General features: G+C 40.8%; 49 protein-coding genes and 2 tRNA genes (2 of these 51 running past the window's edge). 37 read left to right on the top strand and 14 right to left on the bottom strand.

Annotated elements, in window-relative coordinates; genetic code table 11:
* The 10 genes from purB to PASHI_RS02585 form a co-directional block, all read right to left on the bottom strand.
* On the bottom strand, positions 1–1,054 hold the 5' portion of the coding sequence (gene purB / locus PASHI_RS02630) for an adenylosuccinate lyase (protein ID WP_062564484.1). It extends 317 nt beyond the left edge of the window; 1,054 of the gene's 1,371 nt are visible here — the first part of the coding sequence; the start codon lies at positions 1,052–1,054; its stop codon lies beyond the left edge, outside the window.
* 33 nt (positions 1,055–1,087) lie between these two features.
* Positions 1,088–1,690: a high frequency lysogenization protein HflD gene (hflD, locus tag PASHI_RS02625; RefSeq protein WP_054561602.1), complete on the bottom strand. Its 603-nt coding sequence runs from the start codon at positions 1,688–1,690 to the stop codon at positions 1,088–1,090.
* Entirely contained in the window at positions 1,690–2,790 is a 1,101-nt protein-coding gene (gene mnmA / locus PASHI_RS02620) for a tRNA 2-thiouridine(34) synthase MnmA (RefSeq protein ID WP_058585134.1), read from the bottom strand. Before mnmA ends, hflD begins: the two co-directional genes overlap by 1 nt.
* An 87-nt stretch (positions 2,791–2,877) precedes the next feature.
* The gene (locus PASHI_RS02615; protein WP_062564483.1) at positions 2,878–3,312 is read right to left on the bottom strand and encodes an NUDIX hydrolase; all 435 of its coding nucleotides are present in this window, start codon (positions 3,310–3,312) and stop codon (positions 2,878–2,880) included.
* Complete coding sequence (locus tag PASHI_RS02610) at positions 3,305–3,952, bottom strand: rRNA large subunit pseudouridine synthase E (protein ID WP_062564482.1); 648 nt, start codon at positions 3,950–3,952, stop codon at positions 3,305–3,307. Before PASHI_RS02610 ends, PASHI_RS02615 begins: the two co-directional genes overlap by 8 nt.
* Positions 3,952–4,281 carry a TusE/DsrC/DsvC family sulfur relay protein gene (locus tag PASHI_RS02605; RefSeq protein ID WP_054561599.1) on the bottom strand — a complete coding sequence of 110 codons (330 nt, stop codon included), beginning with the start codon at positions 4,279–4,281 and terminating at the stop codon, positions 3,952–3,954. The genes PASHI_RS02610 and PASHI_RS02605 overlap by 1 nt, the downstream gene beginning before the upstream one ends.
* A 3-nt stretch (positions 4,282–4,284) precedes the next feature.
* A complete protein-coding gene (locus tag PASHI_RS02600; protein ID WP_244269368.1) occupies positions 4,285–4,500 on the bottom strand; it encodes a DsrH/TusB family sulfur relay protein in 216 nt (71 codons plus the stop codon).
* A 47-nt stretch (positions 4,501–4,547) separates the two neighbouring features.
* On the bottom strand, positions 4,548–4,904 hold the full coding sequence (tusC, locus tag PASHI_RS02595) for a sulfurtransferase complex subunit TusC (RefSeq protein WP_058585115.1): 357 nt from the start codon (positions 4,902–4,904) through the stop codon (positions 4,548–4,550).
* On the bottom strand, positions 4,901–5,254 hold the full coding sequence (tusD, locus tag PASHI_RS02590; protein ID WP_054551401.1) for a sulfurtransferase complex subunit TusD: 354 nt from the start codon (positions 5,252–5,254) through the stop codon (positions 4,901–4,903). The genes tusC and tusD overlap by 4 nt, the downstream gene beginning before the upstream one ends.
* A gap of 55 nt (positions 5,255–5,309) precedes the next feature.
* Entirely contained in the window at positions 5,310–5,975 is a 666-nt protein-coding gene (locus tag PASHI_RS02585) for a Bax inhibitor-1/YccA family protein (RefSeq protein WP_062564480.1), read from the bottom strand.
* A 259-nt stretch (positions 5,976–6,234) separates the two neighbouring features.
* Between PASHI_RS02585 and PASHI_RS02580 the strand changes: the two genes are divergently transcribed.
* The 21 genes from PASHI_RS02580 to PASHI_RS02485 all read left to right on the top strand — a co-directional run bounded on the left by PASHI_RS02580 (position 6,235) and on the right by PASHI_RS02485 (position 35,495).
* Positions 6,235–6,325, top strand: a tRNA-Ser gene (locus PASHI_RS02580).
* Between the two features lie 41 nt (positions 6,326–6,366).
* Positions 6,367–6,457 (top strand) — tRNA-Ser (locus PASHI_RS02575).
* Positions 6,458–6,609: 152 nt separating this feature from the next.
* On the top strand, positions 6,610–7,005 hold the full coding sequence (locus PASHI_RS02570) for a hypothetical protein (RefSeq protein ID WP_054561595.1): 396 nt from the start codon (positions 6,610–6,612) through the stop codon (positions 7,003–7,005).
* A gap of 125 nt (positions 7,006–7,130) precedes the next feature.
* Positions 7,131–7,592 (top strand): GAF domain-containing protein, encoded by a 462-nt coding sequence (locus PASHI_RS02565; protein WP_054561594.1) that lies wholly within the window; start codon positions 7,131–7,133, stop codon positions 7,590–7,592.
* Positions 7,589–7,867, top strand: a complete 279-nt coding sequence (locus PASHI_RS02560) for a hypothetical protein (protein WP_054561593.1) — start codon at positions 7,589–7,591, stop codon at positions 7,865–7,867. Before PASHI_RS02565 ends, PASHI_RS02560 begins: the two co-directional genes overlap by 4 nt.
* 14 nt (positions 7,868–7,881) lie before the next feature.
* A complete protein-coding gene (gene proQ, locus PASHI_RS02555; protein WP_055022158.1) occupies positions 7,882–8,532 on the top strand; it encodes an RNA chaperone ProQ in 651 nt (216 codons plus the stop codon).
* A gap of 27 nt (positions 8,533–8,559) precedes the next feature.
* Positions 8,560–10,584 (top strand): carboxy terminal-processing peptidase, encoded by a 2,025-nt coding sequence (gene prc, locus PASHI_RS02550; RefSeq protein WP_062564479.1) that lies wholly within the window; start codon positions 8,560–8,562, stop codon positions 10,582–10,584.
* Positions 10,585–10,762: 178 nt separating this feature from the next.
* Complete coding sequence (nhaC, locus tag PASHI_RS02545) at positions 10,763–12,244, top strand: Na+/H+ antiporter NhaC (RefSeq protein WP_054561590.1); 1,482 nt, start codon at positions 10,763–10,765, stop codon at positions 12,242–12,244.
* Positions 12,245–12,285: 41 nt separating this feature from the next.
* Complete coding sequence (gene pepN / locus PASHI_RS02540; protein ID WP_062564478.1) at positions 12,286–14,880, top strand: aminopeptidase N; 2,595 nt, start codon at positions 12,286–12,288, stop codon at positions 14,878–14,880.
* Entirely contained in the window at positions 14,880–15,101 is a 222-nt protein-coding gene (locus tag PASHI_RS21760; protein ID WP_082401568.1) for a DUF2835 domain-containing protein, read from the top strand. Before pepN ends, PASHI_RS21760 begins: the two co-directional genes overlap by 1 nt.
* A gap of 298 nt (positions 15,102–15,399) precedes the next feature.
* The gene (locus PASHI_RS02535; RefSeq protein WP_062564477.1) at positions 15,400–17,484 is read left to right on the top strand and encodes a DUF1302 domain-containing protein; all 2,085 of its coding nucleotides are present in this window, start codon (positions 15,400–15,402) and stop codon (positions 17,482–17,484) included.
* A 12-nt stretch (positions 17,485–17,496) separates the two neighbouring features.
* On the top strand, positions 17,497–18,861 hold the full coding sequence (locus PASHI_RS02530; protein ID WP_062564587.1) for a DUF1329 domain-containing protein: 1,365 nt from the start codon (positions 17,497–17,499) through the stop codon (positions 18,859–18,861).
* 123 nt (positions 18,862–18,984) lie between these two features.
* Positions 18,985–19,989, top strand: coding sequence for a WD40/YVTN/BNR-like repeat-containing protein (locus PASHI_RS02525; RefSeq protein WP_062564476.1), 1,005 nt, complete (start codon positions 18,985–18,987; stop codon positions 19,987–19,989).
* Entirely contained in the window at positions 19,989–22,313 is a 2,325-nt protein-coding gene (locus PASHI_RS02520) for an efflux RND transporter permease subunit (protein WP_054551390.1), read from the top strand. Before PASHI_RS02525 ends, PASHI_RS02520 begins: the two co-directional genes overlap by 1 nt.
* Positions 22,314–22,525: 212 nt before the next feature.
* The gene (locus PASHI_RS02515; protein WP_062564475.1) at positions 22,526–27,364 is read left to right on the top strand and encodes an NAD-glutamate dehydrogenase; all 4,839 of its coding nucleotides are present in this window, start codon (positions 22,526–22,528) and stop codon (positions 27,362–27,364) included.
* Positions 27,365–27,478: 114 nt separating this feature from the next.
* Entirely contained in the window at positions 27,479–28,489 is a 1,011-nt protein-coding gene (pyrD, locus tag PASHI_RS02510; protein WP_054561585.1) for a quinone-dependent dihydroorotate dehydrogenase, read from the top strand.
* 120 nt (positions 28,490–28,609) lie between these two features.
* Positions 28,610–29,140: a cell division protein ZapC domain-containing protein gene (locus PASHI_RS02505; protein ID WP_055022164.1), complete on the top strand. Its 531-nt coding sequence runs from the start codon at positions 28,610–28,612 to the stop codon at positions 29,138–29,140.
* Between the two features lie 344 nt (positions 29,141–29,484).
* Positions 29,485–31,602 (top strand): bifunctional 23S rRNA (guanine(2069)-N(7))-methyltransferase RlmK/23S rRNA (guanine(2445)-N(2))-methyltransferase RlmL, encoded by a 2,118-nt coding sequence (gene rlmKL / locus PASHI_RS02500; protein ID WP_062564474.1) that lies wholly within the window; start codon positions 29,485–29,487, stop codon positions 31,600–31,602.
* Positions 31,595–31,828: a glutaredoxin family protein gene (locus tag PASHI_RS02495; RefSeq protein WP_062564473.1), complete on the top strand. Its 234-nt coding sequence runs from the start codon at positions 31,595–31,597 to the stop codon at positions 31,826–31,828. Before rlmKL ends, PASHI_RS02495 begins: the two co-directional genes overlap by 8 nt.
* 14 nt (positions 31,829–31,842) lie before the next feature.
* Positions 31,843–33,753: an ATP-binding cassette ATPase Uup gene (uup, locus tag PASHI_RS02490; RefSeq protein ID WP_062564472.1), complete on the top strand. Its 1,911-nt coding sequence runs from the start codon at positions 31,843–31,845 to the stop codon at positions 33,751–33,753.
* Between the two features lie 11 nt (positions 33,754–33,764).
* Entirely contained in the window at positions 33,765–35,495 is a 1,731-nt protein-coding gene (locus PASHI_RS02485; RefSeq protein WP_062564471.1) for a DUF3466 family protein, read from the top strand.
* Positions 35,496–35,627: 132 nt separating this feature from the next.
* Here PASHI_RS02485 and PASHI_RS02480 read toward each other — a convergent pair whose 3' ends face one another.
* Positions 35,628–36,137: a DUF2062 domain-containing protein gene (locus PASHI_RS02480; protein ID WP_054561579.1), complete on the bottom strand. Its 510-nt coding sequence runs from the start codon at positions 36,135–36,137 to the stop codon at positions 35,628–35,630.
* A gap of 96 nt (positions 36,138–36,233) precedes the next feature.
* Here PASHI_RS02480 and PASHI_RS02475 point away from each other — a divergent pair, with 96 nt between their 5' ends.
* From PASHI_RS02475 to tcdA, 7 genes are read left to right on the top strand one after another with little or no spacing between them, the layout of a single operon-like run.
* Entirely contained in the window at positions 36,234–38,387 is a 2,154-nt protein-coding gene (locus PASHI_RS02475; protein ID WP_062564470.1) for a DNA internalization-related competence protein ComEC/Rec2, read from the top strand.
* 59 nt (positions 38,388–38,446) lie between these two features.
* Entirely contained in the window at positions 38,447–40,189 is a 1,743-nt protein-coding gene (msbA, locus tag PASHI_RS02470; protein ID WP_062564469.1) for a lipid A export permease/ATP-binding protein MsbA, read from the top strand.
* Entirely contained in the window at positions 40,189–41,166 is a 978-nt protein-coding gene (gene lpxK, locus PASHI_RS02465; protein WP_062564468.1) for a tetraacyldisaccharide 4'-kinase, read from the top strand. Before msbA ends, lpxK begins: the two co-directional genes overlap by 1 nt.
* On the top strand, positions 41,156–41,353 hold the full coding sequence (locus PASHI_RS02460) for a Trm112 family protein (protein ID WP_036968654.1): 198 nt from the start codon (positions 41,156–41,158) through the stop codon (positions 41,351–41,353). The genes lpxK and PASHI_RS02460 overlap by 11 nt, the downstream gene beginning before the upstream one ends.
* On the top strand, positions 41,341–42,096 hold the full coding sequence (gene kdsB, locus PASHI_RS02455) for a 3-deoxy-manno-octulosonate cytidylyltransferase (RefSeq protein WP_062564467.1): 756 nt from the start codon (positions 41,341–41,343) through the stop codon (positions 42,094–42,096). The genes PASHI_RS02460 and kdsB overlap by 13 nt, the downstream gene beginning before the upstream one ends.
* 2 nt (positions 42,097–42,098) lie before the next feature.
* Entirely contained in the window at positions 42,099–42,773 is a 675-nt protein-coding gene (locus tag PASHI_RS02450) for a TIGR01621 family pseudouridine synthase (RefSeq protein WP_062564466.1), read from the top strand.
* A complete protein-coding gene (gene tcdA, locus PASHI_RS02445; RefSeq protein WP_062564465.1) occupies positions 42,774–43,568 on the top strand; it encodes a tRNA cyclic N6-threonylcarbamoyladenosine(37) synthase TcdA in 795 nt (264 codons plus the stop codon).
* A 3-nt stretch (positions 43,569–43,571) separates the two neighbouring features.
* On the opposite strand, the gene PASHI_RS02440 is transcribed toward tcdA, so the two are convergent.
* From PASHI_RS02440 to PASHI_RS02430, 3 genes are all read right to left on the bottom strand, one after another.
* On the bottom strand, positions 43,572–43,985 hold the full coding sequence (locus PASHI_RS02440) for a SufE family protein (protein WP_062564464.1): 414 nt from the start codon (positions 43,983–43,985) through the stop codon (positions 43,572–43,574).
* 13 nt (positions 43,986–43,998) lie between these two features.
* The gene (locus tag PASHI_RS02435; protein ID WP_062564463.1) at positions 43,999–45,213 is read right to left on the bottom strand and encodes an aminotransferase class V-fold PLP-dependent enzyme; all 1,215 of its coding nucleotides are present in this window, start codon (positions 45,211–45,213) and stop codon (positions 43,999–44,001) included.
* Between the two features lie 111 nt (positions 45,214–45,324).
* On the bottom strand, positions 45,325–46,611 hold the full coding sequence (locus PASHI_RS02430; RefSeq protein WP_054551373.1) for a citrate synthase: 1,287 nt from the start codon (positions 46,609–46,611) through the stop codon (positions 45,325–45,327).
* Between the two features lie 409 nt (positions 46,612–47,020).
* Between PASHI_RS02430 and sdhC the strand changes: the two genes are divergently transcribed.
* The 9 genes from sdhC to argA all read left to right on the top strand — a co-directional run.
* Positions 47,021–47,398, top strand: a complete 378-nt coding sequence (gene sdhC / locus PASHI_RS02425; protein ID WP_082401567.1) for a succinate dehydrogenase, cytochrome b556 subunit — start codon at positions 47,021–47,023, stop codon at positions 47,396–47,398.
* Positions 47,389–47,736, top strand: coding sequence for a succinate dehydrogenase, hydrophobic membrane anchor protein (gene sdhD / locus PASHI_RS02420; RefSeq protein ID WP_054551371.1), 348 nt, complete (start codon positions 47,389–47,391; stop codon positions 47,734–47,736). Before sdhC ends, sdhD begins: the two co-directional genes overlap by 10 nt.
* Entirely contained in the window at positions 47,737–49,509 is a 1,773-nt protein-coding gene (sdhA, locus tag PASHI_RS02415) for a succinate dehydrogenase flavoprotein subunit (RefSeq protein ID WP_054561569.1), read from the top strand.
* A gap of 10 nt (positions 49,510–49,519) precedes the next feature.
* Positions 49,520–50,236: a succinate dehydrogenase iron-sulfur subunit gene (locus PASHI_RS02410; RefSeq protein WP_054551369.1), complete on the top strand. Its 717-nt coding sequence runs from the start codon at positions 49,520–49,522 to the stop codon at positions 50,234–50,236.
* Positions 50,237–50,320: 84 nt separating this feature from the next.
* Positions 50,321–53,140 (top strand): 2-oxoglutarate dehydrogenase E1 component, encoded by a 2,820-nt coding sequence (locus PASHI_RS02405; protein ID WP_062564462.1) that lies wholly within the window; start codon positions 50,321–50,323, stop codon positions 53,138–53,140.
* A 3-nt stretch (positions 53,141–53,143) separates the two neighbouring features.
* Positions 53,144–54,679: a 2-oxoglutarate dehydrogenase complex dihydrolipoyllysine-residue succinyltransferase gene (odhB, locus tag PASHI_RS02400; RefSeq protein ID WP_062564461.1), complete on the top strand. Its 1,536-nt coding sequence runs from the start codon at positions 53,144–53,146 to the stop codon at positions 54,677–54,679.
* A gap of 177 nt (positions 54,680–54,856) precedes the next feature.
* Positions 54,857–56,023, top strand: coding sequence for an ADP-forming succinate--CoA ligase subunit beta (gene sucC / locus PASHI_RS02395; protein ID WP_054561566.1), 1,167 nt, complete (start codon positions 54,857–54,859; stop codon positions 56,021–56,023).
* On the top strand, positions 56,023–56,895 hold the full coding sequence (gene sucD, locus PASHI_RS02390; RefSeq protein ID WP_054561565.1) for a succinate--CoA ligase subunit alpha: 873 nt from the start codon (positions 56,023–56,025) through the stop codon (positions 56,893–56,895). Before sucC ends, sucD begins: the two co-directional genes overlap by 1 nt.
* A gap of 194 nt (positions 56,896–57,089) precedes the next feature.
* Positions 57,090–57,671: the beginning of an amino-acid N-acetyltransferase gene (gene argA / locus PASHI_RS02385; protein ID WP_054561564.1), read on the top strand. It continues 759 nt past the right edge of the window; the window shows 582 of its 1,341 coding nt (coding positions 1–582); it begins with the start codon at positions 57,090–57,092; its stop codon lies off the right edge, out of view.

The following is a 57,671-nucleotide window of genomic DNA, read 5'->3' as shown; positions in this document are numbered from 1 at the left end:
AGCCCATACCAACACCTAGGTTACGTAACACTGTTGAGTCAGTTAAGTCACGTTGCCAGCGAGAAACAGGTAGTTTTTGCGCAAGGTGAGTAAAGATAGCGTTAGCAATACCTAAGTTACCTTCAGAGTTTTCAAAATCAATCGGGTTTACTTTGTGAGGCATAGTTGATGAACCAATCTCACCTGCGATTGTTTTTTGTTTGAAGTGGTTAAGTGCAATGTAGCCCCAAACGTCACGGTCAAAATCAAGTAATACAGTGTTGAAACGTGCAACTGCATCGAATAACTCAGCAATGTAATCGTGTGGCTCGATTTGTGTTGTGAACGGGTTGAATGTTAAACCTAGGCTCGTTACGAACTGCTCAGCGTGGCTGTGCCAATCGTAATCTGGGTATGCACTTAGGTGAGCGTTGTAGTTACCTACAGCACCGTTGATTTTACCTAACATTTCTACGTTAGCAATTTGGTCACGTTGACGCTTTATGCGCATGTAGACGTTTGCAAACTCTTTACCCATTGTAGAAGGAGTAGCTGGTTGACCGTGGGTACGTGTCATCATCGCAACTGACTTGTACTCAACTGCTTTTTCTTTTAATGCATTTAGAAGTTGGTCACAGTATGGAAGTAATACTTTGTCACGTGCTTCGGTAAGCATTAAACCGTGAGACAAGTTATTGATGTCTTCTGAAGTACATGCAAAGTGAATGAATTCGTTAACTGCGTTAAGCTCTGCGTTATCAGCTACTTTTTCTTTAAGTAGGTATTCAACTGCTTTTACGTCATGGTTAGTTGTGCGCTCGATCTCTTTAACGCGTGCTGCATCAGCTTCGCTAAAGTTATCAACAATGGCATTAAGTAAAGCATTAGCCTCGTCGCTAAATGCCGGTACTTCTTTGATTGCGCTAGCTGCAGATAAAGCTTGTAACCAACGAACTTCAACAGTTACACGGTATTTGATTAAACCAAATTCGCTGAAAATACTGCGTAGTTCCGTGGTCTTGCTGCCATAGCGACCATCTACCGGAGAGATAGCGGTTAACGCTGAAAGCTCCATAATGACTCCTAAATTGTCTAGTTTGAACGATAATTAAATTGATTGTTTAGCAATGGCGAGGATTTTTCTTTTTGCAAAGAAAAAGTGACGGCGTTTACCGCCCATTTGTCGCCATAACACGGCACTACGAATTCCGGCCAATAATAGGGCACGAATTTTGTTTTGCGTGAGCTGCTGTTTTAATAACTCTGGCTTGCCATACACTTGAATACGATGCCCAAGGGGGCTTAGCACCGATGAGTAAATATCAGCAAGCGCTGCTACTACAGTATCATCTGTGATAGCAAAATGGTCGAGGCGACGTTTAACATCATCAATGCGACGACCTAATTCATTTAAGCTGTTTTGTTTTGAACTTAATGCACGTTCTAATTGCATTAAACCACCCACATATTTTACGATTTCGACGTCTTTGTCTGCGCCGGCAGAAAGCTGTGCAATCAAAATGCGATAGCCTTCACGTAAATTATGTTTACCCTGATAGACGTCTTCAGGGCTATTTGGTGATGTTTCGACAATACAGTTTAGTAATTTTTCTAATTCGTGATCACTGCCTTGGCCATATTGCGCAACTTTTTGTACTTGTTTAGCAACTTGACACATGGCAGCTAAAGCCATGACTTGGTGCTCTGTCATTATTTGATCACCGAATCAATAATACCACCACCTAAACATACTTCGTCAGCGTAGAATACAGCTGATTGGCCCGGTGTCACTGCTTTTTGTGGCTCATCAAATAATACGCGTGCCATACCATCTTCACCAACAAGTAAAGTACAGCTGATATCTTCTTGGCGATAACGAGTTTTAACAGTACAGCGTGTGGTCCCTTTAGGACCTTCGCGATCAACCCAGTGAAGCTGGTTTGCATTTAAACCATTGCTGTACAGGCGAGGGTGGTCTTTACCTTGACCAACCACTAATACGTTACGATCAACGTCTTTATCAACTACATACCAAGGTTCACCCGAACCTTCTTTCATGCCGCCAATTAATAGACCTTTACGTTGACCAAGTGTGTGGTACATCAAGCCTTCGTGCTCACCCACTTCATTGCCATCGGTATCTTCAATTTTACCTGGCTGTGCTGGTAAGAATTTTTGTAAGAAGTCTTTAAATTTACGCTCACCAATAAAACAAATACCGGTACTGTCTTTTTTATCGTGAGTGATTAAGTCTTGCTCTTCAGCGATGCGGCGTACTTCAGGCTTAGCAATATCGCCAACAGGGAAAAGTGTTTGTGCAATATGCTCATGGCTTAGAGTGTATAAGAAATAGCTTTGATCTTTGTTGTCATCAAGGCCACGACACATTACAAATTTATCACCGCGCTTTTCACGGCGAACATAGTGGCCAGTAGCAATGTAATCAGCACCCAGTGCTTGTGCTGCAAATTCTAAAAATGCTTTGAATTTGATTTCTTTATTACACATGATGTCTGGGTTTGGTGTACGACCTGCTTTGTACTCTGCTAAAAAGTATTCAAACACGTTGTCCCAGTATTCGGCTGCAAAATTTACAGTGTGAAGCTCAATACCTAGCTTATCGCACACAGCTTGTGCGTCTTGTAGGTCTTCAGCTGCAGCGCAATATTCATCATTATCGTCTTCTTCCCAGTTTTTCATGAACAGGCCTTCAACTTGATAGCCTTGTTGCTTTAATAAATACGCTGATACAGAAGAATCAACACCGCCGGACATACCCACGATGACTTTAATGTGACTATTTTCGCTCATAATATTCGCTGTCATTTTTTAACTGCTATGGAAAGGCCGATATTATAGCATGCTTTTAGACGCCCAAACCAGCCAAAATCACAGCGGTTATTGGTAAATCAAACTAAGAGGGTAGGCTTTACCAGCTAAATGATCTTCAATGCATTTTAAAACCAAAGGGCTTCTTAGCGGCAGGTTTTTAATTTGCTCAAGGCTAAACCAATCTGCGCTAATAATGTCATCATCTTGGGGAGATGGTTCAAATAGCTCTGGGCTATTAAAAGCAAAGCTAAAACGCATATAGTGAACGCCATTTGCGGCATGCAAATTATAAATGCCAACAAGGTGATTGGCATTAAGGCTAATGCCCGTTTCTTCAATAAGTTCGCGATGAGCTGCTTCTGCTAAGGTTTCATTGGCTTCTAAATGACCCGCAGGCTGGTTATAGCAAATATCACCTGTGTGTTTATCGCGCTCTTTAACAAGTAAAAATTTGTTTTGGCATGTGACGATGGCGGCTACTGTGACATTGGGTTTATGCATCAGGGTTGTTCACTACTTTAAACTGGCCATTCTCTAATCCATCAAGGGTATAGTTACCAATGCTGTAACGAATTAATCGCAAAGTAGGGAAGCCAACATGCGCTGTCATACGGCGAACTTGGCGATTACGCCCCTCAGTGATAGAGATTTCTAACCAACTGGTTGGAATGTTTTTACGCTCGCGAACGGGCGGAATACGAGGCCAAATTGACGGCTCGTCAATACGCCTAACTTTGGCAGGCTTGGTCATGCCATCTTTGAGCTCTACGCCTTTGTTAAGTGCAAAGATAGCCTCATCAGTAACATCACCTTCTACTTGCACCCAATAAGTTTTAGCTGTTTTTTTATTGGGGTCAGTGAGTGTGTGTTGTAATTTACCGCAGTTGGTAAGGAGCAACAGTCCTTCGCTATCTCTGTCTAGGCGTCCTGCTGCATACACGTCTTTAATAGTAATAAAGTCGGCAAGCGTTTTGCGGTTTTGATCATCGGTAAATTGGCAAAGCACATCAAATGGTTTGTTAAATAGCACCACTTTGCGCTGCTCAGGACTAATTGCTTTTTTAACTTGGCGTTTTTGAGTCGGCCTTGAATAAGTCCGACCGCTGCTGCGGCGTGGTTTGCTATTGGCTTTATTAACCATTAAATACACCTAGCCGGTTTAGGTAAACCTGCAATTTTAGTTGCTTGCTTTGCTGGGCCTTTAGGGAATAGCTTATACAAATACATGCTATTACCTTTTTCCTCACCTAGCTTTTGGGCCATTGCTTTGACCAGCATGCGTATTGCAGGGCTGGTGTTGTACTCTACGTAAAAATCACGCACAAAATGCACAACTTCCCAGTGCTGCTCACTTAAGGTAATGTTCTCTTGCTCAGCAATAATGGGTGCAAGCTCTTCACACCAATCGTTTGAATCAAGTAAATACCCTTGTTTGTCTGTTTCTATCTGTTTGTTATTAAATTCAAGCATGGTTTACCAAGTAATCGTGTTTTTTGCGTTTAAAGTCATGTCTACAAACTGCGCGTAGTTTATTGCGATATCGCCTTGATTAAATGAAATATCACGGGCTGCAGCATCTTCTTCAAGTAAATGAATTGCTGAAGAGAACTGCTTAAACTGCATGTTGCTATAACAAGCGTCACTAACAAGTAGTACTGTATCTTGCGAAGAAATTAAATTTGCCAACATATTATTGCAATAGTGAGCTAAGGGTTTTGAAAAAATATGCAAGGTACTCATAAGGTCACCACCTGATGCTGTTGGCTAATTAAGTCTCGCTGTTGCTCAAAGTTAGCTACTTTAACATCGATAATCAGACTATCTTCTGAAAGGTTAAAATCCATCAACGACTTTTCACATACATATATGTTTTCAACATCGTATAACTCAAGGGTTTTAATGGTTTTAAAATAGTTTTTTATGCCAAGTTGCTCTGGTTGTTGATTTTTTTTCAAAGCTAAAACAGCCTCACCACTTAGAAGCCAACTAATGTTTTGTTCAATAGCAGCAAAAATCAGTGTCGTGTCGAGTGATTCACGAATATGTTGATCATCAAATGGGCTATGTTGGCTTATTACTAAAATGTTTTTCATTTAAATTGCACCCATTTATCCGCTTCACTGACAAGCATCGCAAATTCTGCAAGTCCAGCGACGGTAAAAACGCCTGTGTTATCGATATCTAAGCCACGCTTTTCAGCAGCAGTGACACATAGCAATAGAGGGATCTCTTGCTCACTTAACGATTGCCACAAACGATTAATTGGAAGCTCGTCGCTGGCAAGTTCTAAATGGTTACTTGCGTGGTAAACACCAGCCTGATAAAGAAAGATAGCTGCAATTGAGTGACCAGAGTCAAGACAGGCCTGTGCAAATTTAATTAGCCGTTGAGTTGTGTCGTGATCGGTCGGCGCGGTATGAAGAGAAAGTACAAATTGTGCCAAAACGCATCCAATAAAAAAGCCCCTAGAAAGGGGCTATTTTAGCAGAACTATTTAATTAGTCATCACTTGCACCAAGTAGGTGAAGAAGAGACGTAAATAAATTATACACGTTCAGATATAAAGCAACTGTTGCGCGGATGTAATTAGTCTCGCCGCCATTAATGATACGGCTAGTGTCAAATAAGATTAAACCAGACATAATTAGCACAACTGCAGCATTAATAACCATAAAGGTAATTGAGCTGCCAATAAATAAGTTAACTAGGCTTGCAATAATAACCACGATTAAACCCACAGTTAAAAAGCCACCCATGAATGAGAAGTCTTTTTTAGTGGTAAGCGCATAAGCCGACAAACCAAAGAAGATTAACGCAGTAGAGCCTAACGCTTGCATAATAAGCATAGGACCATTTGGCATTGCAGCGTAGTAGTTAAGCATTGGACCAAGTCCTGCGCCCATTAAACCTGTGAAAACAAATACCCAAGCAACACCTGAAGCACTGTCTGCCTTTTTGTTAACAACAAAAAGCACACCGAATGCAATCAAACTAAATACTAACCCCATAAAATAAGGTAGATTCATTGCCATTGATATACCTGCTGTCACTGCGCTAAATGCCAGTGTCATCGCCAGTAAGAAATAGGTATTCTTTAAAACTTTATTGGTTTCAATAGTCGACATTACTGGTCTTGCAGTATTGTACGATTGATTAAACGCCATTGTTAGAGCTCCTTTAAATGAACTTATACGTTCGTTAGTTCCAATTATTAAACTGAACTAAGCCTATCAAGAGTTATATATTTGGGCAAACTATTGTGGATCAATAGACAAGATAAATAATAGAAAAGTTCAATGTTGCGCACAATCTAAACGCTGTTGTACTAATGCTGAGCAAATTAATTGTTTTTTAATCACTTAAACAGTTTTTTGAAAAAAAAGCTTCACAAGCACGGCCGCTTTATCTATTATGCACGCCGTCGGAGAGATGGCAGAGTGGTCGAATGCACCGGTCTTGAAAACCGGCAGGGGTTTGTAGCCCCTCTAGGGTTCAAATCCCTATCTCTCCACCATTATTTTTACTACTGGCGTAAGCGGGTAGGTTTTCGCATTCGGAGAGATGGCAGAGTGGTCGAATGCACCGGTCTTGAAAACCGGCAGGGGTTTGTAGCCCCTCTAGGGTTCAAATCCCTATCTCTCCACCATCATTGAAGCCGCTGAATTTATTCAGCGGCTTTTTTGTTTCTTGTGCTTTTCATTTGTTCTGCAAATTACGACTATTGTCGATATTTCGCATTTTAACTAGTTAGTCCATGCTTAACACTTCTCGTATTATCTTTGTGACATTAGGGAATTTATGAAACATCGTTTAGCAAAGAGTGTAGGACTTTCTTTATTATCGCCTGTGATCATCGGTTGTATCTTAGGCCTTTATTATGCGTTTACACTTGAAGGAAATGGTTTAAACATTTTCTTTAACTTATTCGTTAGCGCAATCGCCAATGCCCACATTGTAGGTCTAACTATGGCAGCGTTTGTGGTGCCGGGTTATTTACTTATGTATAAGTATGCAAAGGTTAATTATTCAGGTGTTCTGACACTTGGCTTACTAGGTGGCGCTATATTCAGCTACTTACTTAGCGCTACAACAGGTATGGCTTTTATAGTCAATGCTGTGATGTCTGCTCTGGCAGCTGGACTGTTTTTATTTGGTTTAAGACAGGGCCTTACAACACAATCTTCTCATCAATAGCAGAATATTTAATCAAGCTGACTGAAATTGAGGGCAAAATGTTTTTTTTTGCCCTCAAAAGGTTTCATTTGTCGTCTACAAAGAGTACCTTTAGCTACTGTATGTTTAATAAGAAGTAGTTTGGTATGCAAAAGCAAGATTTTTACCAGTCATTAGTTAAACAAACTGAGTCGCTAATCACTGGTGAATCAAATGTTATTGCCAACATGGCAAATATTAGTGCGCTGTTATTTACCTCTTTAGAGGATATCAATTGGGCGGGCTTTTATTTAATGGATTCACCTGAAGAATTAGTGCTAGGGCCGTTTCAAGGTAATCCTGCATGTATCCGTATTCCAGTAGGTAAAGGGGTATGTGGAACTGCCGCGCAAACACAACAAACACAACTCATTGAAGACGTGCATGCATTTGCTGGTCATATTGCCTGTGATGCTGCATCTAACTCTGAAGTAGTTGTGCCGATTTTCAAAGACGGTAAAGTATTTGCTGTACTTGATATCGACAGCCCAAGCATTGCGCGATTCGATGCTGATGATCAAGCTGGTTTAGAAGCATTGGTAAAATGCTTTGAGGCAAATCTAAAATGAAAGATCTGCTAAATGTGCAAGATTACCTCTTTGCAATCCAAGATGTTGGTGATTGGGAAGGGGAAGAAGAAGTTGTTGCCGAAAGGCTCAACGACTTGATTCATATGGCATGGGAACGTCTACCGGATGACCTTGACTGTGAATCAATTGATGAAATTATAAATGGTATTTGGGAACACCTTCGTGGTGATTTAGCGCTTATTGAAGCGGACTTCGAAGAGTTGACCGACTGGGTAACACACTATGTCGATTCATCACTTGATGAAAAGATGTAATAAAAGGTTCTAACATGGAAACCACAAACAAGCTAAAAGATATTAATGAAGTACTGGATTTCTTATACCAAGAATTTCCAAAATGTTTTAAACAAAAAGACGGTATTCAGCCGCTTAAAGTTGGTATTTTTAAAGATATCGCTGAGCGTATTGAAGGTTCTGAGAAAGTAAGTAAAACTCAGGTTCGTCAAGCACTAAGAAAGTACACCTCAAACTGGCGCTATTTAGAAGCTGTGACTAAGTCTGAGTTCCGTATCGATCTTGATGGTAATCAAGACGAAAAAGTAGAACAAGAGCACATTGAGCACGCACAAAAAGCGTTAGAAGAAAGCCGCGCTAAAATGGCGAAGCGTAAGAAGCCACAACGTCCACGCAAAGACGGTGACACAAAATCTTACAAAAAGAATAGTGGCCACCACGCTAAATCTGGCGAAAAAGGCGCTAAAGTAAATAATAAGCCTGCTAAAGCTGCTCCTGCAAAACGTTCAGGAAAAGTTGAACCTTTACCTGCCTCAGAGGTCAAGGTTAATAGCAAAGTTAAAGTTAAACTTGGCCAAGCACTTGTAAACGCGGTTATTACTGAAGTGAATAAAGATGAAGTTCACGTTGAGTTAGTAACAGGGATGCAAGTTAAGACCAAAGCAGACAGCCTGTATATCATTTAATAGCTGTAAAAAATAAAGGAGTTGTGTATGAGTAAAAAGTTTACGCTCATTCCGTTAGTCGCTGCCCTGTTTTCAGGTTCATTATTGGCATCTTCAGACAATCTGACTGAAAAAGACCTGCCAGTACTCAAGCAAGAAAGCCAACATAGTACGGCAAGCAAACGGGTGACAAACTTATTTACTCGTGCACACTACAAACCAATTAAATTTAACGATGAATTATCTGAGAAGGTTTTTGATCGTTACATTGAATCTCTCGACTACAATAAAAATGTGTTTTTAGCCTCTGACATTGCCTCGTTTGAGCAATATAAAGACCAGTTTGATAATGCATTGTCGACAGGTAAATTGGGATTTGCCTTTGATATTTTTAACTTAAGTTTAAAACGTCGTTTTGAACGCTATGACTATTCATTATCGTTACTTGAAAACGAAATGAAGTTCGATAAAGAAGATGAGTATCTGTTTGACCGCGAAGACGCAAATTGGGCAACAAGCCAAGCAGAGCTTGATGAACTTTGGCGTCAGCGCGTAAAATACGATGCTTTACGATTAAAAATGACTGGTAAAGATTGGCAAGGCATTAAAGAAGTCTTGACTAAACGTTACCACAACGCGCAAAAGCGTTTAGTACAAACGAACAGTGAAGATGCTTTTCAAATCGTGATGAATTCATTCGCACGAAGCATTGAAGCGCATACCTCTTATTTATCACCTCGTCGCGCTGAGCAATTCAAGATGGACATGGATCTTGAATTAGAAGGTATTGGTGCGGTACTCAGTTATGACGAAGATTACACGGTAATCCGTAGCTTAGTACCTGGCGGCCCGGCTGATAAGTCTGAACAAATTAAAGCAGATGACCGTATCATTGGTGTTGCCCAAGAAGGTGAAGACTTTGTTGATGTGATTGGCTGGCGTTTAGATGACGTAGTTGATTTAATCAAAGGCCCTAAAGGCACAAAAGTTCGCCTGCAATACTTAAAAGGTGCAGATGCTCACGGGACACCAAAAGTGGTTGAAATCACGCGTGATAAAATTCGCTTAGAAGACCGCGCTGCAAAATCTGAAGTATTTGAAGCAAAATATTCAGACTTAACCAGCAAAATTGGTGTGATTGAAATCCCTGGTTTCTATAATAATTTATCGCAAGACGTTAAAGTTGAAATTGCAAAATTAAAAGAAGCCAAAGTAGACGGTATCATCATCGATTTACGTCAAAACGGCGGCGGTTCACTTTACGAAGCGACGCAGCTTTCTGGCTTATTTATCGATCAAGGTCCTGTAGTACAAATTCATACGCTAAATAATCGTATTGAAGAGCAAAAAGACCGTGACGGCGTCACTTTTTATGATGGCCCATTGACTGTGTTAGTTGATCGCTACAGTGCATCTGCCTCAGAGATTTTTGCAGCAGCGATGCAAGATTACGGCCGTGCTATTGTGATTGGTGAGCAAACCTTTGGTAAGGGTACTGTACAGCAGCACAAACCACTTGGCCGTGCTTATGACTTATACGACCATCCATTAGGTAGCGTGCAGTATACCATTGCAAAATTCTACCGAATTAATGGCGGAAGCACACAGCACAAAGGCGTGATTCCAGATGTGTCATTCCCATCGGCAATTGAGCCATCAGAGTGGGGCGAGAGTCAACAAGACAACGCGCTACCTTGGGATAGCATCATACGTGCTAAGTACAACTCTGTTGATAACCTAAAACCAGCGATTGCTTACGTTAATAAGCTTCATGATGCGCGTATTGCAGATGAGCCTGAATTTGGTTATGTGTTTGCTGACATTGAGCGCTATCAAGAAGAGAAAGACCGTAAGACTATCTCATTGGTTGAAGCGACCCGTCTAAAAGAGAAAGACGAAGGTGAAGAACGCGCGTTAGAACGTGCTAATGAACGACTTGTTCGCCTTGGTGAAAAGCCAGTAGAGAAGCTTGACGATTTACCTGATAGCCTTGACGAGCTAGACCCTTTCTTAGAAGAAGCGGCATTAATCACCCAAGATTATATAAAATATGGTCGTATCGCTAAGAAATAATTAGCAATTAATTAGCAATATCGATTAATAAAAAGGCGCTTAAGCGCCTTTTTTGCTACCTAAAACAGGTTAGATTGGTATAATCACAAAATCTGGCTGCATAAGGCCACTGAAGTTTTGCGTCAAAGCTTACAATAATAATTAAACACGCCACATAAGACGTGTAGGAGACTATCTTTTGAATTCAATTGAAGAGAAGCCAATTAAACAGGCCAGTTTTTTAGATGCCTTAATCCCAATTACAGTGCTCGTGTGCCTACTAGGCGCTGCTGTTTATTTATTCGGTGATAACTCATCATCGGGTCCTAACCAAATCGCTTTATTATTCGCTACCTTTACCGCGGCATTAATTGGCTTAAAAAATGGTTACACCTGGAAGAAACTAGAACAAGCCATGATTGAGGGGATCACCTTATCCCTTGGAGCAATCATTATACTGTTAATGGTGGGTGCCTTAATCGGTACTTGGCTGTTATCAGGAACTGTACCCACTCTAATTTACTATGGCTTACAAATTATCAATCCAAGCTGGTTCTATGCCGCTAGCTGTTTGATTTGTGGCATTGTGGCTATGAGTATTGGTAGCTCTTGGACTACAGCTGCGACTATCGGTGTGGCGTTATTAGGTGTTGCAACTGGTCTTGGGTTAGAGCAAGTCGTCACGGCAGGTGCGGTCATTTCTGGTGCCTACTTTGGTGATAAATTAAGCCCGCTTTCTGAAACAACGAACTTAGCACCAGCAGTGGCTGGGGCTGATTTATTTGAGCATATCCATCACATGCTTTGGACTACAGTGCCAAGCTTCATTATTGCGTTAATCATTTTTATCTTTATGGGCTTTAATGCCGGTGGTTCAGCTGAAGCTGGACGTATTGATGAAATCGTTAATTTATTAGAGCAAAACTTTAATATTGGTTTTGAAATGCTAGTACCACTGGTGGTGTTATTGTTTTTAGCAATTCGTAAAATGCCAGCTTTCCCTGCTATTTCGATTGGTGCGGTGCTAGGTGCGATTTGGGCTATGTTATTTCAATCAGATTTAATAAATAGCCAAATTGATGCATCACAAGGCCAAGCAATTGGTTACTTCAAATTAGTTTGGACAACATTCTTCGATGGTTTCAGCATTGACACTGGCGATGAAAAAATGGATTCACTATTAAGCGGTGGTGGTATGGCTGGCATGCTAACAACCACTTGGCTGATTATGACGGCCTTGATGTTTGGCGCTATCATGGAAAAAACCGGCTTACTTGATATGTTCGTTAAGAGCATCTTAAAGATTGCTAAAAGCACAGGTTCTCTTATCACTGCAACGATTGCAACGTGTATTGGTACCAATGCGGTTGCAGCTGACCAATATATCGCGATTGTTGTTCCTGGTCGTATGTTTAAAGACGAATATGAAAAACGCGGTTTAAAGCCTGTAAATTTATCTCGCACATTAGAAGATGGTGGCACAATTACTAGCCCACTTATTCCTTGGAATACCTGTGGTGCCTATATGCAAAGTGTTTTACTAATCAATCCATTTGACTATGCAATGTACGCGTTCTTTAATTTAATTAATCCATTCTTAGCGGTTGTTTATGCCTATTTTGGTATTAAAATTTTACGTATTACCCCAAAACATCTTAAACAAGAAGCTAACGCCGAATAAACTATTTAGGCCCTGCTAAGCAGGGCCATTTGGAGTCAGTAATGTCTGCTACGAGTAAACCTCAAGCTCAATATTTAAAAGATTACCAAGCCCCACAATTCTCAATCCAACACATCGATTTACGCTTCGAATTAGCCCCTTTAAAAACATCAGTGCAGTCAACAATGACAATCAATCGTACCGATGAAAGCAATGCAGATCTTGCGCTAGATGGTGTTGATTTAACGCTAATTTCATTGATGGTTGATGACAAAGCGTATGATGATTACACGCTTGAAGATGAAAAGCTGATCATTCATAACTTACCTGAAAGCTTTATTCTGAAAATTGAAAACCATATTGACCCGCAAACGAATACCTCGTTAGAAGGTTTGTACTTGTCGGGTGGTGCTTATTGTACGCAATGTGAGGCAGAAGGTTTTAGAAAGATTACTTATTACCTTGACCGCCCAGACGTGCTTGCTAGCTTTGATGTAACCATTATTGCCGACAAAAAGTACACTCACTTGCTGTCTAATGGTAACCAAATTGAATCAGGTAACTTAGATGACGGTCGTCATTTTGTAAAATGGCAAGACCCATTTAAAAAGCCTAGCTACTTATTTGCATTAGTCGCCGGTGATTTTGACGTATTACGTGACCATTACACGACGCAGTCTGGACGAAAAGTTGAATTAGCCTTGTTTGTTGATAAAGGTAATTTATCAAAAACGCCTCATGCCATGACTTCTTTAAAGAAATCAATGCAATGGGATGAAGAGCGCTTTAACCTTGAATACGATTTAGATATTTACATGATTGTTGCCGTTGATTTCTTCAACATGGGCGCAATGGAAAATAAAGGCCTGAATATCTTTAACTCTAAATGTGTTCTTGCTAATCAAGAAACAGCTACAGACAAAGATTACCATACGATTGAATCAATTGTAGGTCACGAGTACTTCCATAACTGGACCGGCAACCGTGTGACTTGCCGTGACTGGTTCCAGTTGTCTTTAAAAGAAGGCTTAACGGTTTTCCGTGACCAAGAGTTTAGTAGCGACTTAGGCTCACGTGCGCTTAATCGTATTGATGCGGTTAAAGTAATGCGTACTCACCAATTTAGTGAAGATGCAGGCCCTATGGCTCACCCAATTCGCCCTGAAAAAGTCATTGAAATGAATAACTTTTATACAGTGACTGTGTATGACAAAGGGGCTGAAGTTATTCGCATGATGCACACCTTACTTGGAGAAGAAAAGTTCCAACAAGGTATGGCATTGTATTTCGAGCGCCATGACGGACAAGCAGTTACTTGTGATGATTTTGTCGCTGCCATGAGTGATGCGTCTTGCATTGATTTAACGCAATTTAAGCGCTGGTATAGTCAAGCGGGTACACCTAAGCTCAATGTAGAGCAAGCGTATGATGAACAAAACCAAACTTTCACATTAAGCATTGAGCAGTTTGCACCTGATAATCAGCCTAACAATGCCTTACTGCATATTCCTTTTGCTATTGAACTTTTAGATAGTGAAGGGCAGTCGCTACCACTTGTGATTGATAATCAGCCACAAGATTCGGTATTGAATGTCACAGAAAAAACACAGCAATTTGTTTTCGAGGGCATTAAACAGCGCCCAGTCGCAGTGCTACTAGAAGATTTCTCTGCGCCATGCATCGTTAATCAAAATACATCTGCAGCGGATCTGTTACATATTATGCGTTTTGCTCGCAGTGACTTTTCACGTTGGGATGCTCAGCAGCGCTTATTTACTAATGAAATGAAAGCGGCGATTGCCAGTGGTGAAGCTTGCTTATCGGATGATATATTGTCGGCATTAAAGCTACTAGTTGATAATCGTGAAGGTGACCTTGCGCTGATTGCGGAGCTGTTAAAACTGCCTAGCTACGATACTCTTGCAGCAGAATATGCCGTCATCCCTGTTGATGACATTATTGCTGTTCAAAATGCATTTGAATCGCAAATTGCCAACTTCCTAACAGAATCATTGGTTAATTGTTATAACGCGCTTGAAGATGATGGTTCAACATCTGCTACAGCCGTTGCAGTGCGTGCTCTTAAGCAACTTTGTTTACACTATTTAGCGAAAACAAATCACAGCGACGTTAATGGCCTTATCGAAGAGTCTGCCCACAGTAATAATATGACTAATGCACTTGCTGCATTAAGTGCTGTTGTAAAAGCAAATCACTCACTATGTGATACGCTTTTAACAGAGTTTGATGCCAAATGGCGTCATGATGTGCTCGTTATGGATAAATGGTTTGCACTGCAAGCGATGAAAGATTCAGCATCGAGTATCAGCGATATTAAAGCGCTCTATGATCACCCAAGTTTTGACTTTGGTAATCCTAACCGTGTGCGAGCTTTGGTTGGTAGCTTTAGCCACTTTAATATCACTCAATTCCATCGAGCCGATGGTGAAGGGTATCAGCTATTAGGTGACTTATTAGTGAAGCTTAACGATATTAATCCGCAAAATGCATCACGCATGCTAACGCCATTTATGTCATGGAAACGCTATGATGAAAATCGTTCTGCGGCAATGAAAGCACAACTTCAACGTTTAGCTGATTTAGACGGCCTTAGTGATGATCTGTTTGAAAAAGTAGAGAAAGCACTCGAAAGTTAATGACAGAGTACTATTTTGCCTTGTATCTGAGTTACTCAGAGTGTCTTGATTACTATCATGGTAAATATAAATCTGTGCAAGTTACAGAGGATGGTGGCAAGACAGTTCGCTTTGACGCTCACCATTTGCGTCCTTTTATTTCTTCACTAGGAATAAGAGGGCGCTTTAGGTTGACATTAACGGCTGAAAATCAGTTTTTAAAACTCGAGAAAATTAGTTAAAAAAGCAGCAATAGCTGCTTTTTTTGTAATATTTGTCGTCCAAAATGCTAAATTTCACTGTCCCCAATTCGCTAAATTTATTATATTTTTGTTAATTCGATTTGTTCTATTGTTAATTTACGTGTATAAAATATCTGGTATGACGTCTTACCAATACGTAAACGTCACATTTTTAAATAAATATTAACCGATTGAACGCGTTCTATATTGTAATTTTACTGTTTCGCTTCTATCGTTAGAAAGATACTAAAAACAACAATTTGATCACAAAACAACCCGTTACAGGGGGATGAACACAATGATAAAACGATCGCTTTTTGTTAAAAACAAAATAGCTTTGGGACTCGCGGCGGCTACACTCGGACTCTCAAGCACATCTTTGCATGCGGCAAACTTTGAGTTAGGTGACTTCGATATACGTTTTGACTCTAACTTCTCTTATGGCCAAAGCATTCGTGTTGAAGACCGAGATTTTCAACATATAGGTAAGAGTAATAATCCTTCATTTGACTGGACGGGTTATCATTCTGCTTTAAATCCAATTTATTCTTCTGCTGATGTATGGAACCAACCAGGTGCATACTCAAATAATGGTGATGCAGGTAACCTCAATTTTGATAGTGGTGATTCATTCTCAAAATTATTAAAAGGTAACCATGAGTTATCAATCAGCAAAGATAATTTTGGTTTCTTCACTCGCTTTATGTACTTTTACGACTTTGCCTTGATGGATGGTGATTACGCTTATAGCAACCCAACATCAGGTAACAAAGTAGACCCATGTGACGATGACGACACAAAAGAACAAGTGTGTGCTGATTTACGTTTACTAGACGCTTATGTATGGGCAAACTTTGATTTAAATGAAGGCCGTAACCCGCTATCTATTCGTTTAGGCCAACAAGTTGTGAACTGGGGTGAGAGTACCTTGATTTCTCATGGTATTAACGTTAACCCAGTTGATATCGATCGTTTAAAAGCGCCAGGTGCAGAGTTAAAAGAAGCTTTCATACCTGTTGGTATGCTTTGGGCATCACTAGGCATCACAGATAATTTAACGCTAGAAGGTTTCTACCAATATCAATGGCATGAAACACGTCTTCCAGCGGCTGGTACATACTTCTCGACGAACGATTTCGCGTCAGAAAATGGTTATCAGCAAAATATTCAATTGGGCTTCACGTCTAACCCGGATATTGATTTAGCATTCTTAACTGAAAGCTTAAATAATTTAGATGACATTGTTCGCTCGCAAGGTGTTGATCCTACATCAGCACAAGGCCAAGCAATGATGGCGCAAATGTACTTAGCTTACCCAACCAAAGTGGCGTTAAAAGGCAAAGGTGGTGCAGGTAAAAACGAGCCAGACGATGGTGGCCAGTATGGTTTACGTTTAGGTATGTACTTACCTGAATTAAACGACACTGAAGTGGCGTTATACCACATTAACTATCATAGCCGTCGTCCGGTAATTTCTGGTCAGGTATCAAACTTCACTGATGCGGCAATCGCTGCTGATATCGGTATGTTATTAACAACAGATATCACAGAAGATAATGTAACTAATCTTCAAGCATTCACTAAAGGCCAGTTAGAATACCCTGAAGATATTAAACTGTACGGTCTTAGCTTCAACACATCTGTAGGCGAAACGGCACTTGCTGGTGAATTTGCATTCCGCCAAGATGAGCCTCTGCAAATTGATGACGTAGAGCTGTTATATGCGGGTATGCCTGAGCAATTAGCAGTTGCAGGTATTCGTCCTGACTTTGCTGGTATTTCACAAATGAGCCCAGGCGATGCTACAAGCGTTGTAGGCCCTGGTGAAGTAGCACAAGGATTTATCCTACGTAACACTGCACAATTACAATTTACAGCAACACACTTATTTGGCCCTTCACTTGGAGCTGATAGCTGGGCGGTAGTTGGTGAAATTGGTGGTGTACGCATTAACGATATGCCAGATTACGATGAGCTTCGTTTAAATGTTGCTGGTACTGGTCGAAGCGGTATTATGCAAGGCCCATTAAGTGATGATTATTCAACACTGCACTTAGGTCTTTCTAATGGTCCTGAAACGAACCCGTTCCCAACGGCTTCTGCGTGGGGTTATCGTTTAATTGCGAAAGGTGATTATTATAACTTCTTCAGTGGTGTTAACTTCTCACCACGTTTTGTGTTCTCGCACGATGTGAATGGTATTACACCTGATCCAATGTTCTTATTTGTTGAAGACCGTAAATCGCTCGGTGTTACCATGAACTTCAACTATCAAAATGCGTGGTCGTTCGACTTTAGCTACAACTCATTCTGGGGTGGTGGCGCAACGAATACTTTCTCTGACCGCGATTATGTATCTTTCAATATTAAATATTCAATCTAAGGGTAAATTATGATTATTAGAAAACCTACCCTCATTGCTGCAGCATTTTGTGGCGTTTTCGCAAGCTCAAGTGTACTTGCAAAAATTACCGCTGATGAAGCGGCACGTTTAGGTAAAGATTTAACACCTATTGGCGCAGAAAAAGCTGCGAATAAAGACGGTTCTATCCCAGCTTGGGATGGTGGTATCACAAAACCACCTGCTGGTTATAAACCGGGAATGCATCATCCTGATCCGTTTGCTGATGATAAAATCTTATTTACGATTGATAAATCGAATGTAGCCGAGTACAAAGATTTCTTAAGCCCAGGTCAAATTGAATTATTCAATACCTATCCTGATACGTTTAAGATGAACATCTATCCAACTCGTCGTAGCGCGTCTTATCCTCAGTTTGTATATGATGCAACTAAAAAGTATGCAACGACAGCTGAGTTAGTAGAGGGCGGTAACGGTATTAAAAATACCGCTGTGGGTGTTCCGTTCCCAATCCCTAAAGATGGCTTAGAAGCTATTTGGAACCACTTATTACGTTTCCGTGGTTTATCAATTGAGCGTTCTGGTGGCCAAGCTGCACCGACAGCATCTGGTTCATATAATTATGTAGGTTTTGATGAGCAACTGTTAGTTGAGTATTCATCACCTGAAGCAACGCCTGAAAAGCTACAAGAATCTAATATCTTGTTTAAGTTTAAGCAAAAAGTAACTGAGCCAGCGCGTCTTGCTGGTACTGCGTTACTAGTTCATGAAACAATGGACCAAATCTTAACGCCACGCCAAGCATGGACATACAACTCAGGTCAGCGTCGTGTTCGTCGTGCACCTAATGTTGCCTATGATGCACCGGGAACAGCTGCTGATAGCTTACGTACAACTGATGACTTTGATATGTTCAACGGTTCTCCAAATCGTTACAACTGGACATTAAAAGGTAAGCAAGAGCTATATATTCCTTATAACAGCTATAAGCTTCACAGCGACAAACTAAGCTACGATGATATCCTGCAAGCAGGCCATATCAATCCTGAACATGTTCGTTATGAAAAACACCGTGTTTGGGTTGTTGAAGCGAACCTTAAAGATGGCACGCGTCATATCTATAAAAAACGTGTTTTCTATATTGATGAAGATAGCTGGCAAGTACATGTAACGGATATCTATGATAACCGTGATCAAATGTATCGTGTAGCGATGGCGCATGGTCTTAACTACTATGAAGTACCAACTCATTGGAGTACGTTAGAAGTTTACCATGACCTTAACTCTCGTCGTTATTTAGCAATTGGTTTAGACAACCAAGAAAAAATGTATGATTTCTCACAATCATTCAACGATAACGAGTTTACTTCAAGCGCATTACGCCGCGAAGGTCGTTAATCAAATTAAGGCACCTGACCCCAGGTGCCTTTTGCAATTCGCGTAAGTCATCAGTACACGCAATAGATTTCTCAGTGGCTTTTTTGACTTCTCTTTTTATTTTTTCGAAGGCGATTTATCTTTATGAAGTATTTGCTTTATGCCTGTCTTGCTTATAGTGCTTCATGTTTTGCTCAAGACATGCCTATGCCGCAACAAGCGATTAGCGCTGTTAACGCAAACAAAACTCTTCTCACCGACATTGAACTAGCTGGCCCAAATCTCATTGCAGTTGGTAAACACGGTGTGGTTATCACAAGTACAGACGCTCAAACTTGGCAACAAGCCAGTGTGCCTACTCAAGTGCTGCTAACAGCCGTTGATTTTTATAATAACGATTTAGGCTGGGCATGCGGTCATGATGCAACCATCATTAATACTGTAGATGCAGGAAAAACCTGGCAGTTACAGCAATCTTTACCAAACATGGATAAGCCATGTTTAGATATTTTATTTACTACTGAAAAACATGGCTATGCAGTTGGTGCATACGGAATGTTTTTTGAAACTAGCGATGGTGGCCAAACTTGGCAGAAACGTTTTTTAGATAGTTTGTTATTTGAAGAAGACCGTGAATACCTAAATGATTTAAAAGACAGTGACCCAGAAGGCTATGAAATTGAAACTGCTTCAATACTGCCGCATTTTAATCGCATCGTTAAAACCGATAAGAGTCTATTTCTAGCCGGTGAAATGGGTTTAATGGCACAAAGTTTCGACAATGGTCAAACCTGGCAGCGTCTTGAAGAGATCTATATGGGCTCTTTCTTTACGTTTGCGTCAACTGCGGATCAAGGTGGTGAAGACCTAGTTGCAGGCCTTCGAGGCAACATTTTCACTCGCCAAGCTGGCAGTGATCAATGGCAACAAATACCACACGACAATTATGCAACCGTGAATAGCGCGATTAAATACAACAACCAGTGGTTATTATTTGCCAACAGCGGGGTGATTTTCCAAATTGAGGATGGCCAATTATCAGAACAACAAATGGCCGATGGTAAATCGTTACTTGATGGTGTTGTGTTTCAAGACAAATTAGTTATGGCTTCAGAAAATGGCATTAAAGTGAAGGAGTTGAATCCGTAATGCGTGGTTTTTTAGATATTTTAGAAAGAGCGGTGTTTCGTCATCGCTTATTCGCAATTATTTCCTTTGCTTTGATCACTTGTTTCTTATTATTCAAAGCAACACAAATTCAATTAGACGCGTCGTTTAATAAAAATATTCCGCTTAATCATGACTACATGAAAGTTTACACCAAACATGAAAAACAGTTTGGCGGAGCTAACAGCATTTTGATTTCTGTCTGTGATGCAGATGGTGATATTTTTAATGAGGAATTTTTCACCCAACTTAAAGCAGTTCATGATCAGCTCTACTTTATTCCGGGTGTAAATCGTCCGTTAGTTAATTCAATCTTCGCACCGAGTGCGCGTTTTGTTGAAGTGGTTGAAGATGGTTTTGCTGGCGGTCCAATTATTCCAGCAAACTTTACCGCTGATAAACGTGGTCTTGCGGTTGTAAAAGAAAACATCGAAAAAGCAAAAGTCGTTGGCCGTATGATTGCCAGTGACTACTCATGTGCGATGGTGACAGCCCAGCTACTCGAAACTGATCCACAAACGCAAGAAAAACTAGATACTTTAGCCTTTGCTGAAAAGTTAGAAACACAAGTTCGTGAACCGCTAAGTACTGACAAGGTCAGTATTCATATTATCGGTTTTGCAAAAATGGCAGGGGATGTCGCAGAGGGTGCTAAGGGCGTACTGCTATTCTTTGCTATTGCCATTGCTTTCACATTTGTGATGGTTTGGCTGTTCTGCCACTCTTTAAAACTGACAATTTTACCAATTGCCTGTTCAATCATTGCTGTTGTTTGGCAGTTAGGCTTGCTTTCAAGCTTAGGCTTTGGTTTAGACCCTATGTCTATTTTAGTGCCGTTTTTAGTGTTTGCAATTGGTGTAAGCCATGGCGTGCAAATGATTAATGACATCGGTAAAAAAGTGTCTACGGGTAGTTCAACTCGGGTTTGTTGTCAGGCAAGCTTTAGAGCACTTCTGATCCCAGGTGGTATTGCACTGCTATCAGACACAATTGGTTTTTTAACCTTACTCACCATTGATATTGGTATTATTCGTGAACTTGCTATCACAGCGAGTTTAGGTGTAGCGGTAATTATTTTCACCAACTTAATTTTATTACCTGTATGGGCATCGTACATGCGCTTTGAAGGCTCTGTGCATATTCAAGCAGGTACTCACACAGACAAACCAAATCTACTAGACAAGTTACGCGAGCTATTAGTAAAAGCGACTGATCGTAAAACAGCTGGTTTTATTATCGTCTTTACGGCTGTGTTATTTGCAGTGGGTTACTGGCAAGCTGACAAAATGCGTATTGGTGACTTACATGCTGGTGCGCCATCTTTGCACCAAGATGCCCGCTATAACCAAGACACCTTTTTGATTTCTGATAAATACACTATTTCATCAGATATCCTAAAAGTGATTGTAGAAGCGTATCCTGCAGCGTGTACTGAGCATGATGTTATGGAGCGTATTAGTCGTTTCCAATGGCAGATGGAAAACGTTGCAGGGGTACAATCGGCTGTGAGCTTAAGCTCAGTTGCGCAATCTGTGAACGCCGGCTTCAACGAAGGTAACTTAAAATGGCAAAGCCTGCCGCGCAATACGGCAAGTTTAGTTCAAGCTACTTCACGGGTTGAAACAAGCTCAGGTTTACTCGATGGTAACTGCTCTGTAATGCCTGTGATTATTTTCTTAAATGACCACAAAGCAGAAACGATTGACCATGTGGTAGCTAAAGTTAAAGAGTTTGCTAAGGCTGAAGAAACCGATGAATTAAAGTTTAAGCTAGCGTCAGGCCCTGTCGGTGTAATGGCTGCAACGAACGAATCGGTATCGGCTGCACAGCTACCTATGATGCTTTACGTTTACGGCGCCGTAATCCTGCTATGCTTAATTAGCTTTAGAAGTGTTAAGGCAACGGTAGCGGTTGTATTACCTCTGTACATCGTATCAACCTTAGCGCAAGCGTTGATGGTACAACTTGAAATTGGTTTAACAGTGTCGACATTACCAGTTATCGCTTTAGGTGTTGGTATTGGTGTCGATTACGGGATTTACATACTTTCATCAATGATGGGGCAGCTAAAACAAGGTGTGGCACTGGAAGTGGCTTATCGTAATGCGTTAGCAGAGCGTGGTAGTGCAGTGCTGTTCACAGGTATTACCTTAGCCATTGGTGTTAGCACATGGATTTTCTCTGATCTGAAGTTCCAAGTGGATATGGGTATTCTTCTGACCTTCATGTTTTTGGTTAACATGTTGGGTGCAGTACTACTTTTACCTGCAATTGGTAGCTTTCTCTGGACTGACCAGAAAAAATAATGTGAATAATTGTGCTCCAATATGGCCAGTAATGGCCATTTATATCTATATTTTGTGAATAGATGACCAAATAGCTGAAAAGCTTAAAATGATTTCATCGAAAAGGCTGTTTATTAGCTGTAAAAGAGTTAGAATTTACCTGACTCCACGCTAATAAATGGCTGTACAAATATTCTACTAATCGATAAGTAGTATAGATTAAGGAACATACAATGACACGAAATGAAGGGCAAGCCTCGGTTATCTTAGATAATGTCTGTAAGCTGATCCAGAAAAAAGTTCACGCTGATAATGTGTTACTCGTTGAGAAATTCGCCAAAGCCTTGTACAGCAATATGTCTAAAGAGGATTTGGCTCATCGCAACGATAGTGACTTATATGGCGCTGCACTAAGCCTATGGAACTCGCTAGAAAAAAATAATTCTGATGACGCGGTTGTCCGTGTTTTCAATCCTGAAGTAGCAAAAGATGGCTGGCAGTCATCGCACACTATTGTTGAAATCATCGCGAAAGACATGCCTTTCCTCGTTGATTCTGTGCGTATGGCCATGACCCGCGCAAACATCGCTTCTCACTTATTACTTCACTCTCCGCTGAAAATCCAACGTGATAAAAATGCTAAAATCACGGGTATTTCAAGCTTAAAAGCAGAGCAAGAATCAACGTCGACAAAAACTGTGTTCTTTATCGAAATTGATCGTCAAACAGATGCAAAAGTAATTGAGTCTTTCAAAAAAGAACTTGAGTCTGTGTTAGTTGACGTATCTATCGCTGTAGAAGATTGGCAGCCAATTCGTGAAAAGCTAATTGCGGTAACGAAAGACTTACCTAAACGCCACCATAATAATAACGAAAGCGAAGTTGCAGAAACGGTAGAGTTTTTAGACTGGTTAGCTAAAGATAACTTTACGCTAATGGGTTACCGTGAGTATGAACTTTCGCCAGTGCAAGGTGATTACCAGTTAAAAGGTAAAAAGGGCACTAGCCTTGGTCTAATGAAAAACACAGACGAAGAGCATAGCCGCTTACTTTCTGAGTTACCTGAAGTAGCGCGCCAAGAAGCGCGTAGCAGCAACTTATTAATTTTAACGAAAACAAATTCAGTGTCTCGTGTACATCGACCTGCATACATCGACTACGTGGGTATTAAGCGTTTTGATGATGAGGGCAACGTAATTGGTGAAGACCGTTTCCTTGGTTTATTCTCATCAAGCTTTTACAACAACAGCGCCGCTGATGTACCTGTACTGAAAAGTAAGATTAACCGCATTATGGAAATGTGTGACTTTGCTAAAGGCACCCATGCATACAAAGCGGTATTAAATATTTTAGAAACGTATCCACGTGATGAGCTTGTGCAAGCACGTGAAGCTGAACTACTTGAAGTTGCCATGGGTGTATTACAAGTACAAGAGCGTGATATGTGCCGTATTTTTGTGCGTAAAGACGCATATGGCCGTTTCTTCTCTTGCATGGTATATGTTCCGCGTGAGCGCTATAACACGGCACTACGTCGTGAAACGCAACGTATCTTAGCCAATGCATTTAATTCTGACGATAAAGTCGAATTTACTACTTTCTTCTCTGAGTCAACATTAGCCCGTACACATTACACGGTGCGTGTGACTGACAATAATATTGAATATAACGTGAAAGACATCGAAAACAACCTAATTGAAGCTGCCCGTACTTGGGAAGATAGACTCCAATCTGCACTACTTGAAAGCGCAGGTGAAGCACGCGGTAAAGAACTAAACCGTAAATATGCACAAGCGTTTGCAAGTGCGTATAAAGATCAGGTTTTACCAAGTGCAGCGGTTGTTGATATTGAAAAGCTAGAACTTCTAAACGACGAGAACAAACTAGAAATGTTGTTCTACCGCCCACAAGAAGAAGCAAACACAAATGTTGTTCGTTTAAGCTTATTCCATAAAGATGTGCCAATCCACTTATCTGACGTAATGCCGATGTTAGAAAACTTTGGTTTACGTGTAGTAGGTGAAACGCCTTACTCTGTGAAAACGACTGACGGTAAAGTTAATTGGATCATGGATTTCACCATGCTAATTGACAACAAGGGCATTGCTGACTTTGATAAAGTCTCAGCGCGTTTCCGTGCAGCGTTAACGAACGTGTGGAATAACCGTTTAGAAAATGATGGTTTCAACCGTTTAGTATTAATGGGTGGCTTAACAGGTCGTGAAGCGTCTATTCTTCGTGCCTACGCTAAATACATGCGTCAAATTGGTGTAACTTTCTCGCAAACTTACATCGAAAGCACATTTGCAAATTACCCACACATTGCATCGCAAATCGTTAACTTATTCACTAAAAAGTTCTCAGTTAAGAACCCAGGTAGTGAAAAGACACTTGAGAAGCTAGTAGCACAAGTTAACCTTGAACTAGAAAACGTAGCAAACCTAGATGATGACCGTATCATCCGTTTATACGTTGATATGATCAATGCAACACTTAGAACGAACTTCTTCCAAAAAGAAGCGGACGGCCAATTTAAGTCATACGTATCGTTCAAAGTTCAGCCTTCTATGATCCCTGAAATGCCATTACCACTGCCTGCGTTTGAGATCTTTGTATACTCGCCGCGCGTTGAAGGCGTGCATTTACGTGGTGGTAAAGTTGCTCGTGGTGGTTTACGTTGGTCTGATCGTCGTGAAGACTTCCGTACTGAAGTACTGGGTCTTGTTAAAGCACAACAAGTTAAAAACACGGTTATCGTACCGGTAGGTTCGAAAGGTGGTTTCGTATGTAAACAGCTACCGACAGACCGTGAAGCATTCTTCAAAGAAGGCCAAGAGTGTTACAAGATTTTCATCCGTGGTTTATTAGATATCACAGATAACATTGAACGTGGTGAGATTGTTCCACCAGTTGATGTTGTTCGTCATGATGAAGATGACCCGTATTTAGTTGTTGCTGCCGATAAGGGTACTGCGACTTTCTCTGATATCGCTAACGGCATTGCAAATGAATATAACTTCTGGCTAGGTGATGCATTCGCATCAGGTGGCTCAGTAGGTTACGACCACAAGAAAATGGGTATCACTGCAAAAGGTGCCTGGGAATCTGTTAAGCGTCATTTCCGTGAAATGGATATTGACTGTCAAACAACAGATTTCACTGTGGTGGCAATCGGCGACATGGCAGGTGACGTATTTGGTAATGGTATGCTGCTTTCTAAGCACATTCGCTTACAAGTAGCGTTTAACCACATGCACATCTTTGTTGATCCAAACCCAGATGCAGCGACATCTTACCCAGAACGTGAGCGTTTATTTAATCTACCGCGTTCTTCTTGGGAAGATTACAACAAAGACCTTATTTCACAAGGTGGTGGTATTTTCTCTCGTGCGGCTAAATCAATTAGCTTAAGCCCAGAAATGAAGAAAATGCTTGGCACTAAGAAAGCGAGCATGACACCTAACGAGTTAATCAAAGCAGCTCTAATGATGGAGTTTGATTTACTTTGGAATGGTGGTATCGGTACTTACATCAAGAACTCTAAAGAGACTGATGCTGATGTGGGTGACCGCGCAAATGATGCACTTCGTATTAACGGTTCTGAGCTTGGTGCGAAGATCTTAGGTGAGGGCGGTAACTTAGGTGCGACTCAATTAGGTCGTATCGAATTTGCGGCTAAAGGCGGTCGTGTTAACACTGACTTCATCGATAACGTAGGTGGTGTTGCGTGTTCAGATAACGAAGTAAACATCAAAATCTTACTTAATGGCCTAGTTGCTGAAGGTGACTTAACACGTAAACAGCGTGATGAGTTACTTTATTCAATGACTGATGAAGTGTCTGAGTTAGTATTAAAAGACTGTTATCGTCAAACGCATACCTTATCGATTACTCAATCAAAAGGTACGTCAACGCTTAAAGAAAAAGTACGTTTCATCCATGCCCTTGAAAAAGATGGCAAGCTTAACCGTGCAATCGAGTTCATCCCAACGGATGAAGAACTTGCAGAGCGCGCAGCAGCGGGTAAAGATTTAACTCGTCCAGAGCTTTCTGTACTTGTTTCTTACGCGAAGATGGTATTAAAAGAGTCTCTAGTGGTTGATGAAATCACTGAAAACCCTTACTACCGTCAGTTATTAGTTAAGTCGTTCCCAGTGCCACTTCGTGAGAAGTTTAACGATGCAATGGATAACCACCCACTTCGTAAAGAGATTATCGCAACGAAACTTGCAAACAACATCGTTAACGATATGGGTCTTAACTTTATGGTTCGTATGCACGAAGAAACAGGTGCTAACGAAGCTGAAATCGCACTTTGCTACTCAATTGCAAAAGAAGTGTTCCAGATGCCAGAAACATGGTCATCAATTGTTGCACTTGATAATAAGATCCCAGCAGCTGTACAAACAGAAATGCTATATCAATTACGTCGTACGGTTCGTCGTGCAACACGTTGGTTCTTACGTCATCGCAATAAAGCACAAACGATTGAGCAAGCAATTGAATTCTTTGCACCAACATTTGCTGATTTAAGTGAAAACTTAAACAGCTACATGGTTGAAAAAGAAAGCGAGCGCCTAGTTAAAGCGGCAGATAAGCTAATTGACAGCAATGTACCAAAAGCACTTGCAACACGTATTGTGTCACTATCAAGCTTATTCTCTGTAATGGACTTAGCTGAAATCGCTAACAATTCAGAGCGTAGCATTGATATGGTTTCTAACACTTACTTCAAGCTAGGTGCGCGTATGGGCTTACATTGGTTCCTTGACCAAATCACCAACCAACCAGTTGCGAACCACTGGCAAGCACTTGCTCGTGCTTCTTACCGTGAAGAGCTGGATTGGCAACAACGTACATTATCAGCTGTGGTACTTAATAGCTTTGCTGCAGACAGCAAAGACATTGATGCACAAATTGATGAGTGGATGGATAACCAAGATCTATTATTACAACGTTGGAAGCAGATGCTATCTGAGTTCAAAACATCGCAAAGCCATGATTTTGCGAAGTTCTCAGTGGCACTTCGTGAACTAATGTTGTTAAGCCACAACTGTGACACTTCCAAATAAGTGAAAAGTCGTTAAAATACATACCCCAGCTCGCTGGGGTATTTTTTTGCCCTTAATTTGCAATGGTCCGTTTATAAACGGCTACCTTGTTTATTTTTACCTAAGGAACAAACCATGTTTTATGATCTAGCTCGCCGTTTTATGTTTACCCGTGATGCGGAGTGGGCTCATGAATTTGCACTTAATAATTTACGCCGATTTGCTCATACGCCATTGAGTGCTGCGTGGTCTCAATCTGTCCCTAATAAACCCGTTAACTTTTTAGGTTTAGAGTTTAAAAATCCAGTAGGTTTAGCGGCAGGCTTAGATAAAAATGCCGAGTGTATTGATGCATTTTCGCAAATGGGTTTTGGTTTTGTTGAAGTAGGTACTGTTACACCACGTCCTCAAGCGGGTAATGACAAGCCGCGTATTTTCCGCTTACCTGAATCAAATGCGATTATTAACCGCATGGGCTTTAACAATAAGGGCGTTGATAACCTAGTTAACAATGTTAAAGCAGCGAAATACGACGGTATTCTAGGTATTAATATTGGTAAAAATAAAGATACACCAAACGAGCAGGGTAAAGATGATTACATTCACTGTATGCGTAAAGTATTTGAGCATGCATCGTATATCACAGTAAATATTTCTTCACCGAATACCCCAGGTCTTCGTGATTTACAATACGGCGAAGCGCTTGATGACTTATTGCAAAGCTTAAAGAATGAACAACTTGATCTAGTTGCTAAACATAACAAGCAAGTGCCTATGCTAGTTAAGATCGCCCCTGATCTTGATGAAGTACAAATCGGCCAAGTTAGTGAGTCATTGATCAACAATAAGATCGATGGTGTTATTGCTACAAACACCACACTTGAGCGTGCAATGGTACAAGGTCAACAATACGCAAATGAAGCGGGTGGTTTATCAGGCCAGCCTGTGCGTCAGCGTTCAACCCACGTGGTTAGTGAACTTAAGCGTTTAACCGAAGGTAAACTACCTATCATTGGTGTGGGTGGTATTGACGATGCTGATTCGGCAAAAGAGAAATTTGCAGCAGGTGCAGACCTTGTACAAGTTTACACTGGTTTCATTTATAAAGGCCCAGAATTGGTAAAAACGATCCTTAACAGCTTATAAGGATCAGTTATCTAAGCAATTGATCATTAATAAAATGTTCTAAGAAATCATTTTATTAATGGTCTGCTTTAGTTATAATTTGTGATTATGCGCACAGTATTTATTCGTTAGGGAGGAGACATGTTACAAGCATCTAAGCAATGGAAATGGCTTGCTTGTGCAAAAAATAATCGTCTTTTGGTTGACCTAGACCAAGATATGCAACTGTGCACGCCTTACAAACTTCGCCAACTCACCGATGCTGTTTTACAAGAGCCTAACTTTAGCCTTGAAGACGCTGCATTTTATCAGCAAGTTTATCAATACCTCGAAACTTTCTCACTATGGAACCCTGCAGAGCTTTGCCAAATCGCGCTAAATGCTACTGCGGTCAAATTTCATTTAAAGCCAGTACTTGCAAAAAGTTGGTTCTTTCATGAGTATCATGGTAGCCAACCAAGTGTCGAAGCTGTAGTGAAATTGTGCTCACAGGCACAAGAAGGTGAGTTTTTGATTGTTGATCACTCAAGCGAAGCCTCAGTGTGTATTAACCTAAGCCAACACTTTCAACTAGACGAAAACCTTTCTCTTGAACAGTTTGAGGCTATTAAGGTTTTAAATAACCGTATCCACCCTGTTTATATTCAACAAAAACAGTTTAAATCTGCCTAGGGCGTGTTGACCTTTGTGAATTAAAATTTGTTCACTCTAGGGGCGATTTAATCGCGGCGCGAGATTTGTAACCTAGTGGGCTAAGTAAAAATCGAGCAACAAAGAGTTAATCGCCCCTAGGAAGAACCCGAAGGGCAGCGCGTGTTTGGCATTTATGCTGCGTTATCGCCTATTTATGGGAAACAATCACACTACATAGGCTCTGCCTTGCCAAAATACCAAACACACTGCTGCAAAATTAATCAAAAAAAGTCAACACGCCCTACTATCCCTGCAAATGTTGGCGTTTTTGTTCGCCAAGCTATGCTATAATCCTGCGCAATTAGCATTTAAGGGTTTTTACTTTGCAATTTATCGCACTTACTTCTATCGGAATAGAAAATTTACTTGTTGATGAGCTTACAGCACTTGGTGCCGAAGTCTCAAAACAAACCGTGGGCTCTGTACGTTTTGAAGCAGATAGCTTATTAGCACAAAAGATTTGTTTATCGAGCCGTTTTGCGACTCGTATCATGATGCTTATAGAAGAAAAAGAAGGCGTAAAAGACAAAGACAGCCTTTATCAATTTGCGCGCTTGCAGCCTTGGCAGGAATGGTTTGGACCTAAACAAACCTTTGCTGTTGATTTTAGTGGTACTAATAACGACTTAAAAAATACGCAATTTTCAGGTCTTGTTGTAAAAGATGCGATTGTTGATTACTTCGCGGATTTATTCGAGCAACGTCCTGATGTTGATAAATACAATGCCAATGTCCGTGTTGTAGCAAGATTGAACCGTCAAGGTGTTGCGCTTTATATCGATTATTCTGGCCCGCGTTTATCTGAGCGTGGTTATCGTCAAGATCAAGGTAAAGCGCCGATTAAAGAGCATTTAGCTGCAGCCCTTGTGAAACGAAGTGGTTGGCTTGAAAACGTACAACAACCCTTATTCGATCCATGTTGTGGCTCTGGTACCATCTTAATTGAAGCTGCAAGCATGGCACGCAATGAAGCGCCGGGCTTATTCCGTGAAGGTTTTGCCTTTGAGCGCTTGCCTAGTTTCCGAATTCAAAAATACAAAGAATTAAAAGCAGAACTAACTGCACAAATTACAGATCCTAAACTTTGGCTTATTGGCCATGATATTGACGCCAGTGTGATTTCAAAAGCGCAAGAAAACGCAGAGCGTGCTGACCTTGGTAATGTGATTAAGTTTAAACAAAGTGATGCCACTAAGTTAACCTCAGTTGCGAAACTACCTGGTGTGGTGATTTCAAACTTACCTTATGGTGAACGTTTAGGCTCAATGGCTGAGCTGGTTAACTTACACCGTAGCTTAGGTGTTGGCTTCAAAAAGCACTTTAATCATTGGAAACTTGCTTTACTTGGCACTGACGAAAGCTTATTTAAGTTATTAAAGTTAGTTAAGTTAAAACGCTATAAGTTTAAAAATGGCCCTTTAGATGTTGTATTAAATTTATACCAACTTGACGATAAACAAGTAGAACTTAGCAAAGAAGATAAGCCGGCTCTTAATTTTGAAGGTTCAACCGCCTTTGCAAACCGTTTAAAGAAAAATAAGCAAAATTTAAAGAACTGGTTAAAGCAAAATGAAGTAAGCTGCTACCGTGTTTATGATGCGGATATTCCAGAATATAACGTAGCTGTTGATGTATACGATGATTCAGCGGTTATTTTTGAATATGCTGCACCGAAAGAAATCGATGACAATACGGCTCAAAAACGTTTGCAAGATGTGATCAGCTTGACCGCTGAGCAATTAAAGATAGCACCAGAAAATATTGCAGTTAAAGTGCGTAAAAAGCAAAAAGGTGAAGAGCAATATACCAAGGTAGCAAAACAAAATCGTACTCAAGTAGTTGAAGAGTTTGGCGCTAAATTCAAAGTAAACTTATTTGATTATTTAGATACTGGTTTGTTCTTAGATCACCGATTAGCTCGTCGTTATATCCAACAAAACGCACAAGGCAAACGTTTCTTAAACTTGTTTGCTTATACAGGCAGCGCATCTGTGCATGCTGCTGTGGGTGGTGCTAAAGCCATTACCACCGTTGATATGTCAAAAACCTACTTAAAGTGGGCGCAAGAAAACTTTGCTCTGAATGATATCAGTAATACCCGTTATCGTTTTGAGCAAGCAGACTGCTTGAAGTGGCTTGAGTATGCACAAGGCCAATATGATTTAATTTTCTTAGATCCACCGACGTTCTCAAACTCAAAACGTATGAAAGATGCGTTTGATGTACAACGCGACCATATCAAACTACTTACCTGGGTTAAGAAAATTTTAAGCCCTAACGGTACGCTTATATTCTCAAATAATAAGCGTGGCTTTAGCATGGATGAAGTAGGGCTAATGGGTCTGGGTTTAAAAGCAGAAAACATTTCTGACAAGACTTTATCACCAGATTTTAAACGTAATAAGCAAATTCATAATAGCTGGCTTATTACCCATGGCTAACTTTACCCTGTACCACACTGATGGCTGTCATCTGTGTGAAATGGCCGATGAATTATTAATTGCTGCAAACGCTTCGTTTGTAGCAAAAGATATTATGGACAGTGAACAGCTGATTGAACTTTACCAAACCAGTATTCCGGTTGTGGAATCTCATCAAGGCAAGAAATTATTTTGGCCTTTTGATGCTGAGCAATTAGCGCAATTTATTGCTGATAATAAAGAATAAGAGTAGTAATCACGATGGATTTAATCAGAATAGCCAAAGCTCAACTCGCTTATGGTACGCATCCGCTACTAGATGATGCCGATGCCGTTATTGAGTCAGGTGAGCGCGTTTGTATCGTTGGTCGAAACGGTGCAGGTAAATCAACACTATTAAAAGTGCTTGATGGCCAAGTGACATTGGATGATGGTGAAATCAACCAATTAGGCGGTATTCGCATTTCACGTTTAGAGCAAGATCCACCAAAAGGGGCGGCAGGCTCAGTATTTGATTATGTCGCGCAGGGCATGCCTGACATTGCTAACTTACTGATAGAATATCACCAAGTTAGTAATCAAATGCAAACAGACTATAACGATAAATTGCTTAACAAATTAGAGCGTTTATCTAATCAATTAGAAACCGTTGATGGCTGGCGTTTTGATACCCGTATTCAGCTCGTTTTATCTCGCTTAGAGCTAGACCCAGAAGCCAAGCTTGAATCATTATCGGGTGGTTGGCTACGTAAAGTTGCTCTTGCACGAGCCTTGGTTAGTGAACCCGATTTACTGCTACTTGATGAGCCTACCAACCACTTAGATATGAGTAGTGTTATTTGGCTTGAGCAATTTTTAAAAGAGTTTAAAGGCGGTATAGTTTTTATTTCTCACGACCGTGCATTCATTCGAGCAGTTGCAACCCGTATTCTTGATTTAGACCGTGGTAAGCTGGTTTCATACCCTGGCGATTACGCGACGTACCTTGAACAAAAAGCGCATGATCTAAAAGTAGAAGAAACACAAAACGCATTATTTGATAAGCGCTTAGCAGAAGAAGAAGCGTGGATCCGCCAAGGTATTAAAGCACGTAGAACGCGTAATGAAGGCCGTGTACGTGCTTTAAAAGAGTTACGTAAAGAGCGTAAGCAGCGTGTTGATCAGGTAGGTAAAACCGATTTCAATATTGAAACAGCAGATCGTTCAGGTAAATTAGTATTCGAAGCGAAAAACATCTGTCATGCATTTAAAGATAAAGTCATCGCAAAAGACTTTTCAACCCTTGTTATGCGTGGCGATCGTGTTGGCCTTGTTGGGCCAAATGGTATTGGTAAAACAACACTGCTTAAAATTTTATTTGGTGACCTAACAGCAGATAGCGGCAGTGTTAAGCAAGGTGTTAACTTAGAGTTTGCTTATTTTGATCAGTATCGTCAAAAGCTTGATGAAGAAGCTACAGTACAAGATAACGTAGCTGAAGGTAAGCAAGAAGTTATGATGGGCGGGCGCTCACGTCATGTGCTTGGTTACTTGCAAGACTTCTTATTTCCACCGGCAAGAGCGCGTACGCCAGTAAAAGCGCTTTCAGGTGGTGAGAAAAACCGCTTATTATTAGCAAAGTTATTTTTAAAGCCATCTAACATTATTGTTCTCGATGAGCCTACCAATGACCTCGATATTGAAACTTTAGAGCTTTTAGAAGAGATCATTAACCAATATCAGGGCACTGTACTGATTGTAAGCCATGACCGTGAATTTATTGATAATACTTGTAATTCTGTATGGGCATTTGAAGGTAACGGCAAGATCACCGATATTGTCGGAGGCTATAGCGACTATGAAGCGTATGCCGCTCATTTAGCTGAGCAAGAAAAACAACAACAGCAACAAATTAAGCAAGAAAAGCCGGCCGTTGTTAGCCAAGATAAAACACCAAAGAAAAGTAATAAACTCTCTTACAAATTAAAACTTGAATTAGAAGAATTACCCAGTAAAGTGGAACAACTTGAAAAAGCGTTAGACGCTCAGCAAGTTGTGGTTAATGACCCTGACTTTTTTAAGCAAGATGCTGCAATTACAACAGAAGCATTGAACCATTTAGCCGAGTTAGAGTCTGAGCTTGAAGTCGCTTTTGAGCGCTGGGAAGAACTCGAAGATTTAAAGAATCAGTAGTAAGGATTAAAATGAAATACAAATTACTCGCTGCCAGTATTTTAGCCACCCTAAGTACCTCAGCGATGAGCGCAACCTATAAATTAGAAGAATTAGGTGGAATTGATGGCGCTAAATTTAACTACGTAACAGATGTTAGTGAAAACGGTCACATCATAGGCTTAGCAAATGGCCTTTACAAATTACCCGTTGATGTCACTTATATCGATTTTACAGATTCGTCGATAAAAGATGCTTATGATACAGCTAAAAAGCAGTATGAACTCATTGATAAAGAAATTACATTCACGCTTGATGATATTGAGAATAACGATGCGGTAAATACAAATGCAGATGCACATGCATTTATGGTAAGTTTTTTAACAGGTCGTTCAACTGACTCTGAATATCAAAAATTATCAAGTGCAATTGCAACGCTTTACACATCTGAAGGTGCTTCAGAGCAAGTTTTATTTGATGAACAGTCTCTTGATTTTGACGGCTTAACACGCTCGACTTCTAACTTACTAAATGCTGTAACAGATGACGGTGTTATGGTGGGTTGGGGCAGTGCACCTTACGAAAAAACATCGTTCACTCAAACAGATGAAGACGAAGAAGAAACCCACTTTTTAAGAGACTTCATTAGCCGTGCAATTGTTATCAGCGAAGACGGTGTGAAAGTTGAACTTGCACCAGAGTTTGATGATTACGGCGGTATTAGCTCAGCAAATGACATTATCAAAACTGCAAATGGCTATGAAGTTGTAGGTACTGTTTCAACGGATATTGCGGTTGATCCACTGGATGATATTACTGATAACTGTGATGGCGAAGATGAACCAGTTTCAGACTGTGTTGAAGCGTACAACCGTACTTATACTAAAGGTATTTTCGATAAACGTGCTGTGAAGTGGACGCTGGATAGCAATCTCAATGTTACTAATACTGAAATATTTGGTATTAACGCAACTCCTGAAGATGATGAAGATTTTGCGTTTCGTAGTAATGCAATTGCGATCAATGAAAATGGTTTGATTGCTGGCACATCAGATGTTCGATACAAAGATGTACTTTATAGTATGCCTGTAATATTCGAAAATGGTGAAGTTAATGACTTTATTGACTTCGAAGATGACTGGAGAACAGGTCAAGCTTTAGCTGTAAATAATAACGATGTTGTTGTTGGTTATGCTGCAAAAAGAATTGATGGTACAACGCGTACAAAATTTTTCTACTACGATAAAAATAGCGATAGCGTTGTTTTCCCAACGGATTACTTTTCAAGCTCAAGTTCATTAGCTAACGATATCAATGACAATGGTATTATTGTTGGTGAGGGCGAAACAGATATTTACAATACTTCTACCCGTCGTCGTGAAGGTTTCATGTACACCATTGGTGAAGATTCAGTTGTTAACTTAAACGATTTATTACCTTGTTATGAAGAAGATGGTGAGACTCGCTTTAAATACACGGTTGCTGAAGCGAAATCAATTAACAACAATAATGAAATCTTCGGTGTTGCGACTAAAACTGTTGAAAAGACAGATTCATTCGGTAACGTTGTAGTCGATGTTAATGGCAATATCGAATATGAAAGTGTCGCAGTGGCTGTTAAGTTAACACCAATTGATGGCTCTGTTGAAGAATGTCCTGCAGAAGAGATTGAACAATACGAGCGTCAATCAGCTAGCTTCCCTTGGTATGCATTATTGCTATTACCATTTGCAGCAGCACGTCGTGTATTTCGTAAGAAGTAATAATACCAACCCGCAATAATACTTAATTAAGCGGATTGGTATATTAGAGAGCTTTATGCAAAGCAAATAGCTTTCTTGCAAGAAATAAAAAACCCAGCTTTAAGCTGGGTTTTTTGTCTATACTGAAATCAGTTATTTTTTATGGCGGTGTATCCATGCTTTACGGACTGAGCGTTTCCAAAGCATGTCGGTACCAAAATAACCAATGATTGCCGCAGCTGTTGCACAAATAAATGAACCTACTAAAAATGCAGGGCCAATTGTTGTAAGGCTATCTATAAACCATTGCCAGCTTGGTTCAAATTGGAAGTGCTGCTGTGGTTGAGCAAGGGCAATGGTGCCTACAATATATGAACAATAGAAAATAGGAGGCATGGTCAGTGGGTTAGTGATCCACACTGTTGCAACAGAAATCGGTAAATTTACTCGAAATGGAATAGCCAGGGCGGCTGCAAGAACCATTTGAAAAGGAACAGGGATGAACGCAAAAAATAAACCAACAGCAAATGCACCGCGTGCTGAGCGTCTATTTAAGTGCCATAAATTGGCATCATGCAATAAACGACCAAAAATTCTTAAATACTTGTGTTCTTTTACCTTGTTATGATCAGGTAAAAAGCGTTGGATCGTTTTCTTAGCCATTTAAAGCAACCATTTACATCTATTTGGTTATGCAGCGGCTTTGTCATAGGCTGTTTTTTCACCCTATATACATTTGGCACTGCGGCGTTTTATATAATGAGTTTTGCTGTATTGCTAGCAGGTGCCTATTTTAAGCCTTTTTTAACTCTATTGTCAGGGTTTATTTGCGCTATTTTAGTAGTGATTTTTCATTACTTCATTTTTTACTCAATCTCTGACTGTCAAATCAATTATCAACAAAGCCGATTAGTTCGATTTGAGGTAGTTGAAACATACAGTGAACAAAGCCCTTATTACATTAAAGCAAGTCTGAAAAATATTGAATATTGCTCTACAGGCATTCGACCTGCTCCTAATGCAATGCTAAGCATTACTTCAGATCAACCTGTTACTCGTGGAGATGAATTAAGCGCAGAACTCAAACTTAAACCTTACAGATCGGTAAAAAATTTCTATAGTTTTGATAGAGAACGGCAAGCATTACTTGAGCGAGTATTTTATAAAGGCCGAAGCGTAGGGGAGATAAGCAATTTAAATCATCATCGATATAACTCGCTTCGAGTGAGTTACCGCACATATATTGAAAAAGTGACGGCAAGCACCCAATTACAATGGCTTTATTATGCGCTTTTAACCGGTGACAAAAGTAAAATAAGCTATGAAGATAGAAAACACTTACGTGAATTAGGTTTGTCTCATCTACTAGCTATTTCAGGTCTTCATATCGGACTTATCTTTGCAGTCGGCTTTTATAGTAGTAAGTGGCTGTTAAGAATGAGTCATTTACGCGTAAGCCAATCAATTCAATTAAATAAGTTATTTGTTTTTGTAGGGTTCAGTTGCTCGTTCGTCTATGTCTACTTAAGTGATTTTATAGTTTCCGCAAGCCGAGCGCTGCTGATGTTAGGCTGTTACCTTGTTATTTATAACCTAGGGAAAAACCCAGTGCGTTGGCGTTCAATTTTGTACGCCTTGAGTGTTGTGTTGTTTATAGACCCATTTGCACTTTTGAACCCTGGGCTCTATTTCAGTTTTTTGGCCGTTACGATCATCTTTCTACTGACTAAAAACACAGTTAATTTGTCACTTGGTTTTTTAAAGCGATTTGCACAGCTACTGCAAGTTCAGTGCGCTTTATTTGTCGGTCTACTGCCTCTATCCTTATATTACTTCTCAGGCACTAGTTTCATAGGTTTATTGATTAACCTTATTGCTGTGCCCTTGGTTGGTGTGCTGTTATTGCCTTTCTTAATTTTTTATAGTTTGGTTTCTAGCCTACTGGATGTTTCTGGTTTGTTATCACTCGTCGACAGTGCGCTGTATTATGGCTATCAATTACTACTCTCTATCCCTAATGGCTGGCGTTGGTTCTCGCTCAATGAGTTTAGTTTTTCATTATTGATCATAAGTTACATAACACTTCTGCTGTTGTACTTTAGTCCAAATAAATATGTGTGCTTAATTCCTGTTTGTGTATATGTCGTTGATAGTGAATTACAGCCAGAAGCTAAGTTTCAGTTAGATGTGTTTGATGTAGGGCATGGCTTAATGGTGATGGTAAGCCACAAAAACAAAGCGATAATTTATGATTTAGGGCCACAGTACTTTGGCCGTTATGATTATGTACGCCGTGTATTACTCAACAACATCATTAAACAACAGTTATCTGTTATCGCAACAATAATAAGCCACTTAGATAACGACCATTCTGGCGGTTTAACAAGTTGGCAAATGGCAGGGTTTCAAGACACTCTAGCTATCTTTCATCCTCAGGGGCTGGGAAATAAGTGCAAAACAACAACACTCAAGCTTGATGAGCTTAATATCAGAAGTTTTACAGCAAAGGTAGAAAATGCGAGTCGTAATGATCAGTCGTGTTTATTAAAAGTAACGGGTTTTAATTACTCTGTGTTACTGACTGGGGATATATCCTCAGCGGCAGAAACTAAGCTTGTTGAAGCGGGGAAGGATTTACGAGCGACTATTTTAATAAGCCCCCATCATGGTAGTAACACCTCTTCAAGTCATGAATTTATAGGTGCAGTAAACCCTGAAGTAGTTATCCATTCATCTGCTTATCAAGGGCAATGGCGCTTTCCTCATCCTGAGGTTGTAAATCGTTATAACCAACACCATATACAGCAGTTATCGACGGCAGAATATGGCCATATACGCATAAAATTTTACGAAGATAAATATCGCTTAGAATTTGCGCGAGAGCAGGAAAGTTATTGGTTCGAACAAGATTGACGTTTTGTTTTTACCCCCTAAAGGCTACAATAGTCGAAGTCTATGAATAAGAGAGTATTATGGATCAAACTACATCCCAAATCTATAAGCGATTAATCAGTTATGTGGGTGATTATAAGTTAATCGCGTTTTTCGCCATTGTAGGCATGATTGGCTATTCAGCCATGGATGCATTGTTTATAAATTTAATGAAGCCCTTCATTGATGAAGGTTTAAATGATCGTAACACTGATGTTTTAACTTATGCACCATTTGTTGTAATTGCATTGGTATTAGGTCGTGGCATGTTTAACTATATGTCGTCGTACTGTTTAAGTTATGTAGGCTCTCAAGTTGTAAGAACGTTGCGCCAACAATTATTCGAACATATTTTACATCTGCCGGTGTCTTTTCATGATAAAAATTCAAATGGCGATTTAATCTCTAAAATCACCTTTGATACTGAGCAGGTTCAACAAGCCATTACTAAAGCCCTGTTAATTGTTGTAAGGGAAGGGGCGTTTGTTGTTTTTTTACTTTTCAATATGTTTTATACAAGTTGGAAGTTATCGCTGATTTTCTTGGTTATTATTCCGCTGGTGGCAGTGATTGTTGCCTTTGTATCGAAACGTTTTCGTATGATTTCGAAAAAAATCCAATCTGCTATGGGCCAAGTAACTCGCAGTTCAGAGCAAATGCTATCTGGTCACAAGGTGATTCATGGCTTTGGTGGTCAACAGCAAGAGATATCGCAATTCTCGGCTATTAATAATCATAATCGTCAGCAGCGCATTAAAATGGATGCAACTAAAGCGTTAAGCGTTTCTGTTATCCAAATTTTGGCAGCAAGCGCGATGGCCGTGATTTTATGGGTTGTGTCTATGCCGTCGATGATTGATACCATCAGTTCGGGTGACTTCGTATTACTTATTTCATCAATGATGATGTTATTACGCCCACTGAAGCAACTTTCTAACGTTAATAGCGATTTACAACGTGGTATTTCTGCAGCGCAAAGTATCTTTTTAGTACTTGATGAAGAAGTAGAAAAAGACACTGGCACATACAGCGTTGACAAAGTAACTGGGAAAATTGAAGTGAACAATGTGACCTTTAAATACCCAACGAAAGATGAGCCTGTATTAGAGAATTTATCTCTTTCGATTAATGCAGGCGAAAGCATCGCATTGGTTGGCCGTTCTGGCTCAGGTAAATCGACCATCTCAAATTTATTACCGCGTTATTATGAGCTTGAAGGTGACAGTGAAATTTTGCTTGATGGCGTCAACATCGCTGATTACAAACTGACAGATTTACGTAAGCAATTTGCACTGGTATCTCAGCAAGTGGTTTTATTTAACGACACTATTACGAATAACATTTGCTATGGCCTTGACCGCGAATTAACAAACGAGGAGTTAATGGCGGTTGCCAAGCAAGCCCATGTTTGGGAGTTTGTTAAAGACTTACCAGAAGGTTTAGATACCATGGTGGGTGAAAACGGCGTTATGTTGTCAGGCGGCCAGCGTCAGCGAATAGCCATTGCGCGTGCAATATTAAAAGATGCCCCTATTTTGATTCTTGATGAGGCGACATCTGCACTTGACACTGAATCTGAAAAACTGATCCAGCAAGCACTTGATAGCTTAATGAAAGAAAAAACATCGATTGTGATAGCACACCGTTTATCAACAATAGAAAACAGTGATTGCATTTATGTCATCGACCATGGTCAAGTTATCGAAAAAGGCACGCATGGCGAGCTTCTTGAAAAAGACGGTACCTATAGTGCGTTATGTAAGATGCAATTTGGTGAGCAGTAGTGAGTGTTATTGAAAAAAGCTGGTATAAAAAGCCAGGCTTACTCAGCGTTCTGCTGTTACCTTTCAGTGTGCTTTTTTGGCTAATCTCAACGCTTCGTGCTTTGTTATATAAGCTTAATATACTAAAAGCATTTAAAGCGCATCTTCCTGTCATTGTTGTTGGTAACATTAGTGTGGGTGGAAACGGCAAAACGCCATTTGTTATTTGGCTTGCTGAGTACTTACAGCAGCAAGGTTTAAAAGTGGCTGTGATCAGTCGTGGCTATGGTGGTCAGTCTGATTCGTATCCTTTGTTAGTGACTGAACAAACGAGTACAGCGCAAGCTGGTGACGAACCAGTACTTATTAAACGCCGCCTAGATTGTGTTGTAATGGTTGGCCCTGACCGACAAGCGAGTATAAAAAAATTAGAACAACATGATATCGATGTCATTATTTCTGATGATGGCATGCAGCATTATAAAATGGCGCGTGATATCGAATGTTGTATCGTTGATAGTGAACGCCAATTTGGTAACGGTTTATTAATGCCTGCAGGTCCACTTCGTGAAACCAAAGCGCGCTTAAAATCGGTTGATTTAGTCATAGAAAATGGTGGCAACGCTCAAAGCCGCTATGATTTAACATCAAGCCCATTTCGTACCGTAAGTAATTCAGAACTTGTCAATTCAGTTCAAGATAAAGGCCATGCGGTCAGTGCTATTGGTAACCCCAAACGCTTTGAAATAAGTCTTGAGCAGCAAGGCATTAACTTACTATCAACTCATCATTTTCGTGATCATTATGCCTACCAAGCAAATGACTTTAGCGATTTTGCAGATGACGCTGTATTTATGACAGAAAAAGATGCAGTTAAATGCTTTAGTTTTGCTAAACCAAATTGGTATTATTTACCTGTTGATGCAAAGCCAACAGCAGCAGTTATCGAAAAACTTAATTTATTATTAAAACAAAAAGGGATCCTCAATGGCCTTTGATACAAAATTACTTGAAATTATCGCTTGCCCAGTGTGTAAAGGTAAACTACGTCTTGATAAAGAAAATCAAGAGCTTATCAGTACTGCTGCGAAACTAGCGTACCCAATCAAAGACGATATCCCGGTGCTTTTAGAAAATGAAGCCCGTGAATTAAGCCAAGAAGAGGTTGATAAGTGGAATTCGTAGTCGTTATCCCAGCTCGCTACGCATCGACGCGTTTACCAGGTAAACCACTTGCTGATATTTGTGGTAAACCAATGATCCAACATGTTTATGAAAAAGCGGTTGCATCAGGTGCATCACAAGTTTATGTAGCGACTGATCATCAAACAGTGTTTGATGCAGTAAAGAAGTTTACTGATAATGTATTGATGACACGAGAAGATCACCAATCAGGCACAGAACGTTTAGCTGAAGTTGTTGAACAGTTAAAACTTGAAAGTGACACTATTGTTGTCAACGTGCAAGGTGATGAGCCTTTATTGGCAAGCGAAAATGTATCTCAAGTTGCCATGCTACTTGCTGATTCTGATGCGCCAATGGCGACTTTGAGCACCAGCATTGATGAGATTGATGATATATTTAATCCCAACTGTGTAAAAGTCATTAACGATGCAGACAACAATGCACTGTATTTTTCGCGTTCGCCAATCCCTTATCACCGTGATGCGATGATGAATGATGACCGAGATAAGCTAGATCTTGCTGATTTTGCACGCCATATTGGTATTTATGCTTATCGTGCTGGCTTTATTAAGGACTACATCGAATTACCAGAATCTCGATTAGAGCTTTTAGAGTCTTTAGAGCAGCTTCGCGTACTTTATCATGGTCACAAAATTAAAATCGCAAAAGCTCTGTGTGCACCGCAAGCAGGCGTAGATACCCCTGAAGACTTAGCGCGCGTTATTGCAGTGCTTGGCAACTAAAAATGCATGATGTAAACAATGTTCATCTTCATGCCAGTGAAGATGACTTCTTTGTTTTTTATAAACCAGCAGGTGTGAGCTTTCATAGTGAACAATGTGCTGGTTTTGTCGTACTTGCTGAAGAGCTTGTTAATGAGAAGCTCTATCCGGTTCATAGGCTAGATAAAGTAACATCAGGTTTAATTATATTAGCCCGTAACAAAGAAGCAGCAGCCGAATTCACTTCGCTATTTTCTGATCATAAAATAAATAAGTTTTATCTAGCCGTAAGTGATGCTAAGCCTAAGAAAAAGCAAGGTTGGATAAAAGGGGATATGCAGAAAAGTCGTCGTGGTGCATTTAAGCTGTTAAAGAGCCAAACGAATCCTGCTATCACACGCTTTTACTCAAAAAGTATTCGACCAGGGCTTCGTGCATACTTGTTAAAGCCATTCTCTGGTAAGACACATCAGCTTAGAGTCGCGATGAAAAGCTTAGGCGCTCCAATTCTAGGTGATAGTACCTATGCTGGTAGTAAAGACGAGCGCACAAACTTGCATGCCTATGCACTACAATTTAGCTATAAAGAGCAGCTTAAAGAGTATCGATGTGATTACACTTTGGGTACTCATCTTAATAAAGTTTTTAACTCAGACGAATTCAAAGAGTGGACAGCTCCTTGGACGTTGGATTGGTAAATGAAAGAAACAACACAAGACATCCGTTTTGGTGGCATTAAACGTTTATATGGCCATCAACAATTTGATTGGTTACAACAAGCACATTTTTGTGTCATTGGTATTGGTGGCGTAGGGAGTTGGGCTGCTGAAGCATTGGCCCGAACGGGTGTAGGACAACTAACCCTCATTGATTTAGATGATATTTGTGCAACCAATGTTAATCGTCAAATTCATGCTTTAACTGGCACCGTAGGCGAAGCAAAAGTAGAAGCGATGAAAACACGTTGTGAGCTTATAAATCCAGATATCAAAATTAATGTTATTGACGATTTCATTACGCTAGATAACATTCGTGAGCATATTCAAGGTTTTGACTATGTGATTGATTGTATTGATGCTGTAAAAGAAAAAGCTGCGCTTATTGCTCACTGTAAACGCATAAAACTACCGGTTATTACCACCGGAGGCGCAGGCGGGCAAACCGACCCTAGTCAAATCTGTTTTGGTGACGTTGCAAAGACAACCCATGATCCATTGCTTGCAAAAGTACGTTATATTTTGCGAAAGCAGTACAACTTTAGTAGCAATCCAAAGCGAAAATTTAACGTCGATTGTGTTTATTCTACAGAGCAGCTTGTATATCCAACCTCTGAAGGTGAGGTTTGCCAAGCAAAACAAGGTGCAGATGGTTCAATGAATATGGACTGTAATAATGGTTTTGGCTCTGCAACCATGGTGACAGGCAGCTTTGGCTTTTTTGTTGCAGCCAAAGCGATTAGAAAATACCTCGATAAAAAACAGCGTAGTTTGTAAAACTTATTGTTTTTGTTCAGCCATGGTTTGAATTTTATCAACCATGGCTTTAATACCATTACCACGAGAAGGGCTCAAATGTCTAATTAGACCGAGTCGTTCAAATTCATCATAGGCATTAATTTGCGCTGCTTGCTCCGGTGTTAGACCATTGTATAAGGCTAAAATTAAAGCTAATAGTCCTTTAACGATGCGAGTATCTGAATCGCCCGCTAATACCAGGCTGTTTTCTGTATGATCAAAGTCGATATACAGCCATACTTTACTTTCACAGCCTTTAACAAGGGCATCATCTACTTTGAGTACTTCAGGCATAACAGGTAATTGCTTACCTAAGAGCATTATTTGGCGATATTTTTGCTGCCAGCCTGCAGCTGTTTCAATGTTTTTACTAACGGCTTCAAACGCTGAATTCATTACTTATCCAAAATTAATCTAATAACTCAATACTACTTTTAACAGCACTGATAAAGGCATCGACATCAGCTTTAGTGTTATATAACGCAAAACTTGCTCGTACAGTTCCTGGTATACCTAAATGGCTCATTATAGGTTGCGTACAATGATGGCCACTACGCACGGCAACGCCAAATCCATCAAGTAGGGTGGCTAAATCAAACGGATGTTCATCGCGATAATTAAAACTAATGTTACCGATGTTATCTGTTTGGTTTGAATAGATATTAATACCATCAATAGCTGATAATTGTTTTATCGCATAGTCAAAAACTGTATGCTCATGTTGACGCATTTGCTGAAAATCTAACGATATTAAATAATTTATTGCCTCACTAAAGGCAATGACACCTGCAATATTGGGTGTTCCTGCTTCAAATTTACCCGGCGCATCACGAAAAGTGCTGTGTGTTAGGTTCACTGTTTCGATCATTTCGCCACCGGTTTGATATACATCGAGCGAATTTAACAGCTCAAATCGGCCATATAGGCCTCCTAAACCTGTCGGCCCGAGCATTTTATGGGCAGAAAACACGTAAAAATCACAGGAAATTTCTTGTAAATTAGGGCGTAAATGCATCGCTGCCTGCGCACCATCAATAACAGAAATAGCATTAATGGCTTTACATGCGCTAATGATTGGCGCTAAATCAGTGATATTCCCAAGGGTATTTGATGCATGGGTAATAGCGACTATTTTAGGCTTTTGTTGCTTGATAAATTCACTACAGTGCACGCTATTAATAGTTAAATCATTTTCTATCGGCAAAATAATGACTTCTGCACCGGTACGCTGAGCTAGCTGTTGCCAAGGGACGATGTTAGCGTGGTGTTCAATAGCAGATAGGGCAATTTTATCGCCAGGATTAAGCCTCGAAGCCAGACCATTTGCGATTAAATTAATCGATTCGGTTGCCCCTTTGGTCCACACTATCTCATTATTTTTTACAGAAAAATAATCTGCAAGTAGCGTTCGTGTATGCTCATATTGGCGTGTCGCGTTTTCACTGAGTGTATGGCGGCCGCGGTGCACATTGGCGTTCTCGTGGCTATAAAAACGGCTAAGAGCATTAATAACTGCCTGTGGCTTTTGCGAGGTCGCTGCTGAGTCTAAATACACCAAAGGCTGCTCATTGACTGTTTCATTCAGTATGGGAAAGTCAGCACGTATTTTTGTGATATCGAACATGAAAGGCCTTAAGCTACAAGAATGCGACGATTTTAATTACTTTGCACAAATAGACAAGTGCAGGGCAACAAAAAAGGCCGCATAGCGGCCTTTTTTAAACGCAAATTCGTATTAACGCTTGTCTGTTGGTACGTAATCGCGTGAAGTTTCACCAGTGTATAACTGACGAGGACGGCTGATCTTGTGACCAGGTTGAGAAAGCATCTCATCCCAGTGAGAGATCCAACCAACAGTACGTGACATTGCAAAGATTACAGTGAACATGCTTGTTGGAATACCGATTGCTTTTAAGATGATACCTGAGTAGAAATCTACGTTAGGGTAAAGTTTCTTCTCAACGAAGTATGGGTCTTCAAGTGCAATTTGCTCAAGCTTCATAGCGATATCAAGAAGTGGATCTTGAATGTTTAGCTCAGCAAGTACTTCGTGACATGTTTGACGCATTACTGTCGCACGTGGGTCGAAGTTTTTGTATACACGGTGACCAAAGCCCATAAGACGGAAAGGATCAGACTTATCTTTTGCTTTAGCAACGTACTCGTCGATACGGTCAACAGAGCCGATTTCTTCTAACATGTTAAGACATGCTTCGTTAGCACCACCGTGCGCAGGGCCCCATAGAGATGCGATACCAGCCGCGATACACGCGTAAGGGTTAGCACCTGAAGAACCAGCTAGACGAACAGTTGACGTTGATGCGTTTTGCTCGTGGTCAGCGTGAAGCATGAAGATTTTGTCCATTGCTTTAGCAAGAACAGGGCTTACTTTGTATTCTTCAGCTGGTACTGAGAACATCATGTGTAAGAAGTTTTCAGCGAAGCTTAAGTCGTTACGTGGGTAAACAAACGGTTGACCTACATTGTATTTGTAAGCCATCGCAGCGATAGTTGGTAATTTAGCAACTAGCTTGATTGCGCTTGTTTTACGTTGTGTTGCGTCAGTGATGTCTAAATCTTCGTGATAGAAAGAAGAAAGAGCACCTACAACACCACACAGCATTGCCATTGGGTGAGCGTCAAAGCGGAAACCTTGGAAGAAGTTTGCGATTTTAGTATCAAGCATTGTGTTGTGCGTGATTTCTTGAGCAAACGCTTCGTATTGTTCTTTAGTCGGTAATTCGCCGTTTAATAGTAAGTAGCAAAGCTCGATGTAGTTTGATTCATCAGCTAATTGCTCGATTGGGTAACCACGGTGTAATAAAACACCTTTGCCGCCATCGATGTAAGTGATTGAAGATTCACAAGAACCGGTCGACATGAAACCTGGGTCGTAAGTGAAGTGACCGTGTGAACCTAACGTACGTACGTCGATTACGTCTTGGCCAGCAGTGCCTTGGTAAATTGGAAGTTCGATTGGATCAAGACCATCAATATGGACCGTGGCTTTCTTATCCGCCATCTATTTATCTCCTATTAAGATAACAACTCTGATTGTTATGTTCTGAATCTGTTTAAGCACATTCTTTTCATTTTAACGTGAAAGAGGGGTATAAAGTCAATTTTTATAAACATTATGCACAAATGGATAATAAATATTCTGCCAGGATTAAATATTATACTATTGGCTAATTCGCAAACGTCTCTTACTAAACAAGAATTGTAAAAAGACCTTTGGCTATATATACTATCCAAGGTTTTATACCGTATTGTCTGTAGGTAAACTTTATTTTTACATTTGAGTTTTGCATAAGTGTGAACTTTTTGTGTATCAACACGGTTTACTTAGATAGTTCCATCGAAATTCATTTTGATGGGTTTTAGAAAAACAAGTAGATGAGCTCCTTAGTGGGCAAGATGGGCAAGTAACTGTGAAAAAGCAAAGACCTGTAAATCTAGATCTAACAACTATATCTATGCCGGCAACGGCTAAAGCATCAATTTTTCACCGCGTCACCGGTGTTGCATTATTTTTTGCTTTAACGTTTGTCATTTGGGCTTGGTCTGAGTCTCTTTCTTCTGCAGAAGGTTTTGAATTCGTCAAGGGTCTGTTCAGCGGATTCATTGCCAAATTCATAGCATGGGGCACCATTTCTGTATTGGCGTATCACTTAATCGGTGGTATCCGTCATATCATTATGGACATGGGTCACTGGGAAGAACTTGAATCAGGTAACTTCAGCGCTAAAGTTGCATTAGCTTTAGGTGTTGTAGCTGCAATTCTAGCAGGAGTGTGGATATGGTTTTAAATCAAGCAACTCTTAAACGTGATGGTGTACAAGATTTCGTATCACTACGTGCAACAGCATTAATAATCAGCGCTTACGCGATTTTTATTATCGGCTATTTTTTATGTACGCCAGAAGTCACTTTCGAAGCCTGGCAAGGCCTATTCTCTAACCTAGCAATGAAAGGGTTCACCTTAATTACCCTAGTTTGCATTATGGTTCACACCCGTATCGGCCTTTGGCAAGTTCTTACTGACTATGTTAAATGCGCTAAATTACGTGCTGTTTTAGGCTTTGTATTAAACCTTATGGCTGTTGCTTACGTAGCAATTGGTCTAATCGTTTTATGGGGTGTTTAAGTGAATTATTCTGTTCGTGAATTTGACGCTGTAGTGATTGGTGCAGGTGGTGCGGGTATGCGCGCAGCACTAGCTATCACTGAATCAGGCAAAACCTGTGCACTTATCTCAAAAGTTTTCCCTACACGTTCTCACACTGTGTCTGCACAGGGTGGTATTACGGTTGCTCTGGGTAACTCACATGAAGATAACTGGGAATGGCACATGTACGATACTGTTAAAGGTTCCGATTTCATCGGTGACCAAGACGCTATCGAATATATGTGTAAAACAGGCCCAGAAGCTATTACTGAATTAGAAAACATGGGTTTACCATTTTCTCGTTTTGAAAATGGCCGTGTTTACCAACGTCCTTTCGGCGGTCAGTCGAAAAATTTTGGTGGTGAACAGGCTGCACGTACTGCAGCAGCAGCTGACCGTACTGGTCACGCGCTATTACACTGTTTATACCAACAGAACGTTAAAAACAAAACTAACGTATTCTCTGAGTGGTACGCACTAGATTTAGTTAAAAACAGCGACGGTCACGTTGTTGGTTGTACAGCAATCGACATCGAGTCTGGCGAAGTTGTTTACTTCAAATCAAAAGCTGTTGTTTTAGCAACAGGTGGTGCAGGCCGTATCTACGCATCGACAACGAATGCACACATCAATACTGGTGACGGTGTTGGTATGGCTACACGTGCTGGTGTTGCAATGCAAGATATGGAAATGTGGCAGTTCCACCCAACAGGTATCGCCGGTGCCGGTGTACTTGTAACTGAAGGTTGTCGTGGTGAAGGTGGTTACCTTCTAAATAAAGACGGCGAACGCTTCATGGAACGTTACGCACCAAATGCAAAAGACTTAGCGTCTCGTGACGTTGTTGCTCGTTCAATGATGACTGAGATCCGTGAAGGTCGTGGTTGTGATGGTCCTTACGGCCCACACATCAAGCTTAAGCTTGACCACTTAGGTGAAGAAACACTTAACTTACGTCTTCCAGGCGTATGTGACCTTGCGAAAACATTCGCACACGTTGATCCAGCTAAAGAACCAATTCCAGTTATCCCAACATGTCACTACATGATGGGTGGTGTTCCAACTAACGTAAATGGTCAAGCATTACAAATTGATGCAAACGGCCAAGAGAAAGTAGTTGAAGGTTTATTCGCTGTTGGTGAGATTGCATGTGTATCTGTACACGGTGCTAACCGCCTAGGTGGTAACTCACTACTTGACTTAGTTGTATTCGGCCGCGCAGCTGGTAATTTCTTAGGTAAGTACCTTAACGGTGTTGAAGCAGGTAAAGATGCGTCTGATTCAGACCTTGAAGCATCACTTGCACGCTTTAACCGTTGGGAAAACTCTAAAGCTGGCCAAGGTGAAGACCCAGTACAAATCAAGAAAGACCTACAAATGTGTATGCAACTTAACTTCTCGGTATTCCGTGAAGGTGATGCAATGGCAACAGGTCTTAAAGAGCTTAAAGAAATTCGTGAACGTCTTCAGTACGCTCGTCTTGACGACAAGTCGACTGAGTTCAACACTGCACGTATCGAATGTCTAGAGCTTGATAACTTGATGGAAACAGCATACTCAACAGCAGTAGCTGCAAACTTCCGTACAGAAAGCCGTGGTGCACACTCTCGTTTTGACTTCCCAGATCGTGATGACGATAACTGGCTATGTCACTCTATCTATAACCCAGTTACAGATGAAATGACAAAACGTGAAGTAAACTACGCGCCGAAACTGCGTGAAGCTTTCCCACCTAAAGCACGTACATACTAGGAGCGAGACGATGGCACAAGTACAATTTTCGGTTTATCGTTACAATCCAGATGTTGATAATGCACCACGTATGCAGGACTTCTCGCTAGAAACGCAAGAAGGCCAAGATATGATGGTATTGGATGCGCTTATGCAATTAAAAGAGCAAGATCCAACATTATCATTCCGTCGTTCATGCCGTGAAGGTGTGTGTGGTTCAGACGGTATCAACATGAATGGTAAAAACGGTTTAGCGTGTATTACTCCTTTATCAACGCTACTTAAAGGTGGCAAAGGTAAAATCGTAATTCGTCCTTTACCAGGTTTACCTGTGGTACGTGACCTTGTTATTGACATGAGTCAGTTCTACACTCAATACGAAAAAGTTAAGCCTTACCTAATCAACGACACGCCTGCGGCGGGTGAGCGTCTTCAGTCAATCGAAGAACGTGATAAGTTAGATGGCTTATATGAGTGTATCTTATGTGCATGTTGTTCAACATCGTGTCCTTCGTTCTGGTGGAATCCAGACAAGTTCATCGGTCCTGCGGGTCTTCTTCATGCGTATCGTTTCTTGGCTGATAGCCGCGATACAGCTACTGAAGAGCGTCTTGCTGACCTTGACGATGCGTTCAGCGTGTTCCGTTGTCACAGTATCATGAACTGTGTTAGCGTGTGTCCAAAAGGTCTTAACCCGACCAAAGCAATTGGACAAATCAAATCAATGCTTTTAAACCGCGCTGTTTAAAGCTTGAATATGTAAGGTGGTTAAGTGATTAACCACCTTGTTTTTACAACAATTAATTTCTGCGCTAAAGAAAAGGGCTTATAAATGCACGAAGGTGTGATGAAGGCATGGCTAGAATCTTCTCACTTAAACGGCGGTAACGTTGCTTACGTAGAAGAGCTTTATGAAGCGTACTTAGATGATGCGACTTCTGTGCCAGAAGAATGGCGAGAAGTGTTCGAACAATTACCAAAAGTTGATGGTGTGGATGTTGACGTTAAACATTCAGAAGTTCGTTCACAATTTGCACAGCTTGCTAAAAACAAGCATAGAGAAGTAGTGGTAGCAGAGGGTGGCTCTGGCGATCCTAAACAGGTCAAGGTGCTACAACTTATTAATGCTTTCCGTTTCCGTGGTCACCAAAATGCCAACCTAGATCCATTAGGTATTTGGCAACGCGAACGTGTTCGTGATCTAGAATTAGAGTACCACGATTTATCTGAAGCTGATTTTGACCGTGAATTCAATGTGGGTTCGTTTGCTGTCGGTCGCGAAACCATGCCATTAGGTGAGCTATATCAAGCACTCAAAACGACTTATTGTGGGTCGGTAGGTGCTGAGTATATGCACATCACTTCAACTGAAGAAAAACGTTGGTTACAACAACGTTTAGAATCAGTGCAATCACGTCCAACGTTCTCTAAAGAAGAAAAGCTACGTATCCTTAAAGGATTAACAGCTGCAGATGGCCTTGAAAAATATTTAGGGGCTAAGTTCCCTGGTGCAAAACGTTTCTCACTTGAAGGTGGTGACGCATTAGTACCAATGCTTAAAGAACTAATTCATCGTGCAGGTGAAAGCGGACAAAAAGAAGCTGTTATTGGTATGGCTCACCGCGGTCGCTTGAACGTACTAGTGAACGTCTTAGGTAAAAACCCATCAGAATTATTCGATGAGTTCGCTGGTAAACACAAAGACACATTAGGCTCAGGTGATGTTAAATATCACATGGGTTATTCATCTGACTTTGCAACTAACGGTGGCAACGTGCACATGGCACTTGCATTTAACCCGTCTCACTTAGAAATCGTTAACCCAGTGGTTATGGGTTCGGTACGTGCTCGTTTAGACCGTCTAGGTGATAAGTCAGGTATTAAAGCATTACCAATTACTATTCACGGTGACTCTGCAATCGCAGGTCAAGGTGTTGTACAAGAAACATTTAACTTATCGCAAACTAACGCATTTAGTTGTGGTGGTAGTATCCGTATCGTTGTAAATAACCAAGTTGGTTTCACAACGTCTAAACAGTCTGATGTACGTTCTACACCATACTGTACTGATATTGCGAAAATGGTTCAGGCACCAATTTTCCACGTTAACTCTGACGATCCTGAAGCGGTTGCATTTGTTACTCAAATCGCACTTGATTTCAGAAACCAGTTTAAACGTGATGTAGTGATTGATTTAGTGTGTTATCGCCGTCATGGTCATAACGAAGCGGATGAGCCGAACGCGACTCAACCACTTATGTACCAAAAAATCAAAAAGCATCCAGTACCTCGTCTAATTTACGCAGACCAATTAGTTGCTGAAGGTTCATTCTCAGAAAATGAAGTTAAAGCACTTGCTGATGATTACCGTAACGGTTTAGACAAAGGCAACTGTGTTGTTGAAGAAATTCAACTAGAAACATCACACTCTTCTGATTGGGCTAAGTTTGTTGGTCACGATTGGGATGTTGAGTACGATGCAACAGTATCGGTTGAAAAGTTAAAAGAGCTTGGCGAAAAAGTAGCAAGCTTCCCAGAAAGCCACAAAGCACAGTCGCGCGTTAAGAAAATCTACGACGACCGTAAGCTAATGGCGACAGGTGAAAAACCACTTGATTGGGGTATGGCTGAAACACTTGCTTATGCAACCCTTGTTGATGCAGGTACAGATATCCGTTTAACAGGTCAAGATTCAGGCCGTGGTACATTCTTCCACCGTCATGCTGTTGTTCATAACCAAAAAGATGCATCAACATACTTGCCGCTGCAAAATATCAGCGAAAAGCAAGGTGCATTTGAAGTGTATGACTCAGTTCTGTCTGAAGAAGCAGTACTTGCATTTGAATATGGTTACGCAACAGCTGAACCTACGTCACTTGTAATGTGGGAAGCACAATTTGGTGACTTCGCTAACGGTGCACAAGTTGTTTTTGACCAATTCTTAAGTTCAGGTGAGCAGAAGTGGGGCCGTTTATGTGGTCTTACATGTTTACTTCCACACGGTTATGAAGGTCAAGGTCCTGAGCATAGCTCGGCACGTTTAGAGCGTTTCTTACAGTTGTGTGCTGATCACAACATGCAAGTATGTGTTCCTTCAACACCTGCGCAAGTTTATGCAATGCTTCGTCGTCAATCTGTACGTCCACTTCGTCGTCCATTGATTGTTATGACGCCTAAGTCGCTACTTCGTCACCCGTTGGCAACATCTTCACTTGAAGAGTTATCTGAAGGTGTGTTCCACAATATGATCGATGAAATCGATGATATTGCTGCGGATAAAGTAGAACGCGTTGTATTCTGTAGCGGTAAAGTTTACTACGAACTACTACAAGAGCGTCGTAAGCAAGAATTAAATAACATTGCTATTGTTCGTGTAGAACAATTATATCCATTCCCACACGCTGAGATGGATACAATCATGCAGCGTTACCAACACGTTAAAGATTTTGTTTGGTGTCAAGAAGAGCCACAAAACCAAGGTGCATGGTATTGTTCTCAACACCACTTTGTTGACGCAATCCCTGCCGGTGCTAAATTAACTTACGCAGGTCGTAAAGCATCAGCATCACCAGCGTGTGGTTATATGTCAGTGCATAATAAAGAACAACAAGCGCTAATTGCAGATGCGCTTACTATTGAAAAGAAAGGATAAGCAATGAGCACAGAAATTAAAGTTCCTGTACTTCCTGAGTCGGTTGCTGATGCTACAGTTGCAACTTGGCACGTAAGTGTTGGCGACAAAGTAAGCCGCGACCAAAACTTAGTAGATATCGAAACAGATAAAGTTGTTTTAGAAGTTGTTGCACCAAATGACGGTGTAATCACTGAAATTTCACAAGAAGAAGGTGCAACGGTACTTGGCGAACAAGTAATTGCATTACTTGGTGATGCAGATGCTGCACCAGCAAGTGACGAATCTGCACCAGCTCAATCAGAAGACGCGCCAGCGGCGCAATCAGCACCAGCTCAATCAGAAGACGCGCCAGCGGCGCAATCAGCACCAGCATCAGAAGGTAAAGAAGTGGACATTAAAGTACCTGTACTTCCAGAATCAGTCGCAGACGCGACAATTGCTACTTGGCACGTTCAACCAGGTGAAGCGGTAACTCGCGACCAAAACCTTGTTGACATCGAAACTGATAAAGTTGTTCTTGAAGTTGTTGCTCAAGAAGACGGTATCATGGGTGAGCACATTCACGCTGAAGGCGAAACAGTACTTGGTGAGCAAGTAATTGGTACAGTTAAAGCGGGTGCAGCACCGGCAGCAGCTCCTAAAGCTGAAGCAGCACCAGCAAGCGAATCAAATGACAGCTCTGACGTGTTAACGCCGTCAGTTCGTCGTTTAATCGCTGAGAAAGGCCTTGATGCATCAAAAATCAAAGGTACTGGCAAAAATGGCCGTGTAACTAAAGAAGATGTTGATACATTCTTAAAAGCACCGGCAGCAGCTCCTAAAGCGGAAGCAGCAGCGCCAGCAGCACCTATGGGTGACCGTACGCAAAAACGTGTTCCTATGACTCGTTTACGTAAAACAATCGCTAATCGTCTTCTTGAAGCGAAAAACTCAACTGCAATGTTAACGACTTTCAACGAAGTTAACATGAAGCCAATCATGGACCTTCGTAAGCAGTACCAAGAAGTATTCGAAAAGCGTCACGGTATCCGTTTAGGTTTCATGTCTTTCTACGTGAAAGCAGTTACTGAAGCACTTAAGCGTTTCCCTGAAGTAAATGCGTCTATCGACGGTGATGACATTGTTTATCACAACTACTTCGACATCAGCATCGCGGTTTCTACACCACGTGGTCTTGTTACACCAGTACTTAAAGACTGTGACAAGCTATCAGTTGCTGAAATCGAAAAAGGTATCCGTGAGCTAGCGCTTAAAGGTCGTGACGGTAAATTATCAATTGATGATATGACAGGTGGTAACTTCACTATCACTAACGGTGGTGTATTCGGTTCATTACTATCTACACCAATCATCAACTTACCACAGTCTTCAATTTTAGGTATGCACAAAATCCAAGAGCGTCCTATGGCTGTAAATGGTAAAGTTGAAATCTTACCAATGATGTACTTAGCGTTATCTTATGATCACCGCCAAATCGATGGTAAAGAATCAGTAGGTTTCTTAGTAACAATTAAAGAGTTACTTGAAGATCCGACTCGTTTACTACTAGATGTTTAATCTGGTTGTATGAAAACTAAGCTGTGAACCTCGTTCACAGCTTTTTTTTTGCGCCTTTGGTCTAACTGGGGTTTTCATGTGGAGCCTTGGGATTTATACTAAGTGCGCAATTTGGGATAGCTGTTTATTTTGCATAAATATTCAGCTCTTTTAGTATAAAAAATTGGATAAAGCATCATGAATTTGCATGAGTATCAGGCAAAACAACTTTTTGCCGAATATGGTTTACCAGTTTCTCAAGGTTTCGCTTGCGATACACCTGAAGAAGCTGCAGCAGCTGCTGAGAAAATCGGCGGTGATATGTGGGTTGTTAAAACACAGGTTCACGCAGGTGGCCGTGGTAAAGCTGGCGGTGTTAAGCTAGTTAAAACAACTGACGAAGTTAAAGAGTTCGCTGCGAACTGGTTAGGTAAAAACTTAGTTACTTACCAAACAGACGAAAATGGTCAGCCAGTATCAAAAATTCTTGTTGAAAGCTGCACTGACATCGCTAACGAATTATATCTTGGCGCTGTAGTAGATCGTGCTTCTCGTAAAGTTGTTTTCATGGCATCTACTGAAGGTGGTGTTGAAATCGAGCAAGTTGCAGAAGAAACTCCAGAACTAATTCACAAAGCTGAGATCGATCCACTAGTTGGTCCTCAAGCTTACCAAGCTCGTGAGTTAGGCTTCAAACTAGGTTTAAACCCTACTCAAATGAAACAGTTCGTTAAGATCTTCATGGGTCTTGCTAACATGTTCAACGATTTCGATTTCGCTCTATTAGAAATCAACCCTCTAGTAATCACAGACGAAGGTAACCTTCACTGTCTAGACGGTAAAATCGGTGTAGATGGTAACGCGCTTTACCGTCAACCTAAAATCCGTGAAATGCACGATCCTTCACAAGAAGATGCGCGTGAAGCTCACGCTGCAAGCTTTGAGCTTAACTACGTTGCACTAGACGGTAACGTTGGTTGTATGGTTAACGGTGCAGGCCTAGCAATGGGTACTATGGACATCGTAAACCTACACGGTGGCAAGCCAGCTAACTTCCTAGATGTTGGTGGCGGTGCAACTAAAGAGCGTGTATCTGAAGCATTCAAGATCATCTTATCTGACGACAACGTTAAAGCTGTTTTAGTTAACATCTTTGGTGGTATCGTACGTTGTGACATGATCGCAGAAGGTATCATCGGCGCAGTTAAAGAAGTAGGTGTTAACGTTCCTGTAGTAGTACGTTTAGAAGGTACTAACGCTGAACTTGGTCGTGAAGTACTAGCTAGTTCTGACCTTAACATCATCGCTGCTGAATCACTAACAGACGCAGCTGAAAAAGTTGTTGCTGCTGCGGAGGGCAAATAATGTCTGTATTAATCAATAAAGATACAAAAGTTATCTGTCAAGGTTTCACAGGTGGCCAAGGTACTTTCCACTCTGAGCAAGCGCTTGAGTACGGTACACAAATGGTTGGTGGTGTAAGCCCAGGTAAAGGCGGTCAAACGCACCTTGGTCTTCCAGTATTCAACACAGTACGTGACGCTGTTGAAGCAACTGGCGCAACTGCATCAGTTATCTACGTACCAGCACCTTTCTGTAAAGATGCAATCTTAGAAGCTATCGATGCTGGCATCGAGCTAATCGTTTGTATCACTGAAGGTATCCCAACACTAGACATGGTTGACGTTAAAGTTAAGCTTGATGAAACTGGTGTTCGTATGATCGGTCCTAACTGCCCAGGTGTTATCACTCCGGGTGAAACTAAGATCGGTATCATGCCTGGTCACATCCACAAGCCTGGTAAAGTAGGTATCGTATCACGTTCTGGTACTCTTACTTACGAAGCGGTTAAGCAAACTACTGACGCTGGTTTCGGCCAATCAACATGTGTTGGTATCGGTGGTGACCCAATCCCTGGCACTAACTTCATCGACGTTTTAGAAATGTTCGAAAAAGACGAGCAAACTGAAGCTATCGTTATGATCGGTGAAATCGGTGGTACTGCAGAAGAAGAAGCTGCAGAATACATCAAGCACAACGTGACTAAACCAGTTGTTTCTTACATTGCGGGTGTTACTGCACCTCCAGGTAAGCGTATGGGTCACGCTGGTGCAATCATCGCAGGCGGTAAAGGTACTGCTGATGAGAAATTTGCTGCATTAGAAGCTGCTGGCGTAAAAACTGTACGTTCATTAGCTGATATCGGTAATGCACTTAAAGAGAAAACAGGCTGGTAATCAGTTCTAATCTCTTAAAAAAGGCTCGCTTATGCGGGCCTTTTTTGTATCTATCACTTTTTTGTTCCCTACAAGAAAATTCCAATTATAAATTAAGAATAATAATGCTTTATTTGTGAATATAAATTCTCTACACTTGTGGCTTGTATATCTGTTTTTATTAAAACACTCGACTTTAATAAGGTAAATATTACGTGCGTACCACAGAATTGGTAGATGGATTTCGCCAGTCAACCCCATACGTTAATGCTCACCGCGGTAAAACATTCGTTGTTATGCTTGGCGGAGAGGCGATCGATCAGTCTGGTTGTCGCAGTATCATCAACGATGTCGCGCTATTAACTAGTCTTGGTATTAAGATTGTTTTAGTGTTTGGTGCTCGCCCACAGTTTAACGCAGCGCTTGAACAAGTTGGCATAACTAGTCAGTTTCATAATGAGATACGGGTAACTGATAACGCAACATTTGATGTAATTAAAAAAGTTGCGGGTGCAATGCAGTTCGATATAACCGCGCGTTTATCTACGTCTTTAAGTAGTACACCTATGTCTGGCTCATTTTTAAATGTGGTGAGTGGAAATTTTGTTATTGCTCAGCCTTTAGGTGTTGATGAAGGTGTTGACTATCATCATTCAGGTAGAGTGAGACGTATTGATGTTGCGGGTATTCGCCACCAGTTAGATAACAACGGAATTGTGCTGCTTGGGCCAATAGCGGCGTCTGTTACAGGTGAAAGTTTTAACTTAACTGCTGAAGAAATTGCTACGCAAGTAGCT

The sequence above is a fragment of the Pseudoalteromonas shioyasakiensis genome, from assembly GCF_001550135.1.
Taxonomy (GTDB): domain Bacteria; phylum Pseudomonadota; class Gammaproteobacteria; order Enterobacterales; family Alteromonadaceae; genus Pseudoalteromonas; species Pseudoalteromonas shioyasakiensis.
This window is presented reverse-complemented; position numbering and strand designations above follow the sequence as displayed.

Excerpts from the sequence above, each read along its gene's own strand:
- hflD (WP_054561602.1), bottom strand. The coding sequence starts at position 1,690 with ATGACAGAGCACCAAGTCATGGCTTTAGCTGCCATGTGTCAAGTTGCT.
- mnmA (WP_058585134.1), bottom strand. The coding sequence starts at position 2,790 with ATGAGCGAAAATAGTCACATTAAAGTCATCGTGGGTATGTCCGGCGGT.
- PASHI_RS02615 (WP_062564483.1), bottom strand. The coding sequence starts at position 3,312 with ATGCATAAACCCAATGTCACAGTAGCCGCCATCGTCACATGCCAAAAC.
- PASHI_RS02610 (WP_062564482.1), bottom strand. The coding sequence starts at position 3,952 with ATGGTTAATAAAGCCAATAGCAAACCACGCCGCAGCAGCGGTCGGACT.
- PASHI_RS02605 (WP_054561599.1), bottom strand. The coding sequence starts at position 4,281 with ATGCTTGAATTTAATAACAAACAGATAGAAACAGACAAACAAGGGTAT.
- PASHI_RS02600 (WP_244269368.1), bottom strand. The coding sequence starts at position 4,500 with ATGTTGGCAAATTTAATTTCTTCGCAAGATACAGTACTACTTGTTAGT.
- tusC (WP_058585115.1), bottom strand. The coding sequence starts at position 4,904 with ATGAAAAACATTTTAGTAATAAGCCAACATAGCCCATTTGATGATCAA.
- PASHI_RS02585 (WP_062564480.1), bottom strand. The coding sequence starts at position 5,975 with ATGGCGTTTAATCAATCGTACAATACTGCAAGACCAGTAATGTCGACT.
- PASHI_RS02570 (WP_054561595.1), top strand. The coding sequence starts at position 6,610 with ATGAAACATCGTTTAGCAAAGAGTGTAGGACTTTCTTTATTATCGCCT.
- PASHI_RS02565 (WP_054561594.1), top strand. The coding sequence starts at position 7,131 with ATGCAAAAGCAAGATTTTTACCAGTCATTAGTTAAACAAACTGAGTCG.
- PASHI_RS02560 (WP_054561593.1), top strand. The coding sequence starts at position 7,589 with ATGAAAGATCTGCTAAATGTGCAAGATTACCTCTTTGCAATCCAAGAT.
- proQ (WP_055022158.1), top strand. The coding sequence starts at position 7,882 with ATGGAAACCACAAACAAGCTAAAAGATATTAATGAAGTACTGGATTTC.
- prc (WP_062564479.1), top strand. The coding sequence starts at position 8,560 with ATGAGTAAAAAGTTTACGCTCATTCCGTTAGTCGCTGCCCTGTTTTCA.
- pepN (WP_062564478.1), top strand. The coding sequence starts at position 12,286 with ATGTCTGCTACGAGTAAACCTCAAGCTCAATATTTAAAAGATTACCAA.
- PASHI_RS21760 (WP_082401568.1), top strand. The coding sequence starts at position 14,880 with ATGACAGAGTACTATTTTGCCTTGTATCTGAGTTACTCAGAGTGTCTT.
- PASHI_RS02535 (WP_062564477.1), top strand. The coding sequence starts at position 15,400 with ATGATAAAACGATCGCTTTTTGTTAAAAACAAAATAGCTTTGGGACTC.
- PASHI_RS02525 (WP_062564476.1), top strand. The coding sequence starts at position 18,985 with ATGAAGTATTTGCTTTATGCCTGTCTTGCTTATAGTGCTTCATGTTTT.
- PASHI_RS02520 (WP_054551390.1), top strand. The coding sequence starts at position 19,989 with ATGCGTGGTTTTTTAGATATTTTAGAAAGAGCGGTGTTTCGTCATCGC.
- PASHI_RS02515 (WP_062564475.1), top strand. The coding sequence starts at position 22,526 with ATGACACGAAATGAAGGGCAAGCCTCGGTTATCTTAGATAATGTCTGT.
- pyrD (WP_054561585.1), top strand. The coding sequence starts at position 27,479 with ATGTTTTATGATCTAGCTCGCCGTTTTATGTTTACCCGTGATGCGGAG.
- PASHI_RS02505 (WP_055022164.1), top strand. The coding sequence starts at position 28,610 with ATGTTACAAGCATCTAAGCAATGGAAATGGCTTGCTTGTGCAAAAAAT.
- PASHI_RS02495 (WP_062564473.1), top strand. The coding sequence starts at position 31,595 with ATGGCTAACTTTACCCTGTACCACACTGATGGCTGTCATCTGTGTGAA.
- uup (WP_062564472.1), top strand. The coding sequence starts at position 31,843 with ATGGATTTAATCAGAATAGCCAAAGCTCAACTCGCTTATGGTACGCAT.
- PASHI_RS02485 (WP_062564471.1), top strand. The coding sequence starts at position 33,765 with ATGAAATACAAATTACTCGCTGCCAGTATTTTAGCCACCCTAAGTACC.
- PASHI_RS02480 (WP_054561579.1), bottom strand. The coding sequence starts at position 36,137 with ATGGCTAAGAAAACGATCCAACGCTTTTTACCTGATCATAACAAGGTA.
- PASHI_RS02475 (WP_062564470.1), top strand. The coding sequence starts at position 36,234 with ATGAGTTTTGCTGTATTGCTAGCAGGTGCCTATTTTAAGCCTTTTTTA.
- msbA (WP_062564469.1), top strand. The coding sequence starts at position 38,447 with ATGGATCAAACTACATCCCAAATCTATAAGCGATTAATCAGTTATGTG.
- PASHI_RS02460 (WP_036968654.1), top strand. The coding sequence starts at position 41,156 with ATGGCCTTTGATACAAAATTACTTGAAATTATCGCTTGCCCAGTGTGT.
- PASHI_RS02450 (WP_062564466.1), top strand. The coding sequence starts at position 42,099 with ATGCATGATGTAAACAATGTTCATCTTCATGCCAGTGAAGATGACTTC.
- tcdA (WP_062564465.1), top strand. The coding sequence starts at position 42,774 with ATGAAAGAAACAACACAAGACATCCGTTTTGGTGGCATTAAACGTTTA.
- PASHI_RS02440 (WP_062564464.1), bottom strand. The coding sequence starts at position 43,985 with ATGAATTCAGCGTTTGAAGCCGTTAGTAAAAACATTGAAACAGCTGCA.
- PASHI_RS02435 (WP_062564463.1), bottom strand. The coding sequence starts at position 45,213 with ATGTTCGATATCACAAAAATACGTGCTGACTTTCCCATACTGAATGAA.
- PASHI_RS02430 (WP_054551373.1), bottom strand. The coding sequence starts at position 46,611 with ATGGCGGATAAGAAAGCCACGGTCCATATTGATGGTCTTGATCCAATC.
- sdhD (WP_054551371.1), top strand. The coding sequence starts at position 47,389 with ATGGTTTTAAATCAAGCAACTCTTAAACGTGATGGTGTACAAGATTTC.
- PASHI_RS02410 (WP_054551369.1), top strand. The coding sequence starts at position 49,520 with ATGGCACAAGTACAATTTTCGGTTTATCGTTACAATCCAGATGTTGAT.
- PASHI_RS02405 (WP_062564462.1), top strand. The coding sequence starts at position 50,321 with ATGCACGAAGGTGTGATGAAGGCATGGCTAGAATCTTCTCACTTAAAC.
- odhB (WP_062564461.1), top strand. The coding sequence starts at position 53,144 with ATGAGCACAGAAATTAAAGTTCCTGTACTTCCTGAGTCGGTTGCTGAT.
- sucC (WP_054561566.1), top strand. The coding sequence starts at position 54,857 with ATGAATTTGCATGAGTATCAGGCAAAACAACTTTTTGCCGAATATGGT.
- sucD (WP_054561565.1), top strand. The coding sequence starts at position 56,023 with ATGTCTGTATTAATCAATAAAGATACAAAAGTTATCTGTCAAGGTTTC.